The 57671-nt window shown below is 69.3% G+C and carries 50 protein-coding genes (2 of these 50 only partly in view); 36 read left to right on the forward strand and 14 right to left on the reverse strand.

Translation table 11 applies throughout. The features are described from left to right. From M3Q35_RS07215 to M3Q35_RS07280, 14 genes are all read left to right on the forward strand, one after another. A protein-coding gene (locus M3Q35_RS07215) for an MFS transporter (protein WP_273940865.1) crosses the window boundary here: on the forward strand, window positions 1-257 show its 3' portion. It extends 925 nt beyond the left edge of the window; only the last 257 of its 1182 coding nucleotides appear in the window; its start codon lies beyond the left edge, outside the window; the stop codon is at window positions 255-257. Between the two features lie 3 nt (window positions 258-260). Next, a complete protein-coding gene (locus M3Q35_RS07220) occupies window positions 261-665 on the forward strand; it encodes a GFA family protein (protein WP_273940866.1) in 405 nt (134 codons plus the stop codon). Between the two features lie 59 nt (window positions 666-724). Beyond that, window positions 725-1579: a helix-turn-helix transcriptional regulator gene (locus M3Q35_RS07225; protein WP_273940867.1), complete on the forward strand. Its 855-nt coding sequence runs from the start codon at window positions 725-727 to the stop codon at window positions 1577-1579. 10 nt (window positions 1580-1589) lie between these two features. Then, window positions 1590-2150 carry a dihydrofolate reductase family protein gene (locus tag M3Q35_RS07230; RefSeq protein WP_273940868.1) on the forward strand — a complete coding sequence of 187 codons (561 nt, stop codon included), beginning with the start codon at window positions 1590-1592 and terminating at the stop codon, window positions 2148-2150. A 16-nt stretch (window positions 2151-2166) separates the two neighbouring features. Further along, the gene (locus tag M3Q35_RS07235) at window positions 2167-3405 is read left to right on the forward strand and encodes an FAD-binding protein (RefSeq protein ID WP_273940869.1); all 1239 of its coding nucleotides are present in this window, start codon (window positions 2167-2169) and stop codon (window positions 3403-3405) included. 97 nt (window positions 3406-3502) lie between these two features. After that, window positions 3503-4543: a LacI family DNA-binding transcriptional regulator gene (locus M3Q35_RS07240; RefSeq protein ID WP_273940870.1), complete on the forward strand. Its 1041-nt coding sequence runs from the start codon at window positions 3503-3505 to the stop codon at window positions 4541-4543. Window positions 4544-4667: 124 nt separating this feature from the next. After that, window positions 4668-6341: a ribulokinase gene (gene araB, locus M3Q35_RS07245; protein ID WP_273944278.1), complete on the forward strand. Its 1674-nt coding sequence runs from the start codon at window positions 4668-4670 to the stop codon at window positions 6339-6341. Then, a complete protein-coding gene (locus M3Q35_RS07250; RefSeq protein WP_273940871.1) occupies window positions 6338-7033 on the forward strand; it encodes an L-ribulose-5-phosphate 4-epimerase in 696 nt (231 codons plus the stop codon). Before araB ends, M3Q35_RS07250 begins: the two co-directional genes overlap by 4 nt. Next, complete coding sequence (araA, locus tag M3Q35_RS07255) at window positions 7030-8511, forward strand: L-arabinose isomerase (RefSeq protein ID WP_273940872.1); 1482 nt, start codon at window positions 7030-7032, stop codon at window positions 8509-8511. The genes M3Q35_RS07250 and araA overlap by 4 nt, the downstream gene beginning before the upstream one ends. A 9-nt stretch (window positions 8512-8520) precedes the next feature. Continuing rightward, entirely contained in the window at window positions 8521-9624 is a 1104-nt protein-coding gene (chvE, locus tag M3Q35_RS07260; RefSeq protein WP_273940873.1) for a multiple monosaccharide ABC transporter substrate-binding protein, read from the forward strand. A 5-nt stretch (window positions 9625-9629) separates the two neighbouring features. Beyond that, window positions 9630-11150, forward strand: coding sequence for a multiple monosaccharide ABC transporter ATP-binding protein (gene mmsA, locus M3Q35_RS07265; RefSeq protein WP_273940874.1), 1521 nt, complete (start codon window positions 9630-9632; stop codon window positions 11148-11150). Next, window positions 11147-12370 (forward strand): multiple monosaccharide ABC transporter permease, encoded by a 1224-nt coding sequence (mmsB, locus tag M3Q35_RS07270; RefSeq protein ID WP_273940875.1) that lies wholly within the window; start codon window positions 11147-11149, stop codon window positions 12368-12370. The genes mmsA and mmsB overlap by 4 nt, the downstream gene beginning before the upstream one ends. A gap of 91 nt (window positions 12371-12461) precedes the next feature. Continuing rightward, window positions 12462-16466, forward strand: a complete 4005-nt coding sequence (locus M3Q35_RS07275; RefSeq protein ID WP_273940876.1) for a beta-galactosidase — start codon at window positions 12462-12464, stop codon at window positions 16464-16466. Between the two features lie 18 nt (window positions 16467-16484). Then, window positions 16485-17195 (forward strand): SDR family oxidoreductase, encoded by a 711-nt coding sequence (locus M3Q35_RS07280; RefSeq protein WP_273940877.1) that lies wholly within the window; start codon window positions 16485-16487, stop codon window positions 17193-17195. On the opposite strand, the gene M3Q35_RS07285 is transcribed toward M3Q35_RS07280, so the two are convergent. Further along, window positions 17192-18673, reverse strand: a complete 1482-nt coding sequence (locus M3Q35_RS07285) for a carboxylesterase/lipase family protein (RefSeq protein WP_273940878.1) — start codon at window positions 18671-18673, stop codon at window positions 17192-17194. The genes M3Q35_RS07280 and M3Q35_RS07285 overlap by 4 nt on opposite strands. 141 nt (window positions 18674-18814) lie before the next feature. Continuing rightward, window positions 18815-19384, reverse strand: coding sequence for a TIGR03086 family metal-binding protein (locus M3Q35_RS07290; protein WP_273940879.1), 570 nt, complete (start codon window positions 19382-19384; stop codon window positions 18815-18817). Window positions 19385-19504: 120 nt separating this feature from the next. Here M3Q35_RS07290 and M3Q35_RS07295 point away from each other — a divergent pair, with 120 nt between their 5' ends. Further along, window positions 19505-20218 carry a 2OG-Fe(II) oxygenase gene (locus M3Q35_RS07295; protein ID WP_273940880.1) on the forward strand — a complete coding sequence of 238 codons (714 nt, stop codon included), beginning with the start codon at window positions 19505-19507 and terminating at the stop codon, window positions 20216-20218. A gap of 272 nt (window positions 20219-20490) precedes the next feature. Then, the gene (locus M3Q35_RS07300) at window positions 20491-21024 is read left to right on the forward strand and encodes a TetR/AcrR family transcriptional regulator (RefSeq protein WP_273940881.1); all 534 of its coding nucleotides are present in this window, start codon (window positions 20491-20493) and stop codon (window positions 21022-21024) included. Between the two features lie 9 nt (window positions 21025-21033). Here M3Q35_RS07300 and M3Q35_RS07305 read toward each other — a convergent pair whose 3' ends face one another. The 3 genes from M3Q35_RS07305 to M3Q35_RS07315 form a co-directional block, all read right to left on the reverse strand. After that, entirely contained in the window at window positions 21034-21933 is a 900-nt protein-coding gene (locus M3Q35_RS07305; RefSeq protein ID WP_273940882.1) for a phosphotransferase, read from the reverse strand. A 64-nt stretch (window positions 21934-21997) separates the two neighbouring features. After that, complete coding sequence (locus tag M3Q35_RS07310) at window positions 21998-23209, reverse strand: branched-chain amino acid ABC transporter substrate-binding protein (RefSeq protein WP_273940883.1); 1212 nt, start codon at window positions 23207-23209, stop codon at window positions 21998-22000. Window positions 23210-23519: 310 nt separating this feature from the next. Next, window positions 23520-24026 (reverse strand): acetoacetate decarboxylase family protein, encoded by a 507-nt coding sequence (locus M3Q35_RS07315; protein WP_273940884.1) that lies wholly within the window; start codon window positions 24024-24026, stop codon window positions 23520-23522. A gap of 267 nt (window positions 24027-24293) precedes the next feature. On the opposite strand from M3Q35_RS07315, the gene M3Q35_RS07320 reads away from it, so the two are divergent. After that, entirely contained in the window at window positions 24294-25196 is a 903-nt protein-coding gene (locus M3Q35_RS07320) for an endo-beta-N-acetylglucosaminidase H (protein WP_273940885.1), read from the forward strand. 18 nt (window positions 25197-25214) lie between these two features. On the opposite strand, the gene M3Q35_RS07325 is transcribed toward M3Q35_RS07320, so the two are convergent. Next, window positions 25215-25790, reverse strand: a complete 576-nt coding sequence (locus tag M3Q35_RS07325; protein ID WP_273940886.1) for a hypothetical protein — start codon at window positions 25788-25790, stop codon at window positions 25215-25217. An 88-nt stretch (window positions 25791-25878) separates the two neighbouring features. Between M3Q35_RS07325 and M3Q35_RS07330 the strand changes: the two genes are divergently transcribed. The 9 genes from M3Q35_RS07330 to M3Q35_RS07370 all read left to right on the forward strand — a co-directional run bounded on the left by M3Q35_RS07330 (window position 25879) and on the right by M3Q35_RS07370 (window position 37898). Continuing rightward, a complete protein-coding gene (locus M3Q35_RS07330) occupies window positions 25879-26937 on the forward strand; it encodes a substrate-binding domain-containing protein (protein ID WP_273940887.1) in 1059 nt (352 codons plus the stop codon). Between the two features lie 54 nt (window positions 26938-26991). Next, on the forward strand, window positions 26992-27999 hold the full coding sequence (locus M3Q35_RS07335) for a hydroxyacid dehydrogenase (RefSeq protein ID WP_273940888.1): 1008 nt from the start codon (window positions 26992-26994) through the stop codon (window positions 27997-27999). Further along, the gene (locus M3Q35_RS07340; protein WP_273940889.1) at window positions 27996-29813 is read left to right on the forward strand and encodes a DUF2264 domain-containing protein; all 1818 of its coding nucleotides are present in this window, start codon (window positions 27996-27998) and stop codon (window positions 29811-29813) included. Before M3Q35_RS07335 ends, M3Q35_RS07340 begins: the two co-directional genes overlap by 4 nt. Further along, complete coding sequence (locus M3Q35_RS07345) at window positions 29810-31984, forward strand: glycoside hydrolase family 9 protein (protein ID WP_273940890.1); 2175 nt, start codon at window positions 29810-29812, stop codon at window positions 31982-31984. Before M3Q35_RS07340 ends, M3Q35_RS07345 begins: the two co-directional genes overlap by 4 nt. A 230-nt stretch (window positions 31985-32214) precedes the next feature. After that, entirely contained in the window at window positions 32215-32505 is a 291-nt protein-coding gene (locus M3Q35_RS07350; RefSeq protein WP_273940891.1) for a glycoside hydrolase family 6 protein, read from the forward strand. Then, entirely contained in the window at window positions 32505-33233 is a 729-nt protein-coding gene (locus tag M3Q35_RS07355) for a sugar phosphate isomerase/epimerase family protein (protein WP_273940892.1), read from the forward strand. Before M3Q35_RS07350 ends, M3Q35_RS07355 begins: the two co-directional genes overlap by 1 nt. A gap of 55 nt (window positions 33234-33288) precedes the next feature. Continuing rightward, the gene (locus tag M3Q35_RS07360; protein WP_273940893.1) at window positions 33289-34758 is read left to right on the forward strand and encodes a glycosyltransferase family 39 protein; all 1470 of its coding nucleotides are present in this window, start codon (window positions 33289-33291) and stop codon (window positions 34756-34758) included. Between the two features lie 111 nt (window positions 34759-34869). Next, window positions 34870-35592, forward strand: a complete 723-nt coding sequence (locus M3Q35_RS07365) for an ABC transporter ATP-binding protein (protein ID WP_379793992.1) — start codon at window positions 34870-34872, stop codon at window positions 35590-35592. Beyond that, window positions 35589-37898, forward strand: coding sequence for an FtsX-like permease family protein (locus M3Q35_RS07370; protein WP_273940894.1), 2310 nt, complete (start codon window positions 35589-35591; stop codon window positions 37896-37898). The genes M3Q35_RS07365 and M3Q35_RS07370 overlap by 4 nt, the downstream gene beginning before the upstream one ends. Before the next feature lie 4 nt (window positions 37899-37902). On the opposite strand, the gene M3Q35_RS07375 is transcribed toward M3Q35_RS07370, so the two are convergent. Continuing rightward, window positions 37903-38604, reverse strand: coding sequence for an NADPH-dependent F420 reductase (locus M3Q35_RS07375; protein WP_273940895.1), 702 nt, complete (start codon window positions 38602-38604; stop codon window positions 37903-37905). Between the two features lie 84 nt (window positions 38605-38688). On the opposite strand from M3Q35_RS07375, the gene M3Q35_RS07380 reads away from it, so the two are divergent. Then, a complete protein-coding gene (locus M3Q35_RS07380; protein ID WP_273940896.1) occupies window positions 38689-38931 on the forward strand; it encodes a helix-turn-helix domain-containing protein in 243 nt (80 codons plus the stop codon). A gap of 145 nt (window positions 38932-39076) precedes the next feature. Continuing rightward, on the forward strand, window positions 39077-39289 hold the full coding sequence (locus M3Q35_RS48770; protein WP_420704771.1) for a hypothetical protein: 213 nt from the start codon (window positions 39077-39079) through the stop codon (window positions 39287-39289). On the opposite strand, the gene M3Q35_RS07385 is transcribed toward M3Q35_RS48770, so the two are convergent. Beyond that, entirely contained in the window at window positions 39193-40167 is a 975-nt protein-coding gene (locus M3Q35_RS07385) for a DMT family transporter (protein WP_273940897.1), read from the reverse strand. The genes M3Q35_RS48770 and M3Q35_RS07385 overlap by 97 nt on opposite strands. 49 nt (window positions 40168-40216) lie before the next feature. Here M3Q35_RS07385 and M3Q35_RS07390 point away from each other — a divergent pair, with 49 nt between their 5' ends. Continuing rightward, on the forward strand, window positions 40217-41008 hold the full coding sequence (locus tag M3Q35_RS07390) for a helix-turn-helix transcriptional regulator (RefSeq protein WP_273944280.1): 792 nt from the start codon (window positions 40217-40219) through the stop codon (window positions 41006-41008). On the opposite strand, the gene M3Q35_RS07395 is transcribed toward M3Q35_RS07390, so the two are convergent. Next, window positions 40977-41588 (reverse strand): TetR/AcrR family transcriptional regulator, encoded by a 612-nt coding sequence (locus M3Q35_RS07395; RefSeq protein WP_273940898.1) that lies wholly within the window; start codon window positions 41586-41588, stop codon window positions 40977-40979. The two genes, M3Q35_RS07390 and M3Q35_RS07395, sit on opposite strands and share 32 nt — an antisense overlap. 83 nt (window positions 41589-41671) lie before the next feature. On the opposite strand from M3Q35_RS07395, the gene M3Q35_RS07400 reads away from it, so the two are divergent. Genes M3Q35_RS07400 through M3Q35_RS07410 form a run of 3 tightly spaced genes read left to right on the forward strand, consistent with a single transcriptional unit; the run spans window position 41672 to window position 43580 of the window. Continuing rightward, window positions 41672-42592, forward strand: a complete 921-nt coding sequence (locus M3Q35_RS07400; RefSeq protein ID WP_273940899.1) for a patatin-like phospholipase family protein — start codon at window positions 41672-41674, stop codon at window positions 42590-42592. Next, window positions 42589-43086 (forward strand): PaaI family thioesterase, encoded by a 498-nt coding sequence (locus tag M3Q35_RS07405; RefSeq protein ID WP_273940900.1) that lies wholly within the window; start codon window positions 42589-42591, stop codon window positions 43084-43086. The genes M3Q35_RS07400 and M3Q35_RS07405 overlap by 4 nt, the downstream gene beginning before the upstream one ends. A gap of 2 nt (window positions 43087-43088) precedes the next feature. Further along, window positions 43089-43580: a PaaI family thioesterase gene (locus tag M3Q35_RS07410; protein ID WP_273940901.1), complete on the forward strand. Its 492-nt coding sequence runs from the start codon at window positions 43089-43091 to the stop codon at window positions 43578-43580. A 70-nt stretch (window positions 43581-43650) separates the two neighbouring features. Here M3Q35_RS07410 and M3Q35_RS07415 read toward each other — a convergent pair whose 3' ends face one another. Beyond that, a complete protein-coding gene (locus M3Q35_RS07415; RefSeq protein WP_273940902.1) occupies window positions 43651-45978 on the reverse strand; it encodes a penicillin acylase family protein in 2328 nt (775 codons plus the stop codon). Window positions 45979-46116: 138 nt separating this feature from the next. On the opposite strand from M3Q35_RS07415, the gene M3Q35_RS07420 reads away from it, so the two are divergent. Next, window positions 46117-48822, forward strand: coding sequence for an AfsR/SARP family transcriptional regulator (locus M3Q35_RS07420; RefSeq protein WP_273940903.1), 2706 nt, complete (start codon window positions 46117-46119; stop codon window positions 48820-48822). On the opposite strand, the gene M3Q35_RS07425 is transcribed toward M3Q35_RS07420, so the two are convergent. Both M3Q35_RS07425 and M3Q35_RS07430 read right to left on the reverse strand, forming a co-directional pair. After that, window positions 48809-50377 carry a succinic semialdehyde dehydrogenase gene (locus M3Q35_RS07425; RefSeq protein ID WP_273940904.1) on the reverse strand — a complete coding sequence of 523 codons (1569 nt, stop codon included), beginning with the start codon at window positions 50375-50377 and terminating at the stop codon, window positions 48809-48811. The two genes, M3Q35_RS07420 and M3Q35_RS07425, sit on opposite strands and share 14 nt — an antisense overlap. Further along, a complete protein-coding gene (locus M3Q35_RS07430) occupies window positions 50374-52005 on the reverse strand; it encodes a GMC family oxidoreductase (protein ID WP_273940905.1) in 1632 nt (543 codons plus the stop codon). The genes M3Q35_RS07425 and M3Q35_RS07430 overlap by 4 nt, the downstream gene beginning before the upstream one ends. Window positions 52006-52137: 132 nt before the next feature. Between M3Q35_RS07430 and M3Q35_RS07435 the strand changes: the two genes are divergently transcribed. Further along, a complete protein-coding gene (locus M3Q35_RS07435) occupies window positions 52138-53301 on the forward strand; it encodes a pentapeptide repeat-containing protein (protein WP_273940906.1) in 1164 nt (387 codons plus the stop codon). A gap of 41 nt (window positions 53302-53342) precedes the next feature. Here the strand turns inward: M3Q35_RS07435 and M3Q35_RS07440 are convergent, their stop codons facing one another. Further along, window positions 53343-55574 carry a discoidin domain-containing protein gene (locus tag M3Q35_RS07440; RefSeq protein WP_273940907.1) on the reverse strand — a complete coding sequence of 744 codons (2232 nt, stop codon included), beginning with the start codon at window positions 55572-55574 and terminating at the stop codon, window positions 53343-53345. 169 nt (window positions 55575-55743) lie between these two features. On the opposite strand from M3Q35_RS07440, the gene M3Q35_RS07445 reads away from it, so the two are divergent. Further along, window positions 55744-57072 (forward strand): PQQ-dependent sugar dehydrogenase, encoded by a 1329-nt coding sequence (locus M3Q35_RS07445; protein ID WP_273940908.1) that lies wholly within the window; start codon window positions 55744-55746, stop codon window positions 57070-57072. Here the strand turns inward: M3Q35_RS07445 and M3Q35_RS07450 are convergent, their stop codons facing one another. Further along, window positions 57073-57216 carry a hypothetical protein gene (locus M3Q35_RS07450; RefSeq protein ID WP_273940909.1) on the reverse strand — a complete coding sequence of 48 codons (144 nt, stop codon included), beginning with the start codon at window positions 57214-57216 and terminating at the stop codon, window positions 57073-57075. A gap of 77 nt (window positions 57217-57293) precedes the next feature. Here M3Q35_RS07450 and M3Q35_RS07455 point away from each other — a divergent pair, with 77 nt between their 5' ends. Then, window positions 57294-57671 carry the 5' portion of a DNA alkylation repair protein gene (locus M3Q35_RS07455; RefSeq protein WP_273940910.1) on the forward strand. It continues 354 nt past the right edge of the window, so the window shows 378 of its 732 coding nt (coding positions 1-378); it begins with the start codon at window positions 57294-57296; its stop codon lies beyond the right edge, outside the window.

Genomic DNA, 57671 nt, shown 5'->3' on the forward strand with positions numbered 1-57671 from the left:
GGGGCCTGGCCTTCGGCAGCTCGCCGAGCCTGTTCATCGTCGCCGGTATGAAGACGACCGGGGAGGCCGCGCATGTGGCCCAGTCGATCATCATCACGGTGTTCTCCGGCTCCATCGCGGTCGGCGGTTTCGTCGGCGGCCTGCTGATCGACGGGCTCGGCACCGCCTCGATCACGTGGGCCACCCTGATACTGCTGATCGCCGCCGCCGCGGCCGTGATCGGCGGCCGCCGGCACGCCTTCCCGAAGGGAGCCTGATCCATGCGGACCGGACACTGTCTGTGCGGGGCCATCAGCTACAGCTACGACGCCGAGCCGGTGCTGACCGTGCTCTGCCATTGCGACGACTGCCAGCGCCACACCGGCTCGGCCTTCTCGGAGAACATCCTGGTGCCCCAGGATTCCTTGCGGATCACCGGCGTTCCCAAGGTGTACAACACCGTCGGCAGCGAGAACGGCCATGTGCGGGACCGGCTGTTCTGCGGTGACTGCGGCACCCCCATCTTCACCGTCATGCGGGAACGGCCGGAGATCATCATCGTCAAGGCCGGCACTCTCGACGACCGTTCCGGGGTGCGGCCCACGGCCGAGGTATGGACCCGTCGCGCCCAGGACTGGGTCGTTCCGACCCCCGATCGGGTGCGTTTCCCGGGCGACGCGCGGTGACTCGTTCCCACCCCTCGCCGGGACAGGCAGGTTCCGCCGTTCCGCGTGATACTGAGGCCATGGATCCACGCGCCGAGCTGAGCGAGTTCTTGCGGACCCGCAGGGCCCGGCTGACCCCCGCCGACGTGGGCATCGCCCAGTTCGGCCGACGGCGTCGGGTGCCCGGCCTACGCCGGGAGGAGCTCGCCCAGCTGGCCGGCGTCTCCGTCGCTTACTACACCCGTCTCGAGCAGGGCAACGGCCGCAACGTCTCGGTCGAGGTGCTTGACGCCATTTCCGCCGCCCTCAAGCTTTCCGACGCCGAGCACGCCCACCTCCTGCACCTGGCCAAGCCCACTCCCGGCCGCCGTCGCCCGTCACCGCAGCGCCAGCAGGTGCGCCCGGCTCTGCTCGAGTTGTTGAGCACCATCGATTCCGTGCCCGCCTACATCTGGGGCCGCCGCACCGACGTCTTGGCGTGGAACCGCACCGCGTCCGCCCTCTTCGGCGATTGGGACTCCCGCGCCCCTCAGGACCGCAATTGGGCCCGCATCGTCTTCCTCGACCCTTCGTCACGGACCCTCTTCGCCGACTGGCAGGCCAAGGCCTCCGATGTGGTCGGCCAGCTCCGCCTGGACGCCGGCCAGCACGCCGGCGACCCTGTGCTCAACGAGCTGATCGGCGAGCTCTCCGTTCGCAGCACCGAGTTCCGCACCATGTGGGCCGCCCACAACGTCAAGCGCAAGACCCACGCCGCCATGACCTTCACGCACCCTCTGGTCGGCGAGATCGCCTTGCACTACGAGACCTTCGCCCTGCCCGGCGACCAGGACCAGTTCTTGTCCACCTACCACGCCGAGCCCGCTTCCCCTTCTGCCGAGGCCCTGCGCCTGCTGGCCAGCTGGGGCACCGACGCCGCGGTGGCCAGGAACTAGCATCGGCGCCATGGCGAGACTGATCTACTGCATGAACCAGTCGCTCGACGGCCACACGGCCGACGTCAACGGTGCGTTCGGGTGGGGCGGGCCGGACGAGACGGTGCACGCGTTCTTCAACGAACTGACCGCGCCGATCGGCACCTTCCTCTATGGGCGGCGCATGTACGAGACGATGGTGTTCTGGGAGACGGCCGGCAGCCTGCACGACGAACCGCCGGTGTTCCACGAGTTCGCCGAGCTGTGGCGGGCGGCGGACAAGATCGTCTACTCGCGGACGCTGACGGTGCCGTCGAGCGCCCGCACGGAGATCCGGCCCGAGTTCGATGTCGACGACGTCCGCCGGCTCAAGGCTTCGGCCACCCGCGACATCGCGATCGCCGGACCGACGCTGGCGGCCGAAGCCGTGCGGGCCGGCCTGGTCGACGAATACCAGCTGGTCATCTCGCCGGCGCTGACCGGAGGTGGCACCCGGTTCTTTCCGGAGGGCGTGGCCACCGACCTCGAACTGCTGGAGGTGCAGCGCATCACGGCCGATGTGGTCTTCCTCCGGTACGCCAAGAAGGACTGACTGTTAGCGTGCACACGTGGCTGACGTGAACTGGGCGGGCAACCTCGCCTATGCGGCGGAACGGATCCTGCGCCCGCGCACGCTGGACGAGGTGCGGGAGATGGTGGCGGCGGCGCCGAAGATCAAGGCGCTGGGAACTCGGCACTGCTTCAACGACATCGCCGACTTCGACGGCGGCGTGCAGATCGACATCGGCGATGTGGAGGTGCCGATCGAGATCGACGCCGAGTCGGCGACGGTGACGGTCAGCGGTGCGACACGCTACGGCGAGCTGGCCCCGGTCCTGCACGGTCGAGGGTTCGCGTTGCCGAACCTCGCGTCGCTGCCGCACTGCACGATCGCCGGCAGTGTCGCGACGGGGACCCACGGCTCCGGTCGCCGCAACCAGGGGCTCGCCTCGGCGGTGTCCGCGTTGGAGCTGGTCACGGCGGACGGGGAGCTACGCCGCCTGGCCAAGGGGGACAAGGACTTCGCCGGTGCGGTGGTGAACGTCGGGGCGCTCGGCGTCGTCACGCGTATGACGCTCGATCTTGTGCCGGCTTTCGAGGTGCGGCAGAACGTGTTCGACGCGCTGCCGTGGTCGGCGCTGTTCGATCATTTCGACGAGATCGAGGATGCCGCCTACAGCGTCAGCATGTTCACCAACTGGGCCAACGACTCCGTCGACCTGGCCTGGCTGAAGAGCACCGGCGACCAGCGCACGGAGCTGTTCGGCGCGCGGCCGGCCGACGGTCCTCGGCATCCGGCGCACGCCGCCGGGCTGCCGGCCGACAACTGCACCGAGCAGCTGGGCGTTCCCGGTCCGTGGCACGAACGGTTGCCGCACTTCAAACTCGGCTTCACGCCGAGCGCCGGCGACGAGCTCCAGTCCGAGTACTTCGTGCCCTACCGTCACGCCACGGCCGCGTTCGAGGCGCTGCGCGGGCTCGGCGACCGCATCGCCCCGCTGGTGCTGTGTTCCGAGATCCGCGCCATCGCCGCCGACGACCAGTGGCTCAGCCCGGCCCAGGGCGGCGACCGGGTGGCGCTGCACTTCACCTGGCACCAGCGGCAGGCCGAGGTCGAAGCCCTGCTGCCGGTGATCGAGGAACGGCTGGCGCCGTTCGGCGTCCGGGCGCACTGGGGCAAGCTGTTCCACCACCGGCCGTCGGACGGGTCGTGGCCGATGCTCGGCGCCTTCCGCGAGCTCAGGGACCGTCTCGACCCTGACGGTGTGTTCCGGAGCCCCTACGTGGCGCGTTATGTCGGCCGATGAACGAACCGTTACATCCGATGCCATTGACCACGCCGCTGTTATCGCTAACACTGTCCACCACCTCTCCATCTCCTCACCTCGACGGGAGCTGACCTCAGTGGCACGCACGTCCCAAGACGGCCGCCGGATCGGCAGCGCGTACAGCGTGCGCCAGGCGAGCCTGGCCGACGTCGCCGAGGTCGCCGGCGTGTCGCACATGACGGTCTCCCGGGTGATCAACGGCACCGGCCCCGTCCGCCCCGACACCCGGGCGCGCGTGCAGGCCGCGATCCAGGAGCTGGACTACCGCCCCAACACAGCCGCCCGCACCCTGGCCACCGGCAAGTCCGAGACGCTCGGCGTCGTGGCGCTCGACTCCACCCTGTACGGACCGGCCAGCACGCTGTACGGCATCGAGCACGCGGCCCGCGAGGCCGGTTACGCCATCACGATCTCCAGCGTCAGCCGCCCGCAGCTCCAGTCCATTTCGGACGCCGTGGAGAACCTGCGCCGGCAGGCGGTCGAGGGCATCCTGGTGATCGCCCCGCACGCGTCGGCCGGTCCCGCGCTGGAGGTCGTCCCGCGCGACGTTGCGCTGGTCGCCGTCGGTGCCGCCGAGTCGGCGCCGGTCCCCGTGGTCAGTGTGGATCAGCGTGACGGCGCGAGGCGGGCCACCGAGCACCTGTTGGCCCTGGGCCACGAGACCGTGTGGCACGTCGCCGGTCCGTCGGACTGGCTGGAGGCGCGGGCCCGGGAACGGGGCTGGCTGGAAACGCTGCTGGCGCACGATCTTGTGGTGCCGTCGGTCATGCGGGGCGACTGGAGCCCCCGCTCCGGCTACGAGGCGGGGCAGGCCCTGGTGAAGATGGGCAACGTCACCGCGGTCTTCGTCGCCAACGACCAGATGGCCTTGGGTGTGCTGCGGGCATTCGCCGAGGCCGGCGTGTCCGTGCCGGGCGATGTGCACGTGGTCGGCTTCGACGACGTGCCCGAGGCGGCCTACTTCAGTCCGCCGCTGACCACCATCCGGCAGGACTTCATCGAGGTCGGCCGGCAGGCGTTCGAGTTGCTGCTCGCCCGACTACAGGAGGAGCACCGCGGCGCGCGCCAGCTGATCACGCCGGAGCTGATCGTGCGGGAGAGCACCGGCCCGCGATGAACGGCCGCTGACCCGGCTCGTCACGAGCCGGGTTCCCGGCCCAGTGTTAGCGCTAACAGAACGGATCGACGGTGATCGAGGGGTTGTTGATGTCCACAGCTCGTACACGGAAGGAGTCGTGTCCATGGTGTTAGCGCTAACAGGCAAGCTGGTCGTCGGCGTGGACTTCGGGACGTTGTCCGGCCGGGCTGTGGTCGTGCGGGTCGAGGACGGCGCCGAGCTCGGCAGCGCGGTGTTCGAGTACCCCCACGGGGTACTCGAACAGGTCCTGCCGCACACCGGCGACCCGCTGCCGCCGGACTGGGCGCTCCAGGTCCCGAGCGACTACGTGGACGTGCTGAAGAACGCCGTGCCGGCAGCGCTGAAGGCAGCCGGCGCGAGCGCGCAGGACGTGATCGGGATCGGCACGGATTTCACCGCCTGCACGATGATCCCGGTCACCGCCGGCGGCACGCCGCTGTGCGACTTACCGGAGTTCCAAGCCGAACCGCATGCCTACGTGAAGCTGTGGAAGCACCATGCGGCGCAGGGCCAGGCCGACCGGATCACCGACCTGGCCGCGGCCCGGCGTGAGAAGTGGCTGCCGCGCTACGGCGGCCTGATCTCCTCGGAGTGGGAGTTCGCCAAGGGACTGCAGATCCTGGAGGAAGCGCCCGAGGTGTACGCCACGATGTGGCGCTTCGTCGAGGCCGCGGACTGGATCGTCTGGCAGCTCACCGGAAACTACGTGCGCAACGCCTGCACGGCCGGCTACAAGGGAATCCACCAGGACGGCGAGTACCCGAGCCAGGACTACCTGCGCGAGCTGAATCCCGGGTTCGAGAACTTCGTGCTCGACAAGCTGGCGCATCCGTTGGGGCAGTTGGGCGACGCGGCCGGCGGGCTGTCCGAGCAGGCCGCCGAGTGGACCGGGCTGCGGCCCGGCATCGCGGTGTCCGTCGGCAATGTCGACGCGCACGTGACCGCGCCCGCCGCGCAGGCCGTCGAACCCGGCCAGATGGTCGCGATCATGGGCACCTCCACCTGCCACGTGATGAACGGGGCCGAGCTGCGCGAGGTCCCCGGCATGTGCGGCGTCGTCGACGGCGGGATCGCGCCCGGCCTCTGGGGGTACGAGGCGGGCCAGAGCGGCGTCGGCGACATCTTCGGCTGGTTCGTGGATCACGGCGTGCCGCCCGAGTACCACGCCACGGCCCGCGACCGCGGCATCTCGGTGCACGAGCTGCTGTCCGAGCTGGCCGCGCAGCAGGAACCCGGCGAACACGGCTTGTTGGCCCTGGACTGGCACAGCGGCAACCGGTCGGTGCTGGTCGACCACGAGCTGTCCGGCCTGATCGTCGGGCAAACCCTGGCCACCCGGGCCGAAGACACCTACCGGGCGCTGCTGGAGGCCACCGCCTTCGGCACCCGGATGATCATCGACACCTTCATCGACGCCGGGGTGCCGGTGACGGAGTTCGTGGTGGCCGGCGGCCTGATCCGCAACCCGCTGCTGATGCAGATCTACGCCGACGTGATCGACATGCCGCTGTCGGTGATCGGCTCGGAGAACGGCCCGGCGCTCGGCTCGGCGATCCACGCCGCGGTGGCCGCCGGCGCCTACCCGGACATCCGCGCCGCGGCCAAGGCGATGGGCTCGGTCGAGCGCGACGTCTATCGGCCCATCCCGGCGAATGTGGCGGCGTACGAGGAGATTTTCACCGACTACCTGACCCTGCACGACTACTTCGGGCGCGGCGTCAACCAGGTGATGCGCCGACTGAAGAGCCGCAGGCGTCGGGCGAAGGGGCTGCGATGACTGTGGGGGCCGAAGTCCGGGACACCGTCCGGCAGTTGCGGCGGACGGTGGCGGAGCTGCACGGGGAGCTGACCCGCAACGGGCTGGTGATCTGGACCGCCGGCAACGTGTCGGCGCGCGTGCCGGGGCAGGATCTGATGGTGATCAAGCCGTCCGGCGTGTCCTACGACGAGCTGACCGACGACACCATGGTCGTGACCGATCTCTACGGCGAGTTGGTGGAAGGCGAGTTCGCGCCGTCGTCGGACACCGCCGCGCATGCGTACGTGTACCGGCACATGCCGGAGATCGGCGGCGTGGTGCACACGCACTCCACCTACGCGACGGCCTGGGCGGCCAGGGGCGAGCCGATTCCCTGTGTGCTCACGATGATCGCGGACGAGTTCGGCGGCGAGATCCCGATCGGACCGTTCGCGCTGATCGGCGACGACTCGATCGGGCAGGGGATCGTGGAAACGTTGCGCACCAGCCGTTCGCCGGCGGTGCTGATGCGCAACCACGGGCCGTTCACGGTCGGCAAGGACGCCAAGGCGGCGGTGAAAGCGGCGGTGATGGTGGAAGACGTGGCCCGGACCGTCCACATTGCACACCAGCTCGGCGAGCTGCCGGCGCTGCGACGCGAGGATGTCGACCGGTTGCACGAGCGCTACCAGAACGTCTACGGGCAGCGACAGGAGAAGACTCAGCCATGAGTGCCAGCAAGCCGAAGCTGTGGTTCCTGACCGGCAGCCAGCATCTCTACGGCGAGGACACGCTGCGCCAGGTGGCCAGCCAGTCGGAGCAGGTGCAGCAGCTGCTGACGGCGTCGGGCCGGATTCCGGCGGAGATCGTCGGCCAGCCGGTGCTGACCGACGCCGCAGCGATCCGCCGGGTGATGATCGCGGCCAACAGCGATCCGGACTGTGTCGGCGTGATCGCGTGGATGCACACGTTCTCGCCGGCCAAGATGTGGATCACCGGCCTGGACGCGCTCCGGAAACCGTTGCTGCACCTGCACACCCAGCTCCATCGCGAGTTGCCGTGGGCGACGATCGACATGGACTTCATGAACCTCAACCAGGCCGCGCACGGCGACCGGGAGTTCGGGTTCGTGCAGACCAGGATCGGCGCGGTGCGCAAGACCGTCGCCGGACATGCGACCGACGAGAGGTTGCAGCAGCGGATCGAGGACTGGGCGCGGGCGGCGATCGGGGTGGCACACCTGCGCTCCCTGCGGCTGGCCCGGTTCGGCGACAACATGCGGGACGTCGCCGTGACCGAGGGCGACAAGGTCGAGGCCGAGCTGCGGTTCGGCGTCTCGGTCAACACCTACGGCGTCAATGACCTTGTCGCGTATGTCGATGCGGCGCCGGACAACGCCGTCGACGAGGTCGTGGCCGAGTACATGGCCTCCTATCACGTGCGGGCCGAGCCCGAGGCGCTGCGTTACGCCGCCCGTATCGAGGTCGGCCTCCGGCAGTTCCTCACCGAAGGCGGCTTCGGCGCCTTCACCACGAATTTCGAGGACCTGGGCGGATTACGGCAGCTGCCCGGGATCGCGGTGCAGCGGCTGATGGCCGACGGTTTCGGCTTCGGCGGCGAGGGCGACTGGAAGACGTCGGTGCTGCTGGCCGCGGTCAAGGCGATGGGCCGCGGCACCGGCCGGGGCTCGTCGTTCATGGAGGACTACACCTATCATTTCGGTCCGGGCGAGCCGAAGATCCTCGGCGCGCACATGCTGGAGGTCTGCCCCAGCATCGCCGCCGAGCGGCCGTCCTGCGAGGTCCATCCGCTGGGCATCGGCGGCCGTGAGGACCCGGTGCGGCTGGTGTTCGACGCGGCCTCCGGGCCGGGCGTCGTGGTCGGGCTCGTCGATCTGGGGGACCGTTTCCGGTTCGTGGCCAACGAGATCGAGGTCGTGCCGCCGGACGAGCCGCTGCCCAACCTGCCGGTGGCGCGGGCGGTGTGGCGGCCGAAGCCCTCGCTGGCCGAGTCGGCCGAGGCGTGGCTGATGGCCGGCGGCCCGCACCACACGGTGCTGACACAGGCCGTCACCACCGATGTCATCCGCGACTTCGGCCAGATGCTCGCCACCGAGCTGCTCGTGATCGACGAGCACACCGCCGGCGCCGACTTCGGCGACCGCATCCGCTGGAACCAGGCCTACTACCGGCTCGCACAGGGATTCTGAGGAGTAACGATGAAGTTGTTCCGCTGGGCAACGACGCTCGGCGTCGTCCTGACGCTGACGGCCTGTGGCTCGACCGTCAAGACCGTGGACCAGGCCCCGGCGGCCGGGTCCAACGCCGGCGCGCTCGTCGGCGTCACCATGCCGACCAAGTCGTCGGAGCGCTGGATCCACGACGGCGACAACATCAAGTCGGCGCTGGAGAAGCTCGGCTACAAGGTGGACCTCCAGTACGCCGAGAACGACATCCCGACCCAGGCCAACCAGATCGAGAACCAGATCACCAAGGGCGCCAAGGCGTTGATCGTGGCCTCCATCGACGGCACCGCGCTGACCACCCAGCTCCAGGACGCCGCCGACCGGCACATCCCGGTCATCGCCTACGACCGCCTGATCCGCAACACGTCCAATGTGGACTACTACGCCACCTTCGACAACTTCAAGGTCGGCGTGGAGCAGGCCACCTCGCTGCTGACCGGCCTGAAGCGCAAGGACCCCGACCTCAAGGGCCCGCTCAACATCGAGCTGTTCGCCGGCTCGCCGGACGACAACAACGCCACCTTCTTCTTCAACGGCGCGATGTCCGTGCTCAAGCCGTACCTGGACAAGGGCTCGCTGGTGGTCAAGAGCGGCCAGACCGACTTCGCCACCTGCGCCATCCTGCGCTGGGACCCGGCGACCGCGCAGAAGCGCATGGAGGACCTGCTCACCAAGACCTACAACGCCTCCACCAAGGTCGACGGCGTGCTCTCGCCGTACGACGGTCTGTCCATCGGCATCCTGTCCGCGCTCAAGAGCAACGGCTACGGCACCGCCGGCCAGCCCTACCCGGTGGTGACCGGCCAGGACGCCGAGGTCGCCTCGGTCAAGTCGATCATCGCGGGGGAGCAGTACTCCACCGTGTTCAAGGACACCCGCCAGCTGGCCAAGACCTCGGTCGACATGGCGCAGGCCCTGCTGACCGGCGGCAAGCCGCAGGTCAACAACACCAAGGACTACGACAACGGCAAGAAGGTCGTGCCGTCCTTCCTGCTCCAGCCGGTGATCGTGACCAAGGACAACTACCAGGCCACGCTGGTCGACTCCGGCTACTACACCGCCGGCCAGCTGAAGTAGCGGCCATGCTGACGATGACCGGTATCGGCAAGTCGTTCCCGGGCGTGCGGGCGCTGGCCGAGGTGAGCCTGTCCGTGCGCCGCGGCGAGATCCACGCCATCTGCGGCGAGAACGGCGCCGGCAAGTCCACGCTGATGAAGGTGCTCTCCGGCGTCTATCCACAGGGGACGTACGACGGCGAGTTCTCCTTCGAGGGCACCGTGTGCCGGTTCGGCGGCATCCGGGACAGCGAGCGCGCCGGCATCGTGATCATCCACCAGGAGCTGGCGCTGTGCCCGCAGCTGTCGATCGCGGAGAACATCTTCCTCGGCAACGAGCAGGCCACCGGCGGGCTGATCGACTGGAACCGCACCAACCACCGGGCGGCCGAGCTGCTCGACCGGGTGGGGCTCAAGGAGCCGGCGGTCACGCCGGTCGGCGAACTCGGTGTTGGCAAGCAACAACTCGTCGAGATCGCCAAGGCACTGTCCAAAAAGGTCAAACTGCTGATCCTGGACGAGCCGACCGCGGCGCTGGGCGCGGACGACTCCGCGCACCTGCTCGATCTGCTGCGCGGCCTCCGGGCCGACGGTGTGACCAGCGTGATCGTCTCGCACAAGCTCAACGAGATCATGGCGATCGCCGACTCGATCACCATCATCCGCGACGGCCGGACGATCGAGACCATGGCCGTCGGCGAGGCCACAGAGGACCGGATCATCGCCGGCATGGTCGGCCGTGACCTGGAGCACCGTTTTCCACCGCATGAACCGAAAATCGGCACCGAGGCGCTGCGTATCGAGGACTGGACGGTGCACAACCCGACCCGGCCCGACCATGTCGTGGTCGACCGGGCCAACCTCGTGCTGCGGCGCGGGGAGATCGTCGGGCTGGCCGGGCTGATGGGCGCCGGCCGCACCGAGTTGGCCATGAGCGTGTTCGGCCGGTCCTACGGCCGCGACATCTCCGGCCGGCTGGTCAAGGACGGCCGGCCGATCGAGGCCCGCTCGGTGCGGGAGGCCGTGGCGCACGGCATCGCCTACGTCACCGAGGACCGCAAGCGCTACGGCCTCAACCTGATCGAGGACGTCAAGCGCAACATCTCCGCGGCGGGCCTGTCCCGGCTGGCCCGCCGCGGCTGGGTCAACGAGAACGAGGAGTACCGCGTCGCCGGCATGTTCCGGCGCAGCATGAACATCAAGGTGCCGACGGTGAGCACGGTGACCGGCACCCTGTCCGGCGGCAACCAGCAGAAGGTCGTGCTGTCCAAGTGGATCTTCACCGATCCGGACGTGCTCATACTCGACGAGCCGACCCGCGGCATCGACGTCGGCGCCAAGTACGAGATCTACTCGATCATCAACCGGCTGGCCGACGAGGGCAAGGCCGTGCTGGTCATCTCCTCGGAGCTGCCCGAGCTGCTCGGTCTGTGCGACCGGATCTACACCCTGTCGGCCGGGCGGGTCACCGGTGAGCTGAGCCGGGCGGAGGCCACCCAGGAACGGTTGATGCAGCACATGACCAGGAATCAGGAGCAACACCCATGAGCACCGTCGAGGCGGAGCGGATCTCCGGCACGATCGGCCGCGCGCCGCGCCGATTCTCGTTCAACCCGAGACAGAGCGGCATCTATGTGGCGTTCGCGCTGATCATCGTGCTGTTCTCGGTGCTGACCGGGGGCACGATGCTGCAACCGGAGAACATCTCCAACATCATCGTGCAGAACTCGTACGTGCTGATCCTGGCCATCGGCATGATCCTGATCATCATCGCCGGGCACATCGACCTGTCCGCCGGCTCGGTGGTAGCGGTGACCGGCGCGGTGTCGGCCGTGCTGATGGTCAACCTGCACGTGCCGTGGCTGCTGGCGCTGCTGATCACGTTGGTGGTCGGCGGCGTGATCGGCGCCTGGCAGGGGTACTGGATCGCGTACTTCGGCATCCCCGCGTTCATCGTGACGCTGGCCGGCATGCTCGTGTTCCGGGCGTTAACGCTAACAGTGTTGGGAAACCAGGGGATCGGCCCGTTCCCGGACCCGATCCGCACGCTGTCCAACGGTTTCACCGACGGCTACCTCGGCAACGTCGGCCTCGGTCCGCTGGGCGGCGCGGACCTGCTCAGCCTGCTGGTCGGCGTGCTCGTGGTGGCCGGCATCGCCTTCTCCCAGTGGCGGGCGCGACGGGGACGCCTCCAGTACCTCCAGGCGGTCGACCCGCTGCCGGTGTTCCTGCTCAAGATCGGCGGGGCCGGCGTTGTGGTGCTGGCGGTCGTCGTGCAGTTGGCCCGCTTCAAGAACATCCCGTGGGTGCTGGTGCTGCTGGCCGCGCTGGTGCTCGGGTACTCGCTGCTCACCACGCGGGCCGTGTTCGGCCGCCGGATCTACGCCATCGGCGGCAATCTCCAGGCGGCCACGCTGTCCGGCGTCAAGGTCAAGTCGGTGGTGTTCTGGATCTTCGTGAACATGGGCGTGCTGTCGGCCCTGGCCGGGGTGATCTTCGCCGGCCGGCTCAACCAGGCCGGGCCGACCGCCGGCACCTCGTTCGAGCTGGACGCCATCGCGGCGGCGTTCATCGGCGGCGCGGCCGTGCAGGGCGGCGTGGGCAAGGTGATCGGCGCCATCACCGGCGGCCTGATCATGGCCGTGATCAACAACGGCATGTCGCTGATCGGCGCGCCCAGCGAGCAGGTGATGCTGGTCAAGGGCCTGGTGTTGCTGGCGGCGGTGGCCTACGACATCTGGACCAAGCGCCGCGCGACCCGTTCATGACCGTGAAAATGTTGAATCTTGACGGACTGTGGTTGGTTCCTTAGCTTTCATGCTGGTTTCGGTGCAGAGTGGCACTCCCAGGAGGCAGGACATGCGCTTACCCAGAACACTGCTGGCGCTGCTCGGCAGTGTCGCGTTGGCGCTGACCGGGGTGGTGTCGCCGGCAGTGGCCAGGCCGGCGCCGGTCAAGGCCAGCCACTCGATCAGCTACGACGGTTACTCGTTCCTGATCGACGGCAAGCGGACCTACCTGTGGTCGGGGGAGTTCCACTACTACCGGCTGCCCAGCCCGGACCTGTGGCTGGACGTGTTCCAGAAGATGAAGGCGGCCGGCTTCAACGCCACCTCGCTGTACTTCGACTGGGGTTACCAGTCGTCGGCCCAGGGCGTGTACGACTACAGCGGCGTCCGGGACATAGACGAAGTCTTGAACATGGCGGAGAAAGCCGGGCTGTACGTGATCGCCCGGCCCGGGCCGTACATCAACGCCGAGGTGGACGGCGGCGGGTTCCCGACCTGGCTGTCCACCACGCCGGGGCACACACGCTCGGCCGACCCGACCTATCTGGCCTACTCCGACGAGTGGCAGTCGCAGATCGACGGCATTCTCAAGCGCCACCAGCTCACCGACGGTGGCGGCAGCGTGATCGCCTACCAGGTCGAGAACGAGTACTACAACGGCAGCGACGCCGGCCGCACGTACATGAAGCACCTTGAGGACAAGGCCAAGGCCGACGGTATCAAGGTTCCGTTGACCGGCAACAACAACGGCACCTTCAACTCGGGCGCGGCGGCGCTGGACGTGGACGGCCCGGACTCCTACCCGCAGGGCTTCGACTGCTCGAACCCGACGACCTGGAACGGCGTCCCGGACATCAGCTACGACCACCCGGCCGGCAAGCCGTTGTACACGCCGGAATTCCAGGGCGGCGCGTTCGACCCGTGGGGCGGGCCGGGCTACGCCAAGTGCGGGCAGCTGATCAACGACCAGTTCGCGAACGTGTTCTACAAGCAGAACATCGCCGCCGGGGCGACTGCCCAGAGCTTCTACATGCTCTACGGCGGCACCTCGTGGGGCTGGAGCGCGATCCCGCAGAACTACACCTCCTACGACTACGGCGCGGCGATCACCGAGAGCCGGCAGCTCGACCCGAAGTACTACGAGGACAAGCTGATCGGCGAGTTCACGCAGTCGGTGGCGCCGCTGACCAAGACCGACGGCCTCGGGTCGGCCCCGCTCACCTCCGGCGCGCTGACCGACACGGCCCGCATCAACCCCGACACGCACACCCAGTTCCACACGGTGCGGCACAGCAACTCCACGTCAACAGCGACCGACACCACCCACATCGCGCTCGACCTCGCCGCGCATTCCGGTTATACGTACGACGATCCAGCCGTGGCGTACACCGGCTCCTGGAGTCATGTCGGACCGGAGCAGAACTACACCGGCGGCGACTACCTGCACACCGAGTCGTTCTCGAACACGGCCGGTGATAGCGTTAACATTCCTTTCACCGGCGGCGGAATCCGGTGGATCACGTCCAAGGACGGCAACCACGGCATCGCCGATGTGTACCTGGACGGGACCAAGGTCAGCACCGTCGACCTGTACTCGGCGTCCAAGCAGAACCAGCTGACCGGTTACGAGGTCCGCGGGCTGGCCGACGGCCCGCACACGCTGAAGATCGTCGTCACCGGCCAGAAGAACCCGTCCGCCTCGGGCGCCTTTGTCGTGGTCGACGCGGTCGACCTGCTGTCCGCGGCGACCAACGACTACTACCCCTCGGTGCCGCAGCAGCCGGACACCGGCATCACGCTCAACGGTCGCCAGTCGAAGATCCTGGTCGCCGGCTACGACCTCGGCCAGTCGCGGATGCAGTACACGACGTCCGAGCTGATGACCAACGCCACCATCGGCAACCGCGATGTCGCCGTCCTGTACGGGGATGCCGGCCAGCCGGGCGAGACCGTGCTGCGCTACGCCAAGCAGCCGACCGTGACCGTGCTGGGCGGGGACGCCACGAGCACCTGGGACGCCGCTCGCGGTGATCTCCGGCTGAACTACGTCCACAAGGGACTCACGCGCGTGCTGGTCAGCGAGCCGGGCGCCCGTCCGCTGCTGCTCCTGCTGGGAGACAAGGCAACCGCGGAAACGTTCTGGCGGCAGGACACCGCCGCCGGGCCGGTGCTGGTCCGCGGCACGCACCTGCTGCGCACCGCCACCACCTCTGGCGGCACGCTGGCCCTGACCGGCGACACCGACACCGACGGCTCGGTCGAGGTGTTCAGCACCGCCGGCAAGATCACGTGGAACGGCCGCGACGTCCGGACCCAGACCACGAGCAGCGGCAGCCGGACCGGCACGCTGCCGGTGGCCAAGCCCGTCACGCTGCCGGCGCTGACCAACTGGAAGCACCAGCAGGAATCGCCGGAGAGCCAGCCCGGCTTCGACGACTCCCGCTGGCCGGTGGCCGACAAGATGACGTCCAACAGCAGCACGGTCGCCGGCTCGCTGCCGGTGCTGTTCGCCGACGACTACGGCTTCCACACCGGAAACACCTGGTACCGCGGCAAGTTCGTGGGCGACGGCACGCAGACCGGCATCACGCTGTCGTCGCAGAGCGGCGGCTCGGCCGGCGCGACCTCGGTGTGGCTCAACGGAACCTTCCTCGGTAGCTCGACCACCACCCAGCACACCTTCGCCTTCCCGGCGTCGGCGCTGCGCAAGGGCGACAACGAGCTGTCCGTGCTGACGGTGAACATGGGGCACGACGAGGATTACGGATCCAACAACGGCAACAAGGCGGCCCGCGGCCTCATCGGCGCACGGGTCACCGGCTCGCCGCTGACCTCCGTGACCTGGCGTCTCCAGGGTGCGAACGGCCTCGACCAGGTGCGAGGGCCGTTGAACACCGGTGGCCTGTACGGCGAGCGCACCGGCGAGTCGCTGCCGGGCTACCCCGACGGCAAGTGGCCGGCCGCCACGCTGCCGGCCAAGGACACCACGCCCGGCGTTTCCTGGTACCGCACCAACGCCCACCTCGACCTGCCGCGCGGCCAGGACACCTCCGTCGGCATCACGATCACCGACGACCCGTCGCGGCAGTACCGGGCGTTGATCTTCGTCAACGGCTGGCAGATGGGCCAGTACATCAACTACCTCGGGCCGGAGCACAGCTTCCCGATCCCCAACGGCGTGCTCAACCCCAACGGGGACAACACGATCGCCATCGCGGTGTGGAACCTGGACGGCAGCACCGGCGGTCTCGGGTCGGTGCAGCTGACCAACTACGGCAGCTATGCCTCGCCGCTCATGGTGCGGCAGAACAACTCTCCGGGCTACGACCGGCAGAAGTACGTCGTGCCGCCCGCGCCGCGGAGTTCGGTGACCCTCCAGGTCCCCAACACCGCGTCCAGCGGCCAGCAGTTCACCGCTACCGCGACCGTCCAGACGCGGGAGCGCGCGGGGGACGCCACCCTGACCGCGCCCGCCGGCTGGACCGTCGGACCCGTGACCCGTAACGGAAACACGTTCTCGTGGCCGGTGACCGCCGGCGCGACCGCCCCGGCGGCGTTGAAGGTGACGGCCAAGGTCGGCTACGCGACCGTGACCGACGAGCGGATCGTCGGCGCCATCCCGGCCCCGCCGCCGAGCGGGCAGGTGGCGGTGAGCAGCCTGCCGTTCCTGGCTGCCACCAACGGTTGGGGCCCGGTGGAACGGGACACCAGCAACGGCGAGGCCGATGCCGGCGACGGCAAACCGATCACCATCGCCGGTGTGCAGTACCCGAAGGGTTTGGGTACCAACGCCGTCAGCGACGTGCAGTTCTATCTCGCCGGCAAGTGCAGCCGCTTCACCGCGTCGGTCGGCGTCGACGCGGAGGCCGGCGGGTCCGGCACGGTGACGTTCACCGTGCGCATAGACGGCACAACCCTTGCCACCACGCCGGTTATGCACGGCAACCAGGCTGCCGCCGCCGTCGACGTCCCGGTCACCGGCGGCCAGGTGCTCGACCTCGAGGTCGGGGACGGCGGCGACGGAAACGGCCTCGACCACGCGGATTGGGCGGTTCCGACGCTGACCTGCGCGTGACCCTGGTATGTATGGCGGATGCGTTTTGCGGTAACCGGTAGCACCGGTCGGATTGGCGGCCGGGTGCTGCAACTGCTGGCCGAGGCTGGACAGCCCGACGTTGTCGGGCTGTCCAGCCGTAACGCCTCCTACGACGATCCGGCGGCGTTGCGCGCGGCGCTGACCGGCGTCGACACGCTGGTGTTCGTGTCCAGCGACGGCGAGGCCGCCCGCGTCGTTGTGCACCACCGCAACGTCATCGAGGCGGCCGTCCACTGTGGAGTACGGCATGTCGTACTGCTCAGCGGCATTGACGTCGATCTCAAGTCGCCGTTCTGCTACGCGTTCACCAACGGCGACACCGAGCGCATGCTGCGCGCCTCAGGCTGTCAGTACTCCATCGTTCGGGCCGGGCTGTTCACGGAGTTCTTCGAAGGGCTGATCCGCCAGGTCGCGGTGGACGGCGTGGTCGCCATCCCGGCCGGCGAAGTCTCGCTGGTGCGGCGTGACGAGGTCGCGCGTAGCCTGGCCGACTTGGCGCTGCGTGGGCCCACCAACGGGCATCACGACGTGGCCGAGCCGCCGCGACCGGTGTCGAGCATTGTCGCCGATGCCGGATATTCCTTTGTGGACACTACGCTGTCCGAGTTCGCGATCGCGTTGCACCGCCTCGGCGAAGAGCCGTGGTGGATCTACGCCTACACGAGCATGTTCGAAGCCGTTCGCCAGGGGCGCTGGACACTTCGCTAGTGCCCCGCGGACAACGCGGCCCAGAACGCGCACTGGTGTTCGGCCGCCAGATCGACGGTCTGCGACCGACCCGGGGCGAATGCCGGCACGGCAACGTCGCCGGGCCGGAATCGAGGCCAGGCCGGGAGCCCCGGTCCGTTGGGATTGCCGGTCCACGCGAAGCGTGACCAGTAGCCGATCATGCGGTCGGCCAGCGCCTGCTGCGCCGGCTTGTCGAGGTGGCCGAACAGGTACTGGAGTTCGGCGCCGTGGTACGCGCCGAGTGGGAAGAGCGGATTCGGCCACCCCGGCGCGTTGTCGTCGGCGAATTCGTCGGCGTAGGTGGGTACCAGGCCGCTGGCGAACTGGTCGGTGCCGAGCGAGGTGCAGGAGAAGAACCAGTCCGTGGTGGATCGGGCGAAGGTGAGCGCGGGGTTGTCGCCGGCCGGGTAGTGGGCCAGGACCTGCGGTGCGGCGGCCTTGAACACGCCGGTCTGGAGCTGCGCGTACTGGTCCGCGGTGATCCCGTCGGGGTACTGCTGGGCGATCAGGATCGTTGCCTCGTCACGATTGCTGCTGACCAGCAGTGGCACCCGGTTGAACTGTCCATTGTGGAAGGCGTCGGCCGGCTTCACCGGAATCACCGAGCCGCCCCAGACCGGATGCCAGCTGTAGGTCGGGCTGTACGGAATCGCCGCGGCGGCGGCCAGCAACTCGTCCGGTGTCTTGCTACGCAAGCAAACCAGGTCGGTGCAGCCGAGTTGGGCGGTGAGGGCGGTGCCGTTGCGCTCGGCGATCGCCTTGTCCGGTTCCGGCGCCAGGCACCCACCGCTTTCGGTGATGGCCCGCTGGAACAGTCCGGCCGCGCCGGGGGAGGCCAGGTTCATGCAGACACTGGCCCCGCCGGCCGACTGTCCGAACAGCGTGACATTGCCTGGATCGCCGCCGAAGGCCGCCGCGTTGGCCTTGACCCAGCGCAGCGCCGCCTGTTGGTCCTGGATGCCGTAGTCGCCGGACTGATCGCCGCCTTCGGCGTCCAGCGCCGGATGGGCGAGAAAGCCCAGTACGCCGAGGCGGTAGTTCAGCGTCACGACGATCACGTGTGCCTTGGCGGCGAAGCTGCGGGGATCGATGTCGTTGCCGGCTCCCGAGATGAAGCTGCCGCCGTGCAGCCACACCATCACGGGCAGCCGATGGGCTTCCGGCGGCGTGGAAACGTTGAGATACAAGCAGTTCTCGTCGGTATGAGGCTCGCCCGGCGCCTGCGGACACGCGTTGCCGGGGGCCGTCGCGTCCAAGGTCTGAGTCCACGGTTGGACCGGTTCCGGCGGCCGCCAGCGCAATGCGCCCACGGGCGGGGCCGCGTAGGGAATCCCTTGGTACGAACGATAGTTAGCGGTAACAGTACCGTGGATCGGACCGTCGGTGGTGGTGACGGTCGCGACCGGGCAGGGGGTGAGCAGTCCGGCCAGCAGGGTGAGCACGAGAAGCTTCGGCATGGTTAGTACGCTAAAGCGTACTAACAGGAGGTCGCCACCGAATTTCCGGTCGGGTGTCGAGATACGGTCGGCCCGTTTCGTCCTCGGGCCCGCGAGCCCGGCCGACCGGCGATTTCTCGCCGGCCGGCTCCGTGACCTCGACTAGGCCTTGCGTCCGAGGAAGGCCAGCAGGCGGGTCTGCTCGTCGGCGTCGTCCGGCGGCGTCAGCTCCGGGCCGAAGAAGCCCGGCTGGCGGATGACGTTCGCCCGTGACCACTCGAACGCCGCCGACACCGCCGCCGGGTCGAGGACAATCGGTCGGGCCAGTGCGGTGGCGATGTCCCAGGTGTGCGTGACGGTGTCGCTGAGCAGCAACGTCACCACGCCGACCAGCGGAATCTCCCCGACTCCCGGCAGCGACACCGGCTTGACCAGTGTTTCCTCGGTCAGCGTCGCCGACGCGGTGGCGCGCGCTTCCCGCCATGACTCGACCGGGTCGCCGTCGACCACCACCCCTGGATGCGCCGCACCCGGGGCGCCACGGTGCTCGGCGTAGTCCTCGCCGGTCGCCCACGCCCTCAGCTGCCGCTGCGCCCAGATCACGTGCCCGGCGACGTCCCGCACCGACCAGTCCGGGCAGGTCGACGGCGTTTCCCACTGGTCGGGTCGGACGCCGGCCAGCACCGCGTCGAACCCGTCCTGGGCGCGCCCGTACAGCTCCATCACGTTCATCGGTGATCCCCTTCTTGCCGTGCGTACACCTCAAGGACGAACGGCGGCGGCCCATCAGGACAGAACGCGGCGACCGATTTCCGCCAGCTTCGTCGCGTCCGTGATCGGCAGACTCGGGGCATGACCAAGTACGAGCGGCGGGTCGCCGCGGCGGACTGGGCGGCGGTGACGGCCGAGCTCGACGACTACGGCTGCGCGCTGCTGCCGCGGCTGCTCACGCCAGCCGAGTGCGCCCGGATGATCGCCCTGTGGCAGTCCCCGGAGCGGTTCCGCGCCGAGATCAACCTGCGGCGGCACCGGTTCGGCGACCATGGCGACTACCGGTACTTCGCTGAGCCTTTCCCCGAGGCCGTGGCGGAGTTGCGGCAGGCTTTGTATCCGCGACTGCTGCCCATCGCTCGTGACTGGTACCAGCGGCTCGGCCGTCCCACCGAGTGGCCGGAGAGCTTGGACGAGTGGCTCCGGATCTGCCACGACGCCGGGCAGACCCGGCCGACCCCGATCCTGTTGCGCTACGAGACCGGCGGTTGGAACGCCTTGCACCGGGATCTGTACGGGGACAAGGTGTTCCCGCTCCAGGTCGTGATCAACCTCAGCGCGCCCGGCGAGGACCACACCGGCGGCGAGTTCCTGCTCGTCGAGCAGCGGCCGCGGGCCCAGTCGCGCGGCACCTCAACCCTCATCCCCCACGGGCACGGCCTCGTCTTCACCACCCGCGACCGTCCCGTTCAGGGCTCCCGCGGCTGGTCCGCCTCGCCGGTTCGACACGGCGTATCGGCCGTCCGTTCAGGTTTGCGGCACACCCTCGGGCTCGTCTTCCACGACGCCACCTAGCGTTAGCGAACGATCTCGGACACGCGTTCGAGCCGTGACGGCAGACCTGGTCAGGTGAACGGGAACTCGCGGACGGCGTCGTCGGCGTCGCGGAGGCGGCGAGCCGGTCCAGCTCGCCGGCGTCGACGAGGTGGCCGTGCCCGTTGATCAGGTCGGTGATGTCGATCCGGTCCTGGTTGGTCAGCGGCCTCGTTCGCCCCCGGCTAAGATGAGACACGGTCCGGTTAGCTCGACGGTAACGGACCATGTCCCCGGTTAGCAAGGGTGGGTCGATGCGAGCGGATGCCCGGCGCAACTACGAGCGGCTGCTGGACGAGGCGCGGACCGCGTTCGCCGAGTTCGGCGTGGATGCCTCGCTCGACGACATCGCGCGTCGGGCCGGCGTCGCCAGCGGGACCCTGTACCGGCATTTCCCGACCCGGTTGGACCTCGTCGAGGCCGTGCTGGCCGACCAGATCGCCAAGCTGGCCGAGCTCGGGCGCGTTCTGCTGGACTCGGACGACGTCGTCGGTGCCGTGCGGGCGTGGCTGGGGGCGACCATCGCGCACGGCATGACCTATCGGGGGCTCGCGGCCGAGGTGATGAACTCGGCATTGAGCAGCGAGGTGTTGTCCGAGCTGCACGGCCAGTTGTTCGAGGTCGGGGCCGCGTTGCTGGACCGCGCCTTCCAAGCCGGCGCGATCGTCGCCGTCGACGAGACCGACGTGCTGGGCATGGCCGGCGGCATCGCCTGGGCTGCCCGTGACGATGCAGCGCAGGCGGACCGACTGCTCTCGCTGCTCATGAACGGCCTCCGCCAGCCATGACGCATGGCCCTAGGCGTTGCCACGGCGAAGGCGTTCGGGTGCCTGCTCAAGGAGCGCGGTGGTGGCCAGCGGGGCTTGACCGTGCAGCGCCTCCCAGCGCGCGTTGTGGGCGGCCGGCCACAGGCTGGCGGCCCAGGCGACCTCCAGCTCGGCGCCGCTGAAAGGGCGGCGGAAGTCCTGATAGGCGGCGAGGAACGCCTCGGAGCTGGCGACCGGGGCCAAGGTGGGCTGGCTGGAGTTGGCAAACGAGCCACTGGCCGCGCCGACCAGGGCGGCCTCGGGTTGCCAGGTGAGGCTGTCCCAGTCGTGCACGACATGGACGTCAAAACCCCGCCAGCGCAGGTTCTGGGCCTCGAAATCGCCGTGTCCCAGGACGGAGGGGAGCCCGGCGGCGAGCAGCCGGCGACGGACGCGGACGGCGGTCTCCCCGACGTGAGGCGGAACCGCCGACTGGGCAAGGGAATCGAGGATGGGGATGGTCGGCCACAAGCCCGGATCGGAGTGATCCCACCGAATCCAGCGCGGATTAGGCAGCGGGGGAGCGACCGTGACCGCGGCGAGCGTGGTCATCAGGTGGGCAAAGACCGAGGCATAGCGGACGGCGACATCGGGACCGTCGCCGGGCAGAACCTCGCCGCCGGGACGGAACTCCTCGGCGTGCACGGCCACCGTGCCGACCCGGGTCACGGGCGTCAACGGCCGGGCACAAGGAAAGCCGAGCGAAGCCAACCGGAGCTGGGCGGCCACGCAAGCCGCCTCCCGCCCCTCGGCGGGACGTGACTTGACGACGACCTCCCGGCCGTCGGCCAGGCGAACGCCGGCCACCGTGGAAATCGACGTGACCTCGAACAGCGTCGCCGCGACCGAACTCCCCAGCTGCGCAAGACACCACGCCGGCAACCAGTCCATGGTGACGACTGTGCCAGCAAAGTCCTCCGGCGGGGCCGAAACCCCACCGGAGGACACGAGAAACTCAGCCGGCGGAGCCGGTCTGCACGGCCTTCCAGGCGCCGTTGGTGACGGCGTAGGCGGTCAGCACCTTGTTCTTGCTGTCGCCGTACTGGTCGAAGCCGACCGCGCCGGTGGCGCCATCGGCGGTGTAGGAGCCGATGTTCTTGATCAGCGTGTCGCGCAGGGAGTTGCTCCAAGTGCCGTCGCCGATGGTCTTGGCCACGCTGGCGATGATGGCGTTGGCGGCGTCATAGGCGAAAGCGCCGTAGGCGGCGTAAGGATCCTGGTAGCCCTTGGCGTTGTACGCCTTGATGAAGTTCTGCGCGGTGGGCAGCTGGTCGGTTGGCGCGCCGACCGAGGTGGCGACGTCGCCCTCCTTGCCGCCGAGGCTGATGAACTTGGGATCGAAGTCGCCGTCGCCGCCGACCAACGGGCCGGTGATGCCGAGCGTGGCGGCCTGCCTGGACAGGGGGCCGGCGACCGGGTACTCGCCGCCGAAGTACATCGCCTCCGGCTTGTGCGACTTGACCTTGGTCAGCACCCCGGAGAAGTCGGTGTCGGTGTCGCTGACCTGCTCGCGGTCCACGATGGTGGCCCCGTCCTTGGCCGCCTGCTTGGCGAACTCGTCGGCCAGGCCCTTGCCGTAGGTCTTGCCGTCGGTGATGATCGCGATCTTCTTCTTGCCCAGCTTGTTCACCAGGTAGTCGGCGCCGTACGGGCCCTGCAGCGCGTCGGTGGTGCAGACCCGGAAGTACGAGTCGAACTGGCGCTTGGGCGCCGCGGCGTTGTCGCCGATGGTCAGCGACGGGTTGGTGTTGGCCGGCGACACCTGCGGGACCTTCTTCGCCGCCAGCACCGGCTGCACGACCTGCGCCACCGAGGAGTTGTACGTGCCGACCACGCCGACCACGGAGTCGTCGGCCGCCAGCTTGCCCGCGGCCTGGGCGCCGACCTGCGGCGTGGCCTGGTCGTCCTCGCCGACCATGGTCAGCTTGTAGCCCTTCACCGTGCACTTGGCGTTGGCCTCGTCGACGGCCAGCCCGGTGGCGTTGCGGATGCCGAGGCCCACCGCGGACAGATTGCCGGTCAGCGGGGCCACCACCCCGACGACCAGGTTGCCCTTGCTGGTGTCGCAGCCGCCGGTGGCGCCGGCTTCGGTCTTGTTCGTGCCGCAGGCGGCCAGCAGCAGCAGGACGGCGGGCGCCACCGCGAGCCGCGCAACGCGAGATGACATCACAGAAACCTTTCACACACTGGAAAAGACCCCAGGCAGCCGGGAGTGCTACTGGTGGTGCCGGCGGATTCGGCGCAGCGGACGATCAGGTGTCCACGGCGAACGCGAGCCTACGACGGAGAACCTCCGGTGAGTGTTGGTCGCCTTCCCGCCGACCCGTTTGTCTGCACGATCGGTCACACGGGTGATCCCGCTGGTCGATACCGGTATCCGGTGGCCGAAAATCCGGTGTTTCGCCCTTGTGGGCAAGGAATGTCCCGTCCCGTTCGCGCAGTGGGCGAGTCGAACACCCGTATCGGGACGGAAAAGCCTAGGATTCGGACTCCACAAAGGACGTCGGCGCCCGTACCACCAGGTGGAAGTCGTTCAGCCACAAGGCGGGTACCTCGGCCGACGTCCGCAGGCACGGCAGGTCGGCCGAGACTTCGAGGCGTGCCAACCGAAGTCGTCCGTGCCCGATGCCGTAGAAGAACCGTGACCCGAGGCCGAAAGCCGGGGCGACGAACGGCACCCGGGCCGACCATCGAGGACTGCCCGAGAACCTGACGTCCAGTCGACCGTCCTGCGCCGTCATGGTGAGGCCTCGGTTCCGCCAGGTGAACGTGGCGAGTTCCTTGGGCAGTCCCCAGATCTCCCGGCCGCCCCACAGCGATTCCACGCTGTCCACCCAGATCCCGTGCACCCACAGGCCCACGCGAAAGCCGCGCCGCACCACGCTGCCGACGAACACCTCGTTGTAGCTGAGGGTGCCTTCGCGATACCGGACGACCGCGAGCACCATCCGCGGGCCGCCGACCGGCAGCGGGGCGATCCACATCGTGCCGGTGGACCACTACGGCGCGGGCGGATAGGTCTGCATACCCACGATGCTGCCATCGAACACGCCGGTCCGCCCGGCGGTGATGTCAATTCTGTAATCGGCGGTTCGCCCGGCTGGAGCACGGCGTTGTCCTGTTGTCATACGTACTGTTCGTGAGATGAATGTCCAGGTGAGGGCCGGGTTGCCGGGCATATGTGGGGTCCTCGCGCAATGGTTGACATTTGACTTGCCGAATTGACATTTGACGCGCGCGATAGGAGTTCGATGGTGACATTAGGGCGGATCGCGGCCGCGGTGGCCGTTGCGGCCGCGGCGGCGCTGGTCGGCACGACGGGAACGGCCCCGGCGGCGGTGGCCAAGGCGGTGGCCAAGACCGGGCCGATCTCGGTGGCCTACGTCGAGGTCAACAACAACAGCATGACCAACGTCGGCAAGTACACGCTGGCCAAGGGCGGCAACGTCTTCGACGTCGCGGTGATCTTCGCCGCCAACATCAACTACGACACCACGACCAAGTCGGCGTACCTGTACAACAACCCGAACGTGCAGCGCACGCTGGACAACGCGGCCACCGAGATCAAGCCGCTGCAGGCCAAGGGCATCAAGGTGATGCTGTCGATCCTGGGCAACCACGAGGGTGCAGGCTTCGCCAACTTCCCGAGCCAGGCCGCGGCGGCCGCGTTCGCCAAGCAGCTGTCCGACACCGTCACCAAGTACGGCCTCGACGGCATCGACTTCGACGACGAGTACGCCGAGTACGGCAACAACGGCACCGGCCAGCCCAACGCCAGCTCGTTCGTCTACCTGGTCACGGCCCTGCGCAACCTGATGCCGAACAAGCTGATCTCGCTGTACAACATCGGGCCCTCGGCCTCGCGGCTGAGCTACAACGGGGTGAGCGTGGACTCGAAGTTCAACTATGCCTGGAACCCGTACTACGGAACCTGGGGCGTGCCGGCGATCAAGCTGCCCAAGTCGGGCCTCTCGCCGGCGGCCATCGAGATCGGCGCGACGGCCACCAGCACGGCGGCCGACCTCGCCCGGCGCACGGTGTCCGGCGGCTACGGCGTGTACCTGACGTACAACCTCAACGGGACCGACCAGCACACCTACATCTCGAGCTTCACCAACGTGCTCTACGGCAGCGCTGCGGTGTACAAGAAGTAGTCGAAACGCGGCTACCGCTCACACGTGAGGTGGGCGGTAGCCGTCGACCTGGAGCCCGCGGAAGTCGAGCTGGTTCGCCGTCTTGCCGACGAAGACCAGCCCGCGGGCGTCGGTCAGGGCCTGCGGGAACGAGTACGACGGCTGGCCGAGCTCGGGCAGCCAGGTCCAGCTGGTCGGCGCGAAGCTGAAGAACCGCTTCACGATCTTGCCGCCGGTGGCCGGGATCTTGGTGACCCACTTGTCGCCGCCGCTCCAGTGCGAAGCCGGCCGCAGCTGAACGTACAGATCGTCGGTGGCGCTGTAGGTCAGGGCGAAGCCCTTGGACCGAGTCAGGTCGGCCTGTGCGTCGAACTGGTTGCCCAGCCACAGCACGGCCACATGCCACTCGGCGTTGAGGAAGGCCACCTTGGCCGCGTAGCCGTGGCCCTGGCGTACGAGCAGACTGCCGGTCGCCGGCACGGTCGTGCCCTCGCCGGAGGCCAGCCACTGGGTGTAGCCGTCGATCGAGGGCGTAGTGCAGGGGGAGGCGTAGGCCGGTGCGCCGACCAAGGTCGACAGCACGCAGGCGAGCGCCACTAACGTCCTGGTGATCATGCTCGGGAAGCTAGCAGGGCCGCCGGCTCCGCTGGAGGGCCAGAAACGCTATGCTGCCCCGAACGATCAAACGATCAGAAGGGCGATCATGCGGGAACCGGGCGAGGAGCGGCGGCGGCGGATACTGGCCGCGGTCGACGGCCGTGGGCAGGCTCGGGTCACCGATCTGGCCGCTGAGCTGGACGTTTCCATCGTGACGGTGCGCCGCGACGTGGAGCAGCTGGCCGTGGACGGCAAGCTCGCGCGCGGCCACGGCGTGGTCCGGTCGCTGCACGCGCCGCCGCCACTGCGCCCCAAGGACAACGCGGTGGCCTTGGTGATCCCCGAGCGGCACGCGTACCTGGACGAGGCGGTCAACGGTGCCCGCGCCGCGCTGGAGGCGGCCGGCATGCGGGCCGTGCTGCACATCGCGCCGCGGGTCGCCGGGGCCGAGCGGCCGATCGCGGAGCGGATCGTCGCCGACGGGGTGCGCGGCCTGCTGATTGCGCCGCGCTGGCGGACGTTGGCCGACGAGGAGGCCGACTACCGGTGGCTCGCCGGGCTGGACGTCCCGGTCGTGTTGATGGAACGCCAGCCTCGCCCCGGCAGTGTGCTGCACGAGACCGATTCGGCCTGCACCGATCACTGGTACGGCATGCACATGGCGGTCGACCACCTGGTCGGGCTCGGCCACCGTCGCCTGGTGCTGGCGGCCCGGGACGACAGCCCGACCGCCCGCACGCTGCGGTCGGCTTTCGTCGAGATCTGCGCGGCCCGGCCGGAGATCGAGGACTGGGCGATCACGCTCAGCGCCCCGGACGCGTGCGCCGATCCGACCGTGCCGGACATCTCGCCGCCGGTGGTCGAGCTGATCCGGTCGGTGGCGGCGACGGCCGCGATCATGCACAGCGATGTCGACGCGTTGATGCTGTGTCAGCAGCTCGAGGCGGCCGGGATCCGGGTGCCGGCGAACTGCTCGGTGGTGGCCTATGACGACGTCGTCGCGCCGATGGGCAGCACCGCTCTGACCGCCGTCGCGCCGCCCAAGGCCGAGGTCGGGCGGGCGGCGGCCGAGCTGCTGCTGGCTCGGCTGGCCGACCGGGGCCGGCCCCGGCGGGTGGCCGTGCTGCCCGAACTGAAGATCCGCGCCTCGACTGTGAGCGTTTGATCGAATTATCGGGTATGATTGACCGTAAAGCGTTCATCCGCACATACTCGGGTCGTGCGTCGACCCCGAACCGCTCTCGCCATGGCTCCGGCCGCTGCCGCCGCCGTGCTCGACGAACCCGCGCTGGCCGCCCTCCGCCGGGTGTGTGAGCTGGTCCCTGGACCGGCCCTGGACGACCTCGGCTCGGCGCGGGCTCGTGCCGTGTTGCGGAACACCGAAGTGCTGGTCACCGGCTGGGGCTGCCCGCCGTTGGACGCCGCCGTGTTGGCCACGGCGCCACGGCTGCGCGCGGTGGTGCACACCGGCGGCTCCGTGCGCGGGCACGTCACCGACGAATGCTGGGCGCGGGGTATCGAGGTCTCCTCGGCGGCCGGGGCCAATGCGCTGCCGGTCGCCGAGTACACGGTCGCGATGATCCTGCTGAGCGGCAAGAAGGTTCTGGAACGGGCCCGCGAGTACCGGGCCGCGAGGCAGGTGGAGGACTGGCTCACGGTGCCGGCGAACGTCGGCAACTACGACCGCACGGTCGGCATTCTGTCCGCGTCGATGATCGGTCGCCGGGTGATCGAACTGTTGCGGCAGCACAGTTTCCGGATCCTGCTGCACGATCCGTACGTCAGCGCGGCCGAGGCCACCCACCTCGGCGCCGAAGCGGTTGGTCTGACCGACCTGTTCGCGTGCAGCGACATCGTCAGTGTGCACACTCCGCTGTTGCCGGCCACCCGTGGGCTGGTGAGCCGGGACCTGATCGCGTCGATGCGCCCGGACGCCATGCTGATCAACACCGCTCGCGGCGCGATCGTCGATCAGGACGCGTTGGCCGAGGCCACCGCCGCCGGCCGCGTGCGTGCGGTGCTCGACGTCACCGAGCCGGAGGTGCTGCCGGCCGGCCATCCGTTGTGGGAGCACGACAATGTGCTGATCACACCGCACCTCGCCGGCTCGCAGGGCACCGAGTGGCGTCGCCTGGCCACGGCCGCGGTCGCCGAAGTGGCGCGGTGGGCGGCGGGCCGGGGTTTCGCGCATCCGGTGCCGCCGGAGTCGATGGGGCGCAGCGCATGACCGCGGACCGCGAGCTCAGCCCCCACACCGGCTATACCCGCCGGCACTGGGAGGCGGTCGCCGACGGCCTCGTCGAGGCGGCGTGGCGGTGGGCGAGCCCCCACGGAGCGCTGCTCGACCTGCCGGGTCCGCCCTCGTCCAACGGAGTGCGCTCGGACGGGCTCGAAGGCTACGCCAGGACTTTCCTCGCTGCGGCGTTCCGCATCGCGGGCGCGGGCGGCGACGACCCGCACGGCTGGCTGGAGCGCTACGCCGAGGGCATCGGCGCCGGCACCCGCACGCCCGGCCGCGACGACGCCGAGTCGTGGCCGGTGATTCTTGACCATGACGTCGCCGGCCAACCCATGGTGGAGTCCGCCTCGGTGGCGCTCGGCCTGCGGCTGACCCGGCCGTGGCTGTGGGACCGCCTCGACGAGCCGACGCAGGACCGCGTCGAGTACTGGCTGCGCGGTGCGCTCAGGCACGTGCCGTCGCCCAACAACTGGTACCTGTTCCCGTTCACCGTGGCCGGTTTCCTGGACTCCGTCGGCCGCGGCGACGCCGAGACCGCCCATGCCCGTTGGCGTGCGCTCGAGCTGCTGGACACGTGGTACCAGGGCGATGGCTGGTACTCGGACGGTGACGGCCGGGCCTTCGACTACTACAACGGCTGGGCGCTGCACCTCTACCCGGTGCTTGACGGGTACTTGGCCGGCAAAGCGGATGGCGAAAGGCTGCGGCGACATCTGGCCGACCTGTCGCTGATGTTCGGCGGCGACGGCGCGCCGCTGCACTTCGGGCGGTCGCTGACCTACCGGTTCGCCGCCACGGCGGCCGTCGGCCTCGGGGCGGTCACCGGCGAAACGCCGTTGGCCCCAGGGGTTTCCCGTCGGCTGCTCAGCGGCACGCTGCGGTACTTCCTCGACCACGGCGCGGTCGACGCGACGGGGTTGTTGTCCGTCGGCTGGCACGGTGCGCATCCGCCGACCGCGCAACACTACTCCGGTCCGGGGTCGCCGTACTGGGCAGCAAAGGCCTTCGTGTGCCTGCTCGCCGGGCCAGATCATCCATTGTGGACTGATATGGAACTGCCGGCACCGGTTGAGGAGGCCGACCACGTTGTGGCGATGCCGACGCCGGGCCTGCTGCTTCAGTCCACTGTGGCCGACGGCATCGTCCGGCTGCACAACCATGGCAGCGATCACGTGCGCCCGGAGGAGGGCGAGTCGGCGGCCGGCGACGATCCCCACTACGGCCGGCTGGCCTACTCCACCCGGACCGGGCCGACCGCGCGCGGCAACATCGCCGACAACCACCTCAACGTCATCGTGGACGGGATCGGCAGCGTGCGGCGGCGTATCCACCCGCTGGACAGCGGGCCGGACTGGGCTGCTTCCTGGCATCGGCCCGTGTTCGTGTCGGGATCGCCGATGCGGCCGGGCCTGCGGGTGGAAAGCTTCACGCTGGCCCGCGGGCCGTGGGAGCTGCGCGTGCATCGCGTGATCGCCGCACCCTGCGGCAGCCGGGTCGAGCTGACCGGCTGGGCGGCGGCGGAGGACCTGACATCGTTGCTGTTTCCCCTCCACGGCTGGGAGTCCGCCGACATGGCCCGAGCGCCGCACGGCACGGCGTTCACCCGGTGGGCCACGACGCCCCGGCTCGGCGCGGATGTCGAAGGCACCGCCCTGTTCGTCGCGCTGGCCGTGCTCACGGCCGATACGCCGCCGTCGCCGCCGCTCGTCGAAGTCCCCGACGACGAGCTGGTTCTCGTGCACTGGCGGGACGGCCGGCACACCCGAATCGCCCTCGATCCCTTGGTGGTGACCCACTCGTGAGAAGAGTCCTGCTGGTCATGACCGCCGCCCTGGTTGTCGGCCTCGCGCCGCCGGCCCATGCCGACGGCTATGAACGCGTGCTCAACGGCTCATTCGCCGCCGGCAAGTCGCCATGGTGGAGCAGCGGCAGCACACCGTCCCGAGTGGACACCGGCCGGCTGTGCGCCGACGTCCCGGCGGGCACGGCCCATCCGTGGGACTCGATGATCGGCCAGAACGACATCCCGCTCGAGGCCGGCCAGCCGTACACGCTGCGGTTCACGGCCTCCGCCACGGCGAACGTGACGATCCGCGCCGGCCTGGCGCTGGCCGTGCCGCCGAACACGACCATGTTCACCAAGACCGCCGCAGTCACCAGCACGCCGAAGTCCTTCACCCTCACCGGCACCGCCACGACCGCCACCCTCAGCGGCCAACTGGGCTTCCAGCTGGGCGCGAACGGCGGCGCTTACACCTTCTGCCTGGACGACGTCTCTCTGACCGGTGGCCTGATCCCACCGGGCGGTGGGCACGACTACGGCTCGCCGGTGCGGGTGAACCAGCTCGGCTACCTCCCGTCCGGGCCCAAGCAAGCGTCCATTGTGGATCCGGCGACCCGACCGCTGCGCTGGCAGCTGCGCGACAACACCGGCAAAGTCGTTGACGGGGGCCGCACGCGGGTGCAGGGCGACGACGCCATGTCCGGCGATCACGTGCACATCGCCGACTTCTCCACCTTCCGGCGCAGCGGGCGCGGCTACACCCTGGCGGTCGGCGCGGCGGTCAGCGAACCCTTCGACATAGCCGAAAACCTCTACGACTCACTGCGCCGCGATGCGCTGGAATACTTCTACCTCAACCAAAGCGGCATCCCGATCGACGCGCGGTACGCCGGACCGGCCTACGCGCGCCCGGCCGGGCACATCGGCGTTGCCCCGAACAAGGGCGACACCAGCGTGCCGTGCCTGCCCGGCACCTGCGACTACAGTCTCGACGTCTCGTTCGGCTGGTACGACGCCGGTGACCAGGGCAAGTACGTCGTCAACGGCGCACTGGCGGCCTGGCAGCTGATGGACATGCAGGAGCGGCAGCGCTCGGGCGACGGGCTGCTGTCCGTTCCGGAGAACCACAACGGCGTCCCGGACGTCCTCGACGAGTCCCGGTGGGAGATGGAATTCCTGCTGCGCATGCAGGTTCCGGCCGGGCAGGAGTTGGCCGGCATGGTGCACCACAAGATTCACGACCTGGCCTGGACGCCGCTGCCGACCATGCCGCAGGACGACCCGCAGCCGCGCTACCTGCACGCGCCGTCGACGGCGGCGACGTTGAACCTCGCGGCCGTGGGGGCCCAGTGCGCACGGGTATGGGCCAAGTGGGACAAGGCTTTCGCGCAGCGGTGCCTGACGGCGGCCAAGACGGCGTGGCAGGCGGCGTTGGCCCATCCCGCGATCTACGCGCCGGCCGACGACAGCGTGGGCGGTGGCGCGTACGCCGACACCGACGTGAGCGACGAGTTCTCCTGGGCGGCAGCGGAGTTGTATGCCACGACAGGGGATCGCACGTACCTGAGCCACCTCACGGCCGAGATCACCCCGGACGGGTTCTCGTGGCGTGACACCGCAGCGCTGACCGATCTGACCATCGTCCGGCTCCCGTGGCGGTTCCCACCGGACCGGGTGTTCAAGGCACGGGCCCGGATCCTCAAGGTGGCCGACGAGTACGTGGCGAATGTGCGGTCCCAGGGATATCCCAACCCGTACCGGCCCTCGGACGGCCGGTACGTGTGGGGTTCCAACAGTGCCACGGCCAACAACGCCCTGATCATCGCCACCGCTTACGACCTCACCGGCCGCCCCGGCTACCGCGACGCGGTGCTGGAGTCGATGGACTACCTGTTGGGCCGCAACGCGGTGAACCAGTCGTACATCACCGGCTACGGCGAACGGGCCAGCCACAACCAGCACAACCGGATCTTCGCCCACGAGCTGAATCCCGCGCTGCCCACCCCGCCGCCCGGCTCGCTGGCCGGCGGTCCAAACTCCGGCCTCGACGATCCGGTGGCGCAGCAGAACCTGCCGGGCTGCGCGCCGGCCAAGTGCTATCTCGACGAGATCGACTCGTACTCCACCAACGAGGTGGCGATCAACTGGAACTCCGCGCTGGCCTGGATCACCGCCTTCGCCGACGCTTGAAAGGAGGTCCACAATGAGGTGGACCGTCCCGGCAGTACTGCTGTTGCTGGCGTGCGCCGTCCCGGCGCACGCCGCCACGACCGGCTTCTACGTCAATCCGGACTCCGCCCCGGCGGTGTGGGTCCGGGACAACCCGGGCGACTCCCGCGCGAGCGCCATCCAGTCGGCCATCGCCGGCCAGCCGATCGCCCGCTGGTTCGGCGACGACGCCGATATCGGCGGTGTCGAACTTGTCCACCACCAGCTCGTCGATCACCTACGCCAACTCGATCAACGCCTCCCTCGGATACACCGCCGGGTTCGTGATCGACACCAGCCGCAACGGCAACGGCTCCAACGGCGAGTGGTGCAACCCGGCCGGGCGCAAGCTCGGCCCGACACCTCGAACCGGCGGCGGCGCCGACATGCTGCTGTGGATCAAGACACCGGGCGTGTCCGACGGCAAATGCGGCGTCGCGCCCACGGTGCCCGCCGGTCAGTTCAGCCCGGACCTGGCCGTTCGACTGATCAACGGCACCTGATGGCGTGGCGGTTCGCGGTGAGCACGCTGGGCCTGCCCGGCGTGCCGCTGGCCGAAGCCGCGCGGATCGCCCTCGCGCACGGCTGCGAGGGGCTGGAGATCCGCGTTCACCCCGACGAGGAGGTCCACCTCGGCATGACCTCGGCGGTCGTGCTCGACGCCGGGCTGGCAATCGCGTGCCTGGCCGGCTACGCCAAGGTGTGTGCGCCGGGGCCGGACGCGCCCGTGATCGCCGAGCTCCGGGCCTTGATCGACCTCGCGTACGAGCTCGGCGCCCCGGCGATCCGGGTGTTCCCCGGCGGTGACGGCCGGCCGCACGAGCGGATCGCCGCGGTGCTCGACGACCTGCGGGCGGCCGGGGTGCGGCTGCTGGTCGAGACCCACGATTCGCACCCGACCGGCGAGGCCGCGCGGCGCATCGTCGAACCGTTCGAGCCGGCCGACGTCGCGGTGCTGTGGGACGCGGTGCATCCGTGGCGGCATGGCGAGTCGCCGACCCGTACCCGCGAGGTGCTCGGCGAGTACCTCGGCTACTTCCAGCTCAAGGATGCCCGCGCGGCCGATCCGACACCGCTGCCGCCCGGTGACGGGGAAGTGCCGCTCGCTGAGTGCGCCGCCGTGCTCCGGGAATGGTCGGGATGGGTCTCGCTGGAGTGGGAGCGGGCCTGGTACCCGGACCTGCCGCCGGTCGAGGTCGCCCTGCGCGCTGCCGCCCGCTGGCTGCTGTGACCTGCGGTTATCCTGCTATACGCACGGTGTATACACGCAGTGTATAGTCCGATGTATGGCACAGATGACACTGGATGTCCGGGTTGTCGCCCGACCGAGGATCGCGTGGCCGGAGATCGGCGCGGTGGCGGTCGCGGTGGTGGTGATGCTGCTCGCCCTGGCCTCGCGCTACGGCTACTACCGGGACGAGCTCTACTTCCGGATGCTGAGCGAACATCCGGCCCTCGGATACGTGGACCAACCACCGCTGACACCCTGGCTGGCCGGCCTGGCGACGCATCTGTTCGGCGACACGGCGGTCGGCATCCGGGTGCCGGCGGCGCTGTGCGCGGCGGCGGCCGTGGTGCTCACCGCGATGATCGCCGCGGAGTTCGGCGGCCGCGCCCGGGCGCAGCTCATCGCCGCCCTGGGCACGGCCGGCTCGTGCTACGTCCTGCTGGTCGGTCACACGTTGCTAACGTCGAGTTTCGACCTGGTGGCCTGGGAGGTCGTGGCGCTGTTCGCGCTCAAGGCGCTGCGCAACGACAAGTGGTGGCTGTGGACCGGCGTGGCCGTCGGTCTGAGCCTCTACAACAAGTACCTGATCGCGCTGCTGTGCCTGGGCCTGCTGGTCGGCCTTGCGACCGTCGGTCCGCGCCGCGTGCTGGTGAACCGCTGGCTGTGGGCCGGCGCGGCGATCGCGCTGGTCATCGGCGCGCCGAACATCCTGTACCAGGTCACGCACGACTGGCCCCAGCTCAAGATGGCCACGGCGCTGGGCGCGGACGGCAACAGTGGCCGGAACCGGCTGTTCATGCTGCCCGGCCAGCTGGTTCTCGTCGGTCTGCCGCTGGCCCCGGTCTGGCTGGCCGGCTTGGTCGGACTGCTCCGCCGCCCGGAATGGCGTCCGGTCCGTGCGATGGGCGTGGCCTTCCTGGTGGCGTTGGCGTTGGTGTTCGTGAGCGGCGGTCGCATGGACTACTCCGCGCCGCTGCTCTTCGTGCTGCTCGCGGCCGGTGCCGTGTTGGTCGACCGGTGGATGGTGAGCCTTCGTCGCCGTCGCGTGATCGCCGCCGCGCTGCTGGTCAACCTGGGGCTGTCGGTGCTGCTCACGTTGCCGGTGCTGCCGGCATCCGTGGTGGCCAACACCCCGATTCCGCTGGCCAATGTCGAGGTGCGGGACAGCATGGGCTGGCCGGAGCTGGCCAGCCAGGTCGCCGCCGCCGTGCCGGCCGGTGAGAACACGGTGCTGCTGGCCCAGGACTACGGCGAGGCCGGCGCGCTCGCGCACTGGGGCTTGCTCGACGTCTACAGCGGTCACAACGAGCTCGCCAAGTGGCTGCCGCCGGACTCCGCGACCACGGCCGTCGCCGTCGGCATCACCCCCGATGTGCTGACCCCGGGCTTCGCGCAGTGCACCACCGTCGGCACGGTCGAGCTCGGCGCGGACGTCGGCAACCAGGCCCAGCATGCCCCGATCGTGGTGTGCAGTGGCCGGGAGTGGAGCTGGCAACAACTGTGGCCTCGCCTCGTCCACCTGGGCTGACCTGCGCATATCGGCTATACACTCAAGTTATAGACGTGGTGTATAGTGGCGAGCGCCCGGTCGGCGGGCGTGCGAGAGTTGCTCAAGACGGCAGGCAGGGGAGTCATGAGCGTGACCACACCGTCCCCGGACGGCACGCTGGCCGGCGATCGCCGAGGCGAGGCGCTGCTGCGCGGCACCGATCTGGTCAAGGCGTTCGGGCCGACGCCCGCGCTCGACCGGGCCAACCTCGCGGTCCACGCGGGGGAGGTGGTCGCGGTGATGGGCCCGTCGGGTTCCGGCAAGTCCACGCTGCTGCACTGCCTGGCCGGCATCATCGCGCCGGACGCCGGGGCCGTGCACTACGCCGGCACGGACATCGGGGCCATGTCCGACATGGAACGCAGTGCGCTGCGGCGTACCGATTTCGGCTTCGTGTTTCAGTTCGGGCAGCTGGTGCCGGAACTGTCGTGCCTGGAGAACGTGACGCTGCCGCTGCGGTTGGCCGGCGTCGCCCGGCGCGCCGCCGACGAGGCCGCGCGCGAGTGGTTGGAACGGCTGGAGGTAGCCGACGTCGCCGCGAAGCGCCCCGGCGACGTGTCCGGTGGGCAGGGGCAGCGCGTCGCCGTTGCCCGGGCGCTGGTTTCCGGGCCACGCGTGGTCTTCGCCGACGAGCCGACCGGCGCGCTCGACTCCCTCAACGGCGAGCGGGTGATGACGCTGCTCGTCTCCGCGGCCAAGGACACCGGGGCCGCGGTCGTGCTCGTCACCCATGAGCCGCGCGTCGCCGCGTATTCGGACCGGGAGGTCATCGTCCGCGACGGCCGAACCCGAGAAGTCGGGTCGATGCTGTGACGTCCACGGTGTCGCGGCCGGTCGCGCGGGACAGCTGGCTGCGCGACTTCGCGCTCGGCCTGCGGCTGGCCGTCGGCGGCGGGCGGACATCGTGGGCTCGTCTGGCCTTGGGCACCGTCGGCATCGGTCTTGCCGCCACGGTGCTGCTGCTGTTCGCCTCGGTCGGCACCATCACCACCGGCGTGAACGGCCGACTGGCCGCCCGCGCGGCCAACTCCACCGTGATCAGCGGCGTCAGTCCGACCCAGGTCCTTCAGTCCTCCACGTCGTTTAAGACCCTATCCATCGACGGGTCTTACCTCCACGGCACCGGGCCCCACTCGCCCGTGCCGCCCGGCCTCGCCGCCCTGCCCGGCCCTGCCGAAATCGTGCTGTCCCCGGCCCTTGCGCGGTTGATCGCCGAGAATCCCGAGCTGCGACAACGGTTTCCGCAGCGGGTCGTCGGTGAGATCGGCGACGCCGGCCTGCGCGGCCCCGCCGATCTGGTGTTCTATGCCGGCACCGGTCCGCTGCCCGTCGCGGGCGGACCCGGTCTGTCCACTGTGGTCACTGCGTATTCCTTCGGCCGGCCCGGGGCTTCCGGCCTCGGCGATCCGACCCTGCTGATCGTCACCGTGATCAGCAGCGTCGCCCTGCTCATCCCGATCTTCATCTTCGTCTCGGTGAGCAGCCGAATCGCCGGGGCGCAGCGGGATCGCCGGCTGGCCGCGCTGCGTCTGGTCGGCGCCGGCGACCGTCAGGTCCGGCGGATCGCCGCCGCCGAATCGCTGGTCGCCGCCGCGTTCGGACTGCTGCTCGGCACGCTCGTCTTCCTCGGGCTCCGGCAGCTCGCGCCCCGGTTCGAGCTGCTGGGCTGGAGCTTCTTCACCTCCGACGTGGTGCCGTCGGTGCCGCTCACCGTGCTGGTCGTGCTGTTGGTGCCCGTGCTCACGGTCGGCACCGTGCTGTTCGCCCTGCGCCGGGTGATCATCGAGCCCCTCGGCGTCGTCCGCGGCGGCAAGCCCGTGCGCCGCCGCGCCTGGTGGCGTCTCGCCCTGATCGTCGGCGGCATCGCCCTGCTGCTGGCCGCCCGGTCCATGCCCGCCGACGGTTGGCTCATCGCCCAGGTCACCATCGGGGCCTCAGCACTGCTCATCGGGGTGCCGGCGATTGTGCCGTGGCTGCTGGAACGTTCGGTCGACCGCATTCACGGTGGCGCTCCGTCGTGGCAGCTGGCCATCCGCCGCCTCCAGCTCGACAGCGGCACTCCGGCTCGGGTCGTCAGCGGCGTTGCCGTCGTCCTGGCTTCCGCCATCGCCATGCAGCTCATGCTGCTGTCGACGGCGATCCAGTACACGACCCCGGATTCCTCCGACAACTGGGTGACCGTCTATTCCACTGCGGCCAGCGCTTCTCGCGTGTCCGATGCGCTGGCCGCAGTGCCTGCCGCGAAGCATGTCTATCCCGTCGCCAGCATCGCCGCGTTCGCCGGCTCCTTGACCTACGACGTCACCGTGGCCCCTTGCGCCACCATCACTCTCGTGCTGCATGTCGACCATTGCGTTGACGGGCAAGGTTTCCTGGCCGGCTCCGCCGCCCAGTCCGCCCCACGGCCCGGCGACACCTGGCGGCTGGCCGCCGCCGGCTACGGCGTCGGCGCGTCGCAGACCTTGGGCTCCTTTACCGTTCCCAGCTTGCCCACCGTGACTCAGCCCGTCGCTCGCGGCGCCGGTCCGTACATTGTGGACGGTGTCGTGCTCACTCCGGCACTGGCCACCGGCCTGCCTCTGGAACGTCACACCGAGACGTGGGTGGACACCGATCCCGCCGTGCCCGACGCCACCGACCGGATCGCCACCGCCGTTGCCCCGTTGACCTGGCAGGCTTTTGTCTCCTACAGCACCAGTGATGTGGTCAACGCCGGGCAGAGCAGCTTCGCCACCGTCCGCGCCGCGCTGCTCACCGGCTCCGTCTTCACATTGTTCCTGGCCGGTATCAGCATGCTCGTGCTCACGCTTGAGCAGGTCCGCGAACGCCGCCGCCCGCTGGCCATGCTCGCCGCGGCCGGCGTTCCCCGTTCCGTGCTGGCGCGTTCGCTGCTGTGGCAGACCGCCGTTCCTGTCGTGCTCGGCGTCGTCGTCGCGGTCGGCGTCGGCATTGCCATCGCTGGTCTGGTCATTCGCCTTACCGGGCAGGCATTGCGTATCGACTGGCCGACGATCGGCATCTTCGCGGCGGTCGCGGTCGCCCTGGTGCTCCTGGTGACGGCGTGCAGTCTGCCTTTCCTGCGCGCCGCCACCCGGTTGGCCGCACTGCGTACCGAGTGACCGGTCACGCCTTGGCGAGGAGCTCCCGAATCCGGTCGGCCGAAGCCGGCGCCGGCGCCGACTCGACGAGCCACCGCATGGCGTCCTCTTGGGACAGTCCGGCCGGCGCCTCCGGGGTGTAAGCCAAGGCGTAGGCCGGCTTCCCGTTCTCGCTGCGCCAGCTGTCGGCCAGCCCGCCGACGTCAACCGCGTCGTAACCGAGCCGGTCCAGCAGCTCCACCACAGCAGCCTTCGCCGCCGCGTCGTCCCCGGCGATCGGCAGCGCACTGCGGTCGGGCGCGCCGGCCGGCCGGCCCAGCGTGGCCAGCGCCTTGAAGAAGATGTTGTTGAAGCCCTTGACCACGTGGGCCCCGACCAGGTGCCGTTGCAGCAGTCCGCTGGTGGTCAGCTCGCCGGAGTCGAGCTCGGGGATGTTCCCGTCCCGCTGCGGGTAGTAGTTCAGGGTGTCGATCACGGTCTTCCCGGCCAGCTCGGCCACCGGCAGCTGCGTGTAGGCGTGCAGCGGGATGGTGACGACCACGATGTCGCCGGCCGCGGCCGCCTCGGCGGCGGTGGCGGCGCGGGCCCGGGGGCCGAGCTCGGCGACCAGGTCGGCCAGCGTCTCCGGCCCGCGGGAGTTGCTGAGCACGACGTCGATGCCGGTGTCGACGGCCAGTCGGGCCACGGTGCTGCCGATGTTGCCGGTGCCGATGAGTGCGAGTGTCACGGTGCCCTCCAAGTGGCAGTCGAATGTCACTTCGTCCGAACCTAGCACAAGTGACAGTCGCCTGTCGGTTGCTAGAATCACCGTGTGACCCCCGAGCGGACCGCCCGCGCCGACGCCGTGCGCAACAGCGAGCGCATCCTGAGCGCCACCCGGGACGTGTTCGCCGACCTCGGCCCGGACGCCCCGCTCGAGGAGGTGGCCCGCCGGGCCGGCGTGGGCATCCGGACGCTCTACCGGCATTTCCTCCAAGGACGACCTGCTCCAGGCGGTCGTCAACCTCAACGTCACGGAGGACCTCCGCGCGGCCATCGAGCGCGCCGAGGCTGACGAGAACCCCCTGCGCGGCCTCGTCGGCCTGGTCGAGGCGACCCTCGCGCTCACCGCCCGTGACCGCAACCTCGCCACGGCGGCCACCAACTTCTGCGTCGTCAGCTGCGACGGGGCGGCCCCGCTGCGCGTCGCGCTGGGCGAGCTGACCGGCCGGGCTCAGGCGGCCGGTCTCGTCCGGGCCGATGTCACGCCGAACGACGTGCACCGGCTTTTGATGATGTTGACCAGTCTGAGCTACGTCGAGGACGGCTGGCGGCGTTACGTCGTGCTCGTGCTGGACGCCCTCTCGCCGGCCGGCGCCAGCCCGTTGCCGTCGGAGTCCTCTGTGGACTGTCGGGCCTTTCCGCTGCCCTGAAGGACGGCCAGCAGGGCGCCGGCGATCGTGATGAGCGCGCCGACGGCCTGGAGCGCGGTGAAGGACTCGCCGAGGAACACCACCGACGACACGGTGCCGAACACCGGCACGGTGAACATGCTGATGGTAGCGGTAACCGGGCCGACCGACCGCAACGCGCGGAAGTAGAACAGATAGGCGATCGCGGTCGGCCCGATGGCCAGGAACACGACAATGGCCCAAGTGGACGGTCGCACACCGGCCCAGTCCGTTGTGGACAGTGACGGGACGGCGGCCACCGCGAGGGCCAGCGCGCCGGCGCCGGTTGCGTAGGTGGTGGCCCGCAGCGGAGCCATGCCGTGCAACACCTTCTTGGAGATGATGCTGTACGCGGCCCAGCACGCGGCAGCCAGCACGTAGAGCAGATCGCCACCGATGCGCTCGCCGGAGAAGCCGCCGATGCTGATACCGACGAAGAACACCACCGCACCGGCCACGGCGGTGATCAGACCCGTGATCCTCAGTGCTGACGCCGTTTCCCGGCCTGACGCCAGTAGTGCGACGGTCGTCAGGACGGGACTGAACACCGGCACGATGAGGCTGCCGTCGACGGCCGGCGACAAGGTCAGGCCCCAGAAGAAGAAAAAGTTGTAGGCGAAGACGCCGATCAGGCCGGAGCCGCCGACGACGAGCAGATCGCGCCAGCGAAACCGCGCGCCGTCACGGCTCAGGCCGAGCAGCAGCACGAGGAACACGGCGGCGCCGCCGAAGCGCAGCAAGGCCGCCACCTCGTGCGGCACCTCGCCGACGACGACCTTGGACCCGGTGAACGCCGAGCCGAACAGGACCATGGTGATGAGCAGGTACAGGTACGGCCCGGAACGTGATTGAGCGGACATGGCAGTCATCGTGCTGCCGATCCCGGTCGCGGTCTTGTACGTTCCTGACATGGTCGGTGAATCCGAGGTTCGGGCGTGGCGCCCGGACGTGCCCGGCATCACCGAGGTGTTCCACGCCCACTTCACCCAGCACGCCTACCCGCTGCACACGCACACCGTGTGGACACTGCTGATCCTCGACGACGGCCTGCTGCGGTTCGACCTGGACCGTCATGACCACGACACCCTGCGCTCCCAGGTCCTGCTGCTGCCGCCGCACGTGCCGCACGACGGCCGGACCGCCGCGCCGCAGGGTTTCCGCAAGCGGGTCGTCTACCTGACCGAGGACGCGCTGGACGCGACGTTGATCGGCCCGGCAACCGACCGACCCAACCTGTCCGATCCGCTGTTGTGGGACAGAATCAGTCGCCTGCATGGAGTGTTGGCGCTAACAGGCGAGTCCTTCGAGGCCCAGAGCCGGCTGGCGTTGATCGTGGATCGACTGTCCACGCAGTTCCATCGGCCCGCGGTCGACGTCGCCCCGCCGCGTCGCGGCGTCGCCGACGACCTGCACGACCTGCTCGACGCCAGACTGACCTCCGGCCTCACCCTGGACGAGGCGGCCGGGCTGCTGCACACGCATCCCGCGCACCTGGTCCGCGCGTTCACCCGGCGGTTCGCCATCCCGCCGCACCTCTACCTCACCGGCCGGCGGGTGGAGATGGCCCGGCAGCTGCTGCTGTCGGGCATGCCGGCCGGCACAGTCGCGTCCGAGGTCGGTTTTTACGACCAGTCGCACCTGACTCGGCACTTCAAGCGCATGCTCGGGGTCAGTCCGTCGCGCTACGCGAAGCGCCGCTGAAGCCGTCCAGCAGGGCGTTGAGGCCGAGCCGCCAGCGGCGGTCGATGGAGTGTCTGGTGCCGCCGAGCCGGTGTGCGTTCTCGGCCTTGGCCATGCCCTCGGCGTAGACGAACAGCACCAGCGCGATATCGGTGGGGTCGCCGGTCAGCACGCCCGCCTCGACGGCCTCGCGGATGCGCCGGGTGAAGACCTTGCGCACCCGCACGCCGGCTTTCGTCTCCTCGGCGGTGGGGTCGAAGTCGGCGAACGGTCGCGCGAACATGATCTCGGCCAGCACCGGGTTGCCGACGATGAACCGGCGGAACGCCTCGGCCAGCTGCCGGACGCCGGCCAGCGGATCTGGAGCCTCCGGCAGTGCGGCGAGTTCCTCGGCCAGCAGGTGGAAGCCGTGGAAGAAGACCTCCCGCACGATGCCGGCCTTGTCGCCGAAGACCTCGTAGATCGCCGGCAGCGAGGCGTTGGCCCGGCCGGCGACCGCCCGCGTGGTCAGCCCGGCGACGCCCTCTTCGTCGAGCACGGCGAGCGCGCCGGCAAGGCCGCGTTCGCGGAGGTCTTCGGTGCGCTGCTTGACGCGGGGCATCCCGTGATCATAACACGTTACGTAACGGTGTTAGCCGCGTCTCGTATCGACGTTACGGAACAACGATACGGTATAAAGGCAGGGTGACCGCCACCGTTGTCGAGCTGCTGCACGAACGCAAGCGGCAGGGAAGTGTCCCGGGCGCCCGTCGCGATGACGCGCGTCTGGTGTTGTTGATCGAGGGCGGCAGCTCTCGCGGCGCGTACTCGAGCGGCATGACCATCGCCATCGAGCAGCTGGGCCTGCTGCCGGCCTTCGACGCCGTCTACGGCAGTTCGGCCGGCTCGCTCAACGCCGCCTGGCTGCTGTGCGGGCTGGCCGAGAAGACCCAGCACGCCTGGTGGGACCCGGAGATCATGGGCACCACGATCAACCCTCGCCGGGCGCTGCGCGGTCGGCCGATCGTCGACACGCACTACCTGGTGCACACCGTCTACACGTCGATCATGCCAATGGGTTTCCAGGACGTGCTGGACAACCCCGTCGAGTTCCACCCCATGGCCACCGACGCCCGTACCGGCCGGCCGGTCGACCTGCACGACCGGATCCACGACGCGGCCGGCCTCCAGGCCGCGTTGCGGGCGTCCACCGCCATGCCGTTCCTGGCCGGCGAGCCCATCACCATCGACGGCCGGCCGCTGATCGACTCCGGCGTCAGCGAGGGCGTTCCCGTGCGCACCGCCCTGGACCAGGGGGCCACCCACATCGTCGCCCTCCGCACGCGCCGCCTCGACGAACCCTCACTGGCCCCGTCCCGCGGCGAGCGACTGTTGCTGTCCCGCTGGTTCGCCCGCTACGCCCCCGGCGCCGTCGACCCGTGGCTGCGCCGTGCCGAACTCCGTGCCGAGGAGGAGCGGTTGCTCTCGGATCCCGCCGTGGTGTCCATCCGCCCACCGCTCGGCAGCCCTTCCGTGGGCCGAACCGAGCGACGGGCCGAGATCCTGCGCGTCGTCGTCGACACTGGACGGGCCGCGGCGATGGCCGCGTTGGGTGGGTCGGCATGAGCCGGACCCGTACGCACTCGTGGGCCGATCCGGCGGAGCTGGCGGCGCTCGCCCGCACCATGTCGGGCCTGGACTTCCTGCGCCACCTCATGGTGGCCGGCGAGGAGGCCAGGATTCCCATGGCCAGCACGCTTCCGTTCCGCATCACCGAGGTGGAGCAGGGACGGGTGGTGTTCGTCGGCGAGATCGGCGAGCACGTGTTCAACCCGATCGGCACCGTGCACGGCGGCTTCGCCGCGACGCTGATGGACGGCACCGCCGGCAGTGCGATCCACACCCTGCTCCCGGCCGGCGTCGGCTACGTCAGCATGGACCTGTCGCTGCACTACCTGCGACCGATCACTTTGGACACTGCTGGCCCGATCCACGCCATCGGCACCGCGATCAGCCGCGGCCGCCGCACCGGACTGGCCACTGTGGAGCTTCGCGACGGCGACGACCGCCTGCTGGTGCACGGAACCAGCTCCTGCATGCTGTTCGACCTCGAAGGATGACCGTGGGACAACGCACCTACAGCTGGCATGACCCGGCCGAGCTCGACAAGCTCGGGCGGGGCATGGACGGCCTTGCCTTCACCCGGCACCTACTCGCCGCCGGCGAGGACGGGCGGATGCCGGTCGCGGCCACCTACGGCTTCCGGCTGGCCGAGGTCGAGCCGGGACGCGTGGTGTTCGTGGCCGATGTCGGCGAGCACCTGTACAACCCGATCGGCGCCGTGCACGGTGGTTTCGCCGCCACGCTGTTGGACAGCGCCGCCGGCAGCGCCATCCACACCACCGTGCCGGCCGGAACCTCCTACACCACACTGAATCTGACCGTGCGCTACCTGCGCCCGATCACCGCGGACGTCGGTCCGGTCCGCGCGATCGGCATCGTGCTCAACCGCGGCCGCCGAACCGCCTTGGCCCGAGCCGAAGTACGGGACAAGGACGACCGATTGTTGGCCTACGCCACCAGCTCCTGCATGGTGTTTCCGCCCGACGCGTGATGTGCGCTTGCGGCAGGCTGGCCAGGTGACCTCCCTGCTCACGCAGCGCCTCCGGCAACGATTCGGTGGCCTAGCGACCAGGGACCAGCAGGAACCGGTCCTGAGCGTTCAGTTCCACCGCCGCCCGGCTGTACAGCAGCGGGAACGTGGTCCCGGCGGCCCAGAGCGGGGCCAGGTCGCGATAGTGCGGGCTGTCGGGATCGCCGGACTGGCCGGGAGAGTTGACGGCACGGGACGCGTCCCAGTTGCCGACGTCGAAGACCATCCGCACGGTCGGCCCGCCGGTCTGCTGGAAGTTGGTGGCCTGGAAGCCGGAGGCGTTGACGGTGGTCTCGTCGCCGCCGTGGCGGATGGGGCCGACGTTGAACCGGGCCCGGTCCTCGGCGCTGAGCAGGGGAGCCAGGGGATGTTGGAAGAGGGTGAACTGGAGATCGCCCCACTTCCACTTGGACGGATCGGCGCCGAGCAACGCGCTGGTGGCGGCGTATGCCTCGGCGAGCGAGCTGGTCAGCAGCTGATCGCGGTTGGCGGCGCCGCCGAGCCAGGTGTCGGGATGCTCCAAGGCGTCGACCAACGCCGAGTTGTTAGGGCGAACAATGAGACTCGCGGCGGCGGGCACCGCGGCCCGGAGGAGTGCGGGCCCGAGGTAGCGCTTGCGCCAGACCTCGTAGAGCGCGGCCGGCGCGGAGTCGACGCCGACGACGCCGTCCCACTGCTTGATCATCTCTGGCACGGCAAGGTCGTGCAGCAACGCGACGATTCGTTGCGCGTACAGGGAAGTCTGGTCGGTCTGTAACAGCGTCGAGTCGGCGACGGTCGACTTGGCGTTGGCCGAGAGCACGTCGGTGATGCGCTGGTAGCGGACCGCGTCGCCCCACTCGTAGCCGAGGCCCTTGTCCTGGTAGCCGGGCGGCAGGTTCATCTGGTTAGCGGTAACAACCAAGCCACTGGCCGGATTGAGCGAGCGGGGCAGGTCGTCGCCGGTGAAGAAACCAGACCACTCGTAGCGGCCGTCGCCGGGCACGGGGAACAGCCCGTCGTACCCGATGCGCTTGGGTGTCAACCCGCCGGGAGCCCAGCCGATGTTGCCCCGCGTGTCGGCGTAGGCCTGGTTCTCCGACGGCGTGCCCCAGCCCCGCATGGCCTCGGTGAACTGAGTGAAATTCTTTGTGCGCAACAGCTTCAGGCTTTGCAGGTACGGCGCGGTCCCGGGCTGCGACCAGACCGTGCGGATGGCATAGGCGGTGTGGTGAACGGCATCGACCTTGATCACCGGGCCGTGCCGGGTGTACTGCTCGGTCACGGTTCGAGTCTGGCCGCCGGCAACCGGGATCCGCTCGGTCACCTGGGTCATCCGCTCCCAGCCGTCGCCGTAGCGGTACCGGGTCGGGTCGTTCGGGTCCAGCTGGTAGACGTACAGGTCCTCCTGGTCGGTCGGGAACACGGTCAGCCCGAACGCGATGGAGTCGGTGTGCCCCAACGAGATCCCCGGCTGCGACGGCTCGCCGGCCCCGATCGCGTCCAGCCCGGGCGCGGACAGCTGCACGAGGTAGCGCAGCGACGGCTCGCCGTAGGCCCGGTGCGGGTCGTTGGCCAGGATCGGCCGGCCGGTCGCGGTCCGGCTGGGCGAGATCGCCCAGTTGTTGCTGCCCTCGGTGAAGTCGGGGGTCTCGGCCGTCAGCGCCTGCACGCTGGTGCCGGTGAACGCGACCGGCTGCGTGGCCAGCTGGTAGGTGCGCAGCACGTCGGCTGGCAGCGAGCACGGGTCGAAGCCGGCCGGCACCGTCTCCTCGTGGGCCGGCTCCAACGGCACACGCAGACGATCCGCTTGCGCCCCACCGGCGCACGCCACCTGCGACCGGGCGACCTCGCTCGCGGCGTTGCCGATCAGGCCGTTGCTGCGGATCCGTACGATGTCCTCAGGACTCCAGTGCGACGGCGTATAGCCCAGTTTCCGGAATTCTGCCGGCATTTCCGTCGGATGCTGGGCCAACCAGTCGACATAGGCGTTGATACCGGCGGTGAACTGGGTCGCGGCCAGCCGAGCGTCGGGGCCGTAGCTGTTCCACTCGGCGGTCATGTCGCCTCGGTACAGGAACAGTCGCGCCGCCGTGTCCTGGTCCACATAGGACGGACCGAGCACCTCGGACAGCAGGCCGAGTCCGCGTCGCCGAGCCAGATCGATCTGGAACAGCCGGTCCTTGGCGACGTTGAAACCCTGGGCCAGGAACAGATCCGCGGTGTTCCGGGCGAACAGGTGCGGCACGCCCCACCGGTCGTCGATCAGCTGCACCGGCTCCCGCAACCCGGGCACGGTGATCACCGAGTCGGCGGCCGCGGGCGTGACCACGCCGAGCGCGGTGGTCAGCACGGCCGTGAGGACGAGCAAGCGGCGCATTGTCCCTCCGAGGTCCGGCGGCAAATGCGAGCGTGCCACCGAGAGCCGCGCCGGTTCAACGAATTGCGTTTTCGGGCGGCCCCTTCGGGCAGCGGTGTGGCAGGATGGGTGCGCTGCGACAACCATCCGGGAGAGAACGTGTCCTTGCGCTTCACGGTGTTCGGGGGAGTGCGCGCGTTCGACGGCGACGACGAGGTTGACGTCGGCCACGCCCGCCAGCGGCACGTGCTGGCGGCGCTGGTGGTGGACGCGGGCCGGAGCGTGCCGGCCGACGCGCTGGTCGACCGGGTCTGGGGCGAGCGGCCGCCGCGCCTGGCCCGCGGCACGCTGCACAGCTACTTCTCCCGGCTGCGGTCGGTCGGGGTGCCGGTGGTCGCGGAGCGCGGCGGCTACTTCGTCGACATCGCCCCGGAATCGGTTGACGCCAACGAGTTCCGGGACCTGATCGACGCGGCAGCCGACGCCCGGGACGACCAGGCGGCGGCAGTGTTGCTCCGCCGGGCGCTGGAGCTGTCGGCCGAGGAGGCGCTGCCCGGCGTCGACTCGGAGTGGGCGGTGCTGCTGCGTGAGGAGTTCGCGCGTCTCCGGTTCACGGCCCGGCTCGACCTCAACGACATCGAGCTGCGCCGCCGCCGGCACAGCCAGATCCTGCCGCAGTTGGAAGAGCTGCTCGCGGTGTATCCGCTGGACGAGCGGCTGAGCGGGCAGACCATGCTGGCCCTGTACCGGGCCGGCCGGCAGGCCAAGGCGATCGCCGAGCACGGCCGTATCCGCACCCGGCTGGCCACCGAGCTCGGCGTGGACCCGAGCCCCCAGTTGCAGGCCATCTACCAGCAGATACTCACCGGCGAGGCGGACATCGCCGCCGCGGTCGCGGTGCCACGCCAGCTGCCGACCGCGGCGCCGTCCTTCGTCGGCCGGGCCGACCTGCTGGCCCAGTTGGACGAGCTGAGGGCCGGCGGCACGCGGGTCCTGTCCGGGATCGGCGGGGTCGGCAAGACGTGGCTGGCGTTGCAGTGGGCCGGCCGCAACCTCGAGCACTTTCCCGACGGCCAGCTGTACGTCGACCTGCACGGATTCGGTCCGGGCGAGCCGATGTCGCCCGACGCCGCCCTGCTCGGCTTCCTCCAGGGGCTCGGCGTGGACAGCGCGGTGATCCCGGCCGACCGCCAGTCGCGGGCCGCGCTCTACCGCAGCACGACCGCCGGCCGTCGGCTGTTGGTGGTGCTGGACAACGCCGGCGACACCGCACAGGTCGCGCCGCTGCTGCCCGGCGGCGGCTCCGCGCTGGTCACCAGCCGGAACCGGCTCGCCGGGCTCGTCACCTCGCACGGGGCGCGGCCGGTTCTCGTGGACGTGCTGGATGACGCCGAAGCCCGGGATCTCTTTGTGCGGCAGCTGGATTCCCCGCGGCTGTCGGAGCCCGCCCTTGACGACCTGGTCGAGCATTGCGCCGGATTGCCGCTGGCGTTGGGGATCGTGGCCGCGAGAGCCGTCACGCAGCCGGATCTGCCGTTGTCCGAGCTGGCCGACGAGCTGCGCGACCAAGCGTCCCGATTGGACGGTCTGGATTCCGGCGAGATCGACCTGAGCCTGCGGGCGGTGTTCTCGTCCAGCCTGCGCTCGCTGCCGCCGGATGCGGTCGAGCTGTTCACCCTGCTCGGCTCCGCGCCCGGCCCGGACATCAGCGTGGCCGCCGCGGCGGCGCTGGCCGGCGTCAAGATCCCGGCGGTACGAAACCTGTTGCGCCAGTTGGAGAACGCCAGCCTGATCGCCCGCACGCCCCATCATCGGTACCGTATGCACGACCTGGTTCGGTTGCACGCGCGGGAACTGTCGTCCCCGAACCTGTCGACGGCCTTGCTCCGGGTCTTCGACTTCTACCGGCTGAGCGTGTGGCGAGCCGACCTGGCGATGCGGCCAACCGCCACGCTGACAGCGCTGGAGCCCTTGACGTCCGGCGTCGAGCCGGCCGAACCGTCCACATTGGACGAAGCGGTGGCCTGGTTCGACGCCGAGCACGACTGCCTGCTGGCCGCCGCCGAGCTGGCGGCCGACCACGACTGGTGCCAGCCGCTGGTCGACCTGCTGCTCAAGTCCACCGATTTCCGCGTGCGCCGTGGCCGGTGCGCCGAATGGCTCGACCTCGGCCGGCGAGCCATCGTCGTGGCCGACCGGGCCGGCGACGACCTGGCGGCGCTCAAGACCCGCCGGCTGTTCGCCAGCGACGCCATCCTCGGCGGCACGCCGGCGTCCGCGGTGGAGGTGCTGGACGAGGCGTTGGCCACGGCCGAACGGCTCGGCGACACCGTCGAGATCGCGCACACCCAGCACGTGCTGGCCGGCGCCTGGGAGTACCTGGGCGACGACAAGAAGTCAGTCGAGCACAACCTGAAGGCCCTGGCGTTGGCCGATCCCGACGAGCATCCGCTGTTCTTCTGCCGCGTGTCCACTGCGCTGGCGCACTGCCGTGGTCGCCTCGGTGCGATGGACGAGGCAGCGGCCGACCTGGCGCGCTCGGTGGCCGTCGCCCGCGAGCACGAACTGGTCAGCGAGGAGGCCAATGCCGTCGGCCATCTCGCCTGGCTCGACCGCGAGCGCGGCGATCTGGCTGGCGCGCTGACGCGGTACGAGTGGGTGGTCGACACCGCGACCCGGATCGGCAACATCTCGCTGGCCGCGTCCTACCTGGCGTTCGTCGGGGAGTGCCGGCGGGATCTCGGCGACGTCGAGCAGGCCCGCGCGGCCTGGTCGCGGGGCCTCGACCTGTACCGGACCCTGCCGAAGGACGGGTTCTCGGCCATCATGACGGACGGCCTGGCCACCCTGCCTAGCGAATCCTGAACCGCCGCATCATCTTCAGCCCGGACAGCATGCTCGTCACGTACTTGTCCGGGTCCTGGCCGGGCCGTGGGCCCATGACCTGCTTCTTCAGCACAGCCATGTTCTGCACGTCGGTGTACTTGAGCAGGCCCTGATCGCCGTGCCGGGCCCCGACACCGGACTTCTTGAACCCGCCGGACGGTGTGCCCTTGGCCGCGTAGGCGGTGGCCAGGATGTCGTTGATGTTGACGTTGCCGGACTCGATGCGGGCGGCGACCGCCCGGGCGGCGGTGATGTCGCTGCCCCAGACCGAGGCGTTGAGGCCGTAGTCGGTGTCGTTGGCCAACGCGACGGCCTCATCGACCGTGCGGTACTTGTGCAGCGCGACCACGGGTCCGAAGGTCTCCGTGACCCCGCAGAGCATGTCCTTGGTGACGCCTTCGAGGATCGTCGGCTCGAAGAAAGCCGGACCGAGATCGGGGCGAGGCTTGCCGCCGCACAGCACGGTCGCGCCCTTGGCCACGGCATCGTCCACATGGGACATGACCCGCTTCATGTGCTCCACGGAGACCAGCGAGCCCATCTCCGGGCCGAACTCGTAGGCGGCGCGGACGTCCAGGCTTTGCGCCTTGGCCACGTAGGCGGTCTTGAACTCGTCGTAGCGGGACTCCGGCAGGTAGATGCGCTCGATGTGCATGCAGATCTGGCCGGTGTTGCCGAAGGCGCCGAAGATCGCTCCCTGCACGGCCGCGTCCAGGTCGGCGTCGGCCAGCACGATCATCGGGTTCTTGCCGCCGAGCTCGAGGCAGCAGCCGATCAGGTTGCGGCCGGCCCGCTCGCCGATCACCTTGCCGGTGGCCGTCGATCCCGTGAACATGACGTAGTCGGCGTTGTCGATGAGGGTCGGGCCGACGTCCGGCCCCTCGCCGCAGACCACCTGGAACAGGCCTTCCGGCAGGCCGGCTTCTTCCAGCAGCTGGATGCCGTACAGCGGCGAGAGCGCCGTCTTGTTGTCCGGCTTGAGCACCACGCCGTTGCCGGCCATCAGTGCCGGGATCGCGTCGGAAATGCCGGTGGCGAAGGGGAAGTTCCACGGCGCGATGATGCCGACGACACCCTTGGGCTGGCGGATCTCGGTCGACGAGGTCAGCATCGGCACCGGGCCGCCGCGCTTGGTCGGCGCCAGCAACTTGGCCGCGCGCTTGAGGTAGTGGCTCATGACCATCGGCGGGTCGCACGTTTCCTCGATGGCCATCAGCCGGTTCTTGCCGCTCTCCACCTGGATGAGGTCGGTGACCGTGCGGGCGTTGTCGACGAAGAGCGTGTGCGCCCGCTTGAACACCGCAAGCCGGTCCTTGATCGATGTTAGCGCCCACTGTCGTTGCGCCGCACGGGATTTCGCGAACGCCTGCTCGATGTCGTCCGGCGTGGACTGCGGCAGTTCGACCAGCAGTTCGCCGGTGTAGACCTCGGTGAGCCGCCAGGGACTGCCGCCCGGCACGCGGGCGATGAGCTGCTGGAGGAAGGCGTCGGTGACGGACGCGGGGCGGGTGAGCTGGACCGGGGTCAGGGTCATGATCCGCTCCCGAGTACGAGTCGCGCGCCCATCTCGCCGATCATGATGCAGGGCGCGTTGGTGTTGCCGCCGGTGATCGACGGCATGATCGAGGCGTCGCACACCCGCAACCCGTCGATGCCCCGCACCTTGAGGTCCGGGCTCACGACCGCGAGTTCATCCACGCCCATCCGGCACGTGCCGACGCCGTGGTAGACCGAGGTCGCGCGATTGAGGATCGCGTCCCGCAACTCCTGACCCTTGAGCTTGATGCCGGGGTGGATCTCCTCCTTGACCGCGCCGTTGAACGCCGCCGAGGCCATGATCTCCCGGACCATCTCGCTGCCCTCGGCCAGCACGTCGAGATCGGCCGAGTCGGCCAGGTACTGGAAGTCGATCAGCGGTGTCTCGGTCGGGTCGGCCGAGGCCAGCCGCAGCGTGCCGCGGCTGCGCGGGTAGATCAGCGTGGTCAGCACGGTCAGGGCCGGGCGCTTGTCGACGTCGTGCCGGATCGGCGCGTCCTGGTTGGGCGAGACGTAGGCCCAGGGCAGGACCTGGAGTTGCAGGTCGGGGATGCCGTCGGCCTGGGAGGTCTTGAGGAAGGCCACCGCCTCGAAGACCGTGTTGGCCAGGAAGGTCCTGCCCGGGCGCAGCATCTCCTCGACCATGCCGCGCGCGTAGTACGAGCCGGTGCCGCGGTTGCGGCTGGTGGTGACGTTGAAGGTCAGGGCGTGGAACATGTGGTCGTGCAGGTTGTCGCCGACCGGGAGGTCGGCGAGCACCGGGATGCCGTGTTCCCGCAGGTGGTCGGCGTGGCCGACGCCGGAGAGCATCAGCAGCTGGGCCGACCCGATGAAGCCGGCGGCCAGGATGACCTCCTTGCCCGCGCGGACGATACGCCGCGTGCCGTCGGCGTCGGTGACCTCGACCGCCGTCGCGCGGCCGTTCTCGATGATCACCTTCCTGGCCAGCACCCGCGACTGGAGTTCCAGCGTCGGGGGCGCGAGGTGGTGCAGGTAGCCGCGGGAGGCGCTGTAGCGCAGGCCGTGATCGGCGTTCTGCTGCATGCGGCTGACGCCTTCTTGCGACTCCGCGTTGTAGTCGTCCAGGATCGGGCAGCCCAGCGCGTCCGCCGTGGCCTGCACGAACTGGAGCGACGCCTCTTGCGGCGTGGTGCTCCGGGTGATGTGGATCGGGCCGCCCGCTCCTCGGAACGCCGTCTCGCCGTCCTCGAAGTCCTCCATGCGTTTGTAGGCCGCGTTCACGCTGTCCGCGTCCCAGCCCGTGTTGCCTTCGGCCGCCCAGTCGTCGAAGTTCGCCCGGTTGCCTCGGACATAGACCATGCCGTTGATCGAGCTGCTGCCGCCCACCACCTTGCCCCGCGGCACCGGCATCCGGCGATCGAGAACGTGTTTCTGCGGCACCGAGTAGTAGCCCCAGTCCACCAGCCGCTTCAGCTGCGGCACCGCGTGCATCGGGCCGACCAGCCCCGGCTTCTTGACCAGCAGCTGCTCGTCGCTCTTGCCCGCTTCCAGCACGATCACGCTGGCCCCCGACTCGGCCAGCCGGCCCGCGATGGCCGCCCCCGAGCTGCCGGAGCCCACCACCACGTAGTCGGCCTCGTCCCGCCGCGCCGCCTGCTTCGCCATCAGCCGCTCCTAGCCCGCCGCCCAAAACTGGAACGTGTTCTAGTCTGTCGGCCACCGTATTGCGTACCCACCCGGTTTCGCAACGGTTACCTGCGATGTAGCGCCTCGAGCACCTTCGGCGACCTTCTGGGCATGGTCGAGCCGTCGCGCAGTCACCTGCCGCCGATGCCCCGATGGTTGGTGCCCGCCGTGGTCGCCGTGGTGCTGTTGATCTCCGGCGGTCTGGTCTGGGTGCTGCTGTGGGGGCTGGACACCTTCGAGCACCTCACCGACTCCGAGCATGCGACGGCACGGTTGGACGTCGTGAAGATCGGCCTCACGGTGGCCGGCGGCGGCGGTGCGCTGTTCGCCTTGTGGCTGGGGGTTCGGCGGCAGCGTGCGGTGGAGCGCGACTCCGAGGATCGCTACGCGGCCCAGACGGCCACCGAGCGGGATGCGACCGAACGACGGATCACCGAGTTGTACGGGCGGGCGGTGGACCAGCTGGGATCGGACAAAGCGGCGGTGCGGCTGGGCGGGCTGTATGCACTCGAGCGGTTGGCGAACGACCATGAGCAGCTGCGCCAGACCGTCGTAAATGTGCTGTGTGCCTACCTGCGCATGCACAATGCGGAGGATGGGCAGGTGCGGCTGACTGCTCAGAAAATTCTCGGCGACCATCTTCGAGGCGAGGAAGGAATCTTTGGTGTGAATCTCAGGCCGAACCCTCGTTTTTGGGGAGAGCTTGAGGTGGACCTCTCCGAGGCGAAGCTTGTCGACTTCGATCTGACCAATGCTCGTCTAAAGTCAGCCGACTTCGAGAACACGGTGTTTATAGGCCGCCTCGCAAATTTTGTGGGTGTTGTCGTTGTGGGCGACGCGAACTTTGCTGAGGCTGAATTTCGGGCGCCTGCACACTTTCATCACGTGAGCGCACGCGGATTTGTCGCGTTTGATCATGCAAAGTTTGCGAGCGGGGCAGTATTTGCGGACGCGGAGTTCTGGTACGGAGTGACATTCTACAGCGCCGGTTTCATGCTGCGAGCCGAGTTTGATGGTGTCAACTTCGGGTTAGTGGGCAGCTTTGAGGGTGCGGCATTTCGGGAAGGCGCCTCATTTTGCGGTTCAGTGTTCGATACTTTTCCGAACTTCTCGGGTGTTGTGTGCGGTGGGTCGCTTGATTTTTCCAATTCAACCGTCATGAGCTCGCCGGCTGACGGAGGCTCGCCGCCTGATGGGTGGACGGTCAAGAAGGAGGCTTTTGCTGATGATGGCGGGGTGGATGGGGTGAGATGGCGTGTTGTTCGCAATGGGTGATTCCGCCGGTGCCGTGCTGGCGCCGGCGGAATCAGTGCCGACTACTGCGAAACCTCCAGGTAGTCGAGGTTGGGGGTGCCGCCGGTGTTGGACGACGTCAATCGGACGGTATTGGGGCCGGGATTGAGCGACACCGTGACGGCGGCGTCGGCCCACGTGTCCCACGAAGCGGTGGGGGCGAAGGCCACGGTACCGGCGGCGGTGCCGTTGACGGTGAGGTCGGCGGGGCGGTTGGACGTAGTGCCGTTGGCGTAGCGGAAGGTGAGAGTGCCGGGGCCCTGGACGCCGGACCACTCGGCGTACGAACCGGTGGCGTTGGTGGTGTTGCAGAAGCCGGTGCCGGAGAAGCCGGTGTGGTTGGAGTCGATGGTGCCCTGGCAAGCGGCGCTCTCGGCCTCGTAACGGTTGGCCGCAGGCGGGGTGGGACCGCCGACGTAAGCGGAGCCGAGCCACGACTCGTCGATACGCAACAGCTTGTAATGGGTGGAATCGCTGGAAGCGGCCCACGTGCTGTCGACCTCGAGCTTGACGTAGCGGGTGTCCTTGGCCGGAAGGTCGATGAACTGGACGCCACGGTGGCTGGGCAAGGTGCCGCTGGCGACGGCACTGCCCCAATCGGTGCCGTTCGACGAGACGAAGACCTTGTAGTCACGGATACGAGCGGACTGCTCGGTGGCGGATCGGGCGTAGCTGACGGAATCCTCGCGCTGGTTGAGCCCGATGTACTGAACGTGCTTGGCCGACCCGAGGTCGTAGGTCAACGACACGGGCAAGGTCTTCTTGTTGTCCCAGTACGTCAGGTAGCTGCCATCGGCGGCGGCGGAAGCGGGATGGCCGCTGGCTGAGGCGGAAGCGCTGACGGTGACGGAGCCGGCGGGGTAGATGCCGGACCGGCCATGGGTTTCGACCTGGAACACCGTGTCGTACTTGTCCCAACCGGAGAGGCCGGTGAGCGTCAAGGAGCCGTTGGACTGGGTGAACGCAACCGTGGCGCCGGTGCGGAAATTGGTCACTCGGGTGACCTGATATCCGTTGTCCCGCAGGCGAAGGGTGCTGCCGGACGGCTTGGTCAACACATGGATGAACTGGAGGTCGGGGTTGGTCTTGCTGATCGTGGTGACACCGTGCGAACCATCGTTCCAGAACCCGGGTTGCAGGCCGCCGTTGAGGTAGCCGCCGCCCTCGGTGCCGTTGACCGAACCCCAGATCTGGTCGAGGTAGCCGCTGAGGAAGTTGTTGTAGTCCACCTGATGGCTCGGGAACTTGCCGTTGACCATGGCGGTCTCGTCCATCAACGACTTGATCGACGAACCGGCGTTGGCGATGTAGCGGCCGACGTTCAGCCCGGCGTCCACAGTGGAATCGGTGCCGGTGTACCACCACGACCCGGTGTCGGGCAGCTTGTAGTCGGCCTCGACCAGCCGCGGTGCGGCGGTCCACACGGCCTGCGGATAGTCGTAGGCCGGCGTCATGCCGGTCTTCTGCTCGTTGCTGACCATGTCCATGATCGGCGTGTCTTCGTTGTTGTTGCTCAGCGTGTAGTTCGGCCGCTTGGCCCGGATCTGCTCGTACAGGTTGTGGCTGAGCCAGTAGTCGTTGTCGTTGTCGATCCAGAACCCGCCAAGGTCCGGATAGCGGTCCATGACCTCGAGGAAGTTGTCGTAGCCGAACTCGCCGAAGCCGTTACGGGTGGTCAGGTCGACGTTGTGGCCGGCGTAGCCGGAGAACGCCTTGGAGTCCAGCCAGCTCTTGCCGGACGGCAGCCCCTCGGTGTTCCACTGCGGGTCGTCGGTCATGTACAGGATGGTCCGCATCCCGGCCTTCTTGGTGGCGGCGATCAGCTCGCCAAGGAAGTCGCGGGAGGTGTGGCAGCTGCCGGGGATCTTGGACGGCCACGGCCGCGCGTAGCCGAGCCGGCTGTGGAAGGTCGCCAGCACGATGTACTGGGCGTGCAGCTTCTTGGCCTCGTTGACCCAGTAGTCGGCGGTCCACCCGCCCTTGGTGACGTCGGATTCCCAAGCGCCGCAATCGGTGTGCGCCGGCGCGGTCCGCTCGCCCCAGTGCAGGAACAACCCGGCCTGCGAGGCGCGCAGGAAGTCCTGTCGCGGGTCCTGCAGCTCGGCGTGCGCCGCCGACGGCACGGCCGCCAGCCCCGCCGCGACCACCAGCGCGGCCCCGTAGGCGAGCAGTCGCTTGCCCCAACCTGTTCGCATGGCTTCCTTCTCGTACGCAGCGGTGACGGCGATCGGGCGATCACCGTCGTCGAGCGCCACCTGCGGCGGAGGATGGCCAATACATCGGATGTAACACCGTATGAAACGGTATACAACCGGGGGCAGGGTATGAAAGACCCGATGTTCGTGTCAATCCTTCGAGACGGGACGTTCGTTGACCTTCACGGGACAATGGGACACGGACCAGCTCCGTCGTCGAAGGGCCGGCATGACGATCCGACACGTGGCCGCGCTGGCCACCATCGTGCTGGTGGCGGCCTGCACGGGCAGCACGAGCAGCGGCCCGGCGCCCAAGGCGGCGACGCAGACCGGCCTGGTCGCGACGTCGCTGACGGTGCCGCAGGGCATGGGTGGGGCCCCGTTCGACGTCGACCGGCAGGTCCTGATCCCGAGCGGCTGGAAGATGTCGGTGTACGCCCGGGTCCCGTCGGCGCGCCTGGCGGCGTGGGCGCCGGACAACACGCTGCTGGTGTCCGTGCCGGAGAACGGCACGGTTGTGCGGCTCGTGCCGGACGGGCAGGGCAAGGCCACGGAAGCCGTGATGCTGCGGGGCATGAACCAGCCACACGGCCTGGCCTTCGTCGGTTCGACGCTGTTCGTCGCGCAGAGCGACCGCGTGGACAAATTCGCTTATGCGGACGGGAAAGCGACGAACCCGAGGCCGATCGTCACCGGCCTGCCGGACGCCAAGAGCCCGGAGTTGGGCGGGCAGTACGCCCACGCGCTGAAGAGCGTCGCCGTCGGGTCGGACGGCTCGGTGTACATCTCGGTCGGCTCCACCGGCAACATCTCGGTCGACGATCTCAAGGCGAACCCGCCGCGCGCCTCGATCCTGCGCGTGCCGCCGGGCGGCGGCCCGGCGCAGCCGTTCGCCGTCGGCGTCCGCAACGGCACCGGCCTGGCCATCGCCCCCGACGGCTCGGTGTGGACGGCCGTCAACGGCCGCGACCAGATCGAGTATCCGTTCGACCGGCCCTACGGCGACGCCTCGGGCTCGTCCAAGGGCCAGGTGATCCCGGACTACGTCCGTGATCACCCCGTCGAGCCGCTGGCCAAGCTCACGGCCGGCCGCAACCTCGGCTGGCCGTACTGCGACCCGGACGCCGACATCGAGCCGGCCGTGAAGGGGAGCGAGCAGAACCCGTCCAACGTCCCGTTCACCACCGACGTGGAGACGAATCCCGACGGCCACCTGCTCGACTGCTCGAAGCTGCCGCGCATCGAGCAGACCCTCGGCGGCCACTCCGCGCCGCTGGGCCTGTCGTTCGTCGACGGCGGCCTGCCCGGCGAGTACGAGCACGGCGCGCTGGTCGGTGTGCACGGCTCGTGGAACGCCCAGCCGCCGCGCGCGCCCGAGGTGTCGTTCTTCCCGTGGGCCAATGGCGAGCTGGGCAAACAGCAGACCCTGGTCGGCGGCTTCCAGGCCACCGACGGCTCCCGCTGGGGCCGTCCCGTCGGCGCGGTCCTCGGCCCCGACCACGCCGTCTACATCACCGACGACCAGGCCGGGGCGGTGTACCGGCTCTCGCCGCCGTGATCAGCGCTTGCGCAGGCGCTTGAGCGCGTCCTTCGCCCGCTGCTGGTTCTTGGGGTCCTGCGCCGCCCGTTTGACCTGCTCGGTCAGCTTGCGGCCCTGTGGGCTGCGCAGGAACGCCGTCAGCCGCTGCCAGATCGACGCCATCGCCGGCTCCTCTCCCGTGCTGTTCGCCCCCTTTGTCCCCATTATCGCGCAGGCTGAAACACCCGTAGTCTCGGCCTGTGATCGCAGCCGATGTGTCGAAGGCGCTCGCCGCCGTCGCCGACCCGGACAGCGTCGCGGCCAAGCAGCGGTTCTTCCGCACCGGCCCGGGCGAGTACGGGGAGGGCGACCGGTTTCTCGGCGTTTCCGTACCGGACCAACGCCGCGTTGCCCGTAGCTACAAGGCGTTGCCGCTCAACGAGGTCCGCACGCTGCTGACCACCGGTGCCCACGAGGAGCGGCTGACGGCGCTGTTCATCCTGGTGCTCAAATTCGCCGAAGCAGAGCTGCGCGAGGAGATCGTCGATCTCTACCTGACGCAGACGGCGTTCGTGAACAACTGGGACCTGGTGGACTCCTCGGCGTACCAGCTGCTGGGGGAGTGGCTGGTGGACCGC

Origin of the sequence: Kutzneria chonburiensis (genome assembly GCF_028622115.1) — a bacterium.
GTDB classification, from domain to species: domain Bacteria; phylum Actinomycetota; class Actinomycetes; order Mycobacteriales; family Pseudonocardiaceae; genus Kutzneria; species Kutzneria chonburiensis.

Coding starts and splice junctions, on each gene's coding strand:
- M3Q35_RS07220 (WP_273940866.1), top strand. CDS start 261: ATGCGGACCGGACACTGTCTGTGCGGGGCCATCAGCTACAGCTACGAC.
- M3Q35_RS07225 (WP_273940867.1), top strand. CDS start 725: ATGGATCCACGCGCCGAGCTGAGCGAGTTCTTGCGGACCCGCAGGGCC.
- M3Q35_RS07230 (WP_273940868.1), top strand. CDS start 1,590: ATGGCGAGACTGATCTACTGCATGAACCAGTCGCTCGACGGCCACACG.
- araB (WP_273944278.1), top strand. CDS start 4,668: ATGGTGTTAGCGCTAACAGGCAAGCTGGTCGTCGGCGTGGACTTCGGG.
- M3Q35_RS07250 (WP_273940871.1), top strand. CDS start 6,338: ATGACTGTGGGGGCCGAAGTCCGGGACACCGTCCGGCAGTTGCGGCGG.
- araA (WP_273940872.1), top strand. CDS start 7,030: ATGAGTGCCAGCAAGCCGAAGCTGTGGTTCCTGACCGGCAGCCAGCAT.
- chvE (WP_273940873.1), top strand. CDS start 8,521: ATGAAGTTGTTCCGCTGGGCAACGACGCTCGGCGTCGTCCTGACGCTG.
- mmsA (WP_273940874.1), top strand. CDS start 9,630: ATGCTGACGATGACCGGTATCGGCAAGTCGTTCCCGGGCGTGCGGGCG.
- mmsB (WP_273940875.1), top strand. CDS start 11,147: ATGAGCACCGTCGAGGCGGAGCGGATCTCCGGCACGATCGGCCGCGCG.
- M3Q35_RS07275 (WP_273940876.1), top strand. CDS start 12,462: ATGCGCTTACCCAGAACACTGCTGGCGCTGCTCGGCAGTGTCGCGTTG.
- M3Q35_RS07280 (WP_273940877.1), top strand. CDS start 16,485: ATGCGTTTTGCGGTAACCGGTAGCACCGGTCGGATTGGCGGCCGGGTG.
- M3Q35_RS07285 (WP_273940878.1), bottom strand. CDS start 18,673: ATGCCGAAGCTTCTCGTGCTCACCCTGCTGGCCGGACTGCTCACCCCC.
- M3Q35_RS07290 (WP_273940879.1), bottom strand. CDS start 19,384: ATGAACGTGATGGAGCTGTACGGGCGCGCCCAGGACGGGTTCGACGCG.
- M3Q35_RS07295 (WP_273940880.1), top strand. CDS start 19,505: ATGACCAAGTACGAGCGGCGGGTCGCCGCGGCGGACTGGGCGGCGGTG.
- M3Q35_RS07300 (WP_273940881.1), top strand. CDS start 20,491: ATGCGAGCGGATGCCCGGCGCAACTACGAGCGGCTGCTGGACGAGGCG.
- M3Q35_RS07305 (WP_273940882.1), bottom strand. CDS start 21,933: ATGGACTGGTTGCCGGCGTGGTGTCTTGCGCAGCTGGGGAGTTCGGTC.
- M3Q35_RS07310 (WP_273940883.1), bottom strand. CDS start 23,209: ATGTCATCTCGCGTTGCGCGGCTCGCGGTGGCGCCCGCCGTCCTGCTG.
- M3Q35_RS07315 (WP_273940884.1), bottom strand. CDS start 24,026: ATGTGGATCGCCCCGCTGCCGGTCGGCGGCCCGCGGATGGTGCTCGCG.
- M3Q35_RS07320 (WP_273940885.1), top strand. CDS start 24,294: ATGGTGACATTAGGGCGGATCGCGGCCGCGGTGGCCGTTGCGGCCGCG.
- M3Q35_RS07325 (WP_273940886.1), bottom strand. CDS start 25,790: ATGATCACCAGGACGTTAGTGGCGCTCGCCTGCGTGCTGTCGACCTTG.
- M3Q35_RS07330 (WP_273940887.1), top strand. CDS start 25,879: ATGCGGGAACCGGGCGAGGAGCGGCGGCGGCGGATACTGGCCGCGGTC.
- M3Q35_RS07340 (WP_273940889.1), top strand. CDS start 27,996: ATGACCGCGGACCGCGAGCTCAGCCCCCACACCGGCTATACCCGCCGG.
- M3Q35_RS07355 (WP_273940892.1), top strand. CDS start 32,505: ATGGCGTGGCGGTTCGCGGTGAGCACGCTGGGCCTGCCCGGCGTGCCG.
- M3Q35_RS07360 (WP_273940893.1), top strand. CDS start 33,289: ATGGCACAGATGACACTGGATGTCCGGGTTGTCGCCCGACCGAGGATC.
- M3Q35_RS07385 (WP_273940897.1), bottom strand. CDS start 40,167: ATGTCCGCTCAATCACGTTCCGGGCCGTACCTGTACCTGCTCATCACC.
- M3Q35_RS07390 (WP_273944280.1), top strand. CDS start 40,217: ATGGTCGGTGAATCCGAGGTTCGGGCGTGGCGCCCGGACGTGCCCGGC.
- M3Q35_RS07395 (WP_273940898.1), bottom strand. CDS start 41,588: ATGCCCCGCGTCAAGCAGCGCACCGAAGACCTCCGCGAACGCGGCCTT.
- M3Q35_RS07405 (WP_273940900.1), top strand. CDS start 42,589: ATGAGCCGGACCCGTACGCACTCGTGGGCCGATCCGGCGGAGCTGGCG.
- M3Q35_RS07415 (WP_273940902.1), bottom strand. CDS start 45,978: ATGCGCCGCTTGCTCGTCCTCACGGCCGTGCTGACCACCGCGCTCGGC.
- M3Q35_RS07425 (WP_273940904.1), bottom strand. CDS start 50,377: ATGACCCTGACCCCGGTCCAGCTCACCCGCCCCGCGTCCGTCACCGAC.
- M3Q35_RS07430 (WP_273940905.1), bottom strand. CDS start 52,005: ATGGCGAAGCAGGCGGCGCGGCGGGACGAGGCCGACTACGTGGTGGTG.
- M3Q35_RS07435 (WP_273940906.1), top strand. CDS start 52,138: ATGGTCGAGCCGTCGCGCAGTCACCTGCCGCCGATGCCCCGATGGTTG.
- M3Q35_RS07445 (WP_273940908.1), top strand. CDS start 55,744: ATGACGATCCGACACGTGGCCGCGCTGGCCACCATCGTGCTGGTGGCG.
- M3Q35_RS07450 (WP_273940909.1), bottom strand. CDS start 57,216: ATGGCGTCGATCTGGCAGCGGCTGACGGCGTTCCTGCGCAGCCCACAG.